Source organism: Amycolatopsis sp. NPDC004169 (assembly GCF_040610315.1).
Classification (GTDB): domain Bacteria; phylum Actinomycetota; class Actinomycetes; order Mycobacteriales; family Pseudonocardiaceae; genus Amycolatopsis.
This window is the reverse complement of the sequence record NZ_JBEXMD010000035.1, coordinates 1-57,671: the sequence shown is the minus strand read 5'-3', so window position 1 is coordinate 57,671 and position 57,671 is coordinate 1. Positions and strand designations below refer to the sequence as shown.

Below are 57,671 nucleotides of genomic sequence, written 5' to 3'. Positions count from 1 at the left end.
TCGCGGTACTTGCCGGTCAGCACGCCCTGGGCGAGCGGCACCGACGCGAACTGCCCGACGCCGATCCGCGCGCCCACCGGCATCACCTGCGCCTCGGGCACCCGCCACAGCATCGAGTAGTGCGGCTGGTTGGCGATCAGCGGCACGTCGTACCGCGCGGCGGCCTCGTGGGCCTGCAGCAGCTGCTCGGCCGTCCACTCCGACGTGCCGACGTACCGGATCTTCCCCTGCCGGACCAGGTCCGACAGCGCCAGGAACGTCTCGGCGACCGGCGTGCGGTAGTCGAAGCGCAGCAGCTGGTAGACGTCGACGTAGCCGGTGCGCAGCCGCCGCAGCGAGCCTTCGAGGGACGCGATCACGTGCTTGCGGCTCAGGCCCGCGTCGTTGGGGCCAGGGCCTTCCGGCCAGAACACGCCGGTGCACAGCACCAAGTCGTCGCGGCGGACCCCGGCGAACGCCGCCCCGAACGCGGCCTCCGCGGCGCCGCCGTCCCAGGCCGCGGCGGTGTGGAACGTCGTGACGCCGGCGTCCAGCGCCGCGGCGACGCAGCCCGGCGAGGCGTGCGTCAGCCAGTTGCCGTAGGCGATCTCGCTGACGGCGAGCCCGCTCGCGCCGACCCTGCGGTACTCCACGTCAGCCTCCCACGGCCATCTCGTCGATCCACGCGTCGACCGCGCCGGCCTTGCGCGCGAACGACTCCCGCACGGATTCGTGCGGCAGGATCAGGAACTCCTCCTTGCCGAGCCCGCGGACGACCGCTTCGGCGACGTCCTCGGGATCGATCAGCGGCGCCGCCGCGGCGATGGCCAGAGCGGCCGGGTGGCCGGCGGCGATGCCGGGCTCCAGCAGTGCCGTCCGGACGCCGAGCGGGCACAGCGCGCTGACCCGCACGCCGCGCGGCCGGTAGGTGATCGCCAGCCACTCCGCGAGCCCGACGGCCGCGTGCTTGGTCACCGAATAGGGCGCGTCGCCGGGGATGCCGAGCAGGCCGGCGCCCGACGCCGTGATCAGCAGGTACCCTTCGCCGCGCGCCAGCATCGCGGGCAGCACCACCTGGGCGGCGTGGACGTGCTGCATGACGTTGATCTCCCAGGACTTCTGCCACTGCTCGTCGGCCGCGTGCACGCCGGTGCCGAACGCGGCCCCCGCGTTGGCGCAGAACACGTCGAGGCGGCCGAACTCGGTGCGGGCCGTCGCGACCAGGGCTTTCAAGTCCTTTTTGGACGTCGCGTCGGCGGTCACCGCGACGGCGTGGCCGCCCGCGGCCGTGATCTCGGCCGCCACCCCCGCGGCGCCGTCGGCGTCCACGTCGGACACGACCACCCCGGCCGCGCCCTCGGCGGCGAAGCGGCGGGCCATGGCGGCCCCGATTCCGTGTGCCGCGCCGGTCAGCGCGACCACCCGTCCAGTCAGTTCCACGCGGGCTCCAGGTATTTCATCTTCACATTGTCACTTGCGTGCGGGAAATGTATTTCCAAGTTGCGATGCGGGTGATAAAAGTGCTGGTCAGTGCCATGATCTTGTCTTGTTCAACAGATTTGCACGGTAGCACGAGTATTGCGTTTCCCGTGCCTCGTGCGTTATTCCTGAAGATCGCAACGCCCCGCGCACAGGAGGTCCGCCGATGGCCGAGCTCGTCCCGCCGTCGCACGCTCGCCGGCTCCGGTGTCTGGGTACCGGTGATCCCGACGTGGTCGCCGCGGTCGCCCGGAGCGGTGGCCTCGGTGTGCTCGACGGCGCCGATCCGGCGGACCTGCGGCTGGTCGCGGCCCGCGTCCGGGTGCCGTACGCGGTGCGGACCGACGGCCCACTGCCCGCGGGCGCGGCCTTCGCCGTCCGCACGAAGGCGCCGTGGGCCGGAGCGCTCGCCGAGGTCACCGACGTCACCACGGCTGCCGAGGCCGTTCGCGGCGGCGCGCTGGGCCTGGTCGCCGGCCGGGGCGCGTTGAGCGACTTCGTTCTGCTGCAACAGCTGTTGACCGCCTTCGACGTGCCCGTCTGGGGCCGGGTGGCCGGACCGCGGACCGCGGTGGGCGCGCTCGCCGGCGGCGCGGCGGGCGTCGTCGTTGAGTCCACTGTGGACGTCGGCCGGATCGTCGGTGCCGAGGTGCCCGCGGCCGGGCTGGGCACGGGTTTGTGCCGGACACTCGGCAGCGCGCTGCCGATCGTCCAGGGCCCGATGACGCGGGTGAGCGACCAGCCGGGCTTCGCCGCCGCGGTCGCCGACGCGGGCGGGTTCCCGTTCGTCGCGGTGGCCACCGCGAACGGCGCGCGCACCGCCGAGCTGCTCGCCCGGACCGCCGAGCGGCTCGGCGACCGGCCGTGGGGCGCGGGCATCCTCGGCTTCGTCCCCGACGACCTGCGCGCCGCCCAGCTCGCCGCGATCCGGGCGGCGCGGCCGCGGTGCGTGCTGGTCGCCGGCGGGAAACCGGGGCAGGCCAAGGCGCTGGAGGCCGACGGGATCGCGACGTTCCTGCACGTGCCGTCGCCGGTCCTGCTCCGCCAGTACCTCGACGCCGGGGTCCGCCGGTTCGTCTTCGAAGGCGCCGAGTGCGGCGGCCACGTCGGCCCTCGGGCGAGTTTCGAGCTGTGGGAACAGCAACTGGCGGTCCTCGGCGCCGCGAAGGACGTCGAAGTGCTTTTTGCGGGTGGGATCCACGACGCCCGCTCGGCCGCGATGGTCGCCGCGATGGCCGAGCCGCTCGACGCCGCCGGCGTCCTGATGGGCACCGCGTACCTGTTCACCGAGGAGGCCGTCGAGCACGGTGCGATCACCGGGCTGTTCCAGGACCGCGCACTCGCCGCGGACGCCACCGTGACACTGGAAACCGCGCCGGGCCACCGCACGCGTTGCCTGCCCAGCCCGTACACGGCGGAGTTCGCACAGGTCAAAGCCGGTCTGGGGGACACACCCGAAGCGTGGCAGCGGCTGGAGGAGCTGAACGCCGGACGATCGCGCGTCGCCAGCAAGGGCGTCCGCCGCGACGGCGAGGCGCTCGACGCCGCCACCCAGCTCGCCGAGGGGATGTTCATGGCGGGCGAGGTGGCCGTCCTGAGGGACCGCCGGACGACCATCGCCGAGCTGCACCGCGAGGTCGCATCGGGCCGGACGTTCGCGCGTCCGGAGGAACCGGCGGCGGACTCCGGCGACATCGCGATCATCGGCATGGCCTGCACGTTCCCCGGGGCGCGCGACCTGCCCGCGTTCTGGTCGAACGTCCTGCGCGGCGAAGACGCCGTCACCGAGGTTCCGCGCGAGCGCTGGGACCCGGACGTCTACTTCGGACAGTCGGCGTCGAAGTGGGGCGGGTTCCTGCCCGCGCTGGACGTCGACCCGCTCGCCTTCGGCATCCCGCCGTCGGCGATGGGCAGCATCGATCCGGCGCAGCTGGTGTCGCTGGAGACGGCGCGCCGTGCGCTGGCCGACGCCGGGTACGCCGACCGGGACTTCGACCGCGAGCACACGAGTGTCGTGTTCGGCGCGGAGGCGGGCGGCGACCTGGCGAACGCGGGCACGCTGCGCTCCCTGCTCGACGGCTACCTCGACGAGGTCCCGTCCGAGCTGCTCGCGCAGCTGCCCGAGCCGACCGAGGACACGTTCCCCGGCACGCTGGCCAACGTCATCTCCGGCCGGATCGCCAACCGGCTCGACCTCGGCGGCGCGAACTACACGGTGGACGCGGCGTGCGGTTCGTCGCTGGCCGCGCTCGACCTCGCGGTGAAGGAGCTGCGCGCGGGCACGAGCTCGCTGGCCCTGTGCGGCGCGGTCGACCTGCACAACGGCATCCACGACTACCTGATGTTCACCTCGGCGGGGGCGCTGTCCCCGACGGGCCGCTGCCGCCCGTTCGACGCGGCGGCCGACGGCATCGCGCTGGGCGAAGGGGTGGCGTGCCTGGTGCTCAAGCGCCGGGCCGACGCCGAGCGAGCGGGCGACCGGATCTACGCGCTGGTCAAGGGCGTCGGCGCGGCCAGCGACGGCAAGGCGCTCGGCCTGACGGCGCCGCGGCCGGATGGCCAGCGCCGGGCGTTGGAGCGGGCGTACCGCGACGCGGGCGTGTCGCCGGCGGAGGTGGGGCTGGTCGAGGCCCACGGAACGGGAACGGTGGTCGGCGACGCCACGGAGCTGCGGACGCTCACCGGCTTCTTCGCCGAGGCCGGCGCGGAGGCGGGATCGTGCGTGCTGGGGTCGGTGAAGAGCCAGATCGGCCACACGAAGTGCGCGGCGGGCCTGGCGGGGCTGATCAAGGCGGCGCTGGCGCTGTGGCACGAGGTGGTCCCGCCGACGCTGCACCTGAAGAACCCGAACACGGCTTGGGACGCGACGGCCAGCCCGTTCACGTTCACCACGACGGCCCGGCCCTGGGCGGCGCCGGCCCGGCTGGCGGGGGTGAGCGCGTTCGGCTTCGGCGGGACGAACTTCCACGCGGTCCTGGCTGCGGCGCCGGTGGCTCCGGACCGCAAGCACGGCTTGCGCGACTGGGCGCCGGAGGCGGAGAAGGCCCTGGCCGAGCTGGAGCGGACGGTGGCGGCCCGCGCCGGCGGATCGGGAGAAATGCGCGGGGGCGGACCAGCGCGGCCGAAGCTCGCGGCGACGGGCGGCTCGGGTGAGGCTGGTCCACACGAGATTCACGCAGCAGGCCTCGCAGCGGCGGCGGAAGCCGGCTCAAGCGGCGGCGCGGTCGCGGTCGGCTCGGGCGCGGCTGGCCCCGGCAAGCACCGCGCGCTCGAGCAGCCGATGCCCGCACCCGCCGAACCCGGCAAGATCGCCTTCCTCTTCCCCGGCCAGGGCAGCCAGCGCACCGGCATGCTCGCCGACCTCTTTGTCCACTTTCCCGAGCTCTCCGAAGTCCTCCGGCTCGCGCCCGACATCGCCGCCACCGCCTTTCCGGCTCACGCCTTCACCGCCGAGGCCGTCGATGCCCGGGAAGCCGCCCTCACCGACACCCGCGTTGCCCAGCCCGCGCTCGGGCTCGTCGAGACCGCCGTGGCCCGGCTTCTCGCCCAGCTCAACGTGCACCCCGACTTCCTGGCCGGGCACAGCTACGGCGAGCTCGTCGCCCTCTCCGTCGCCGGGGCTTTCGACACCGAGACCCTCCTGCGCCTGAGCCGGGCCCGCGCGCAAGCCATCGCCGAGGTCGCCCGGCCCGGGACCATGGCCGCCGTCAAGACGTCCCGCGATGCCCTCACCGCCACCCTCATCGGCCCCGATGTCGTCGTCGCCAACCACAACGCTCCCGAGCAGGTTGTCCTCTCCGGACCCGTGGCCGCCGTCGAACGGGCCGTCAGGCGGCTCAAGGAAACCGGCATCAGCGCGCAGCGGATCCCCGTCGCCTGTGCCTTCCACAGTCCGCTCGTCGCCGATGCGAGCGAGGTCTTCGCTCGCGAACTCGACGAAGAAACCATTACGACGCCGAGGAAGCCCGTCTGGGCCAACCGGACCGCCCAGCCGTACCAGGACGACGTCCGCGGTGAACTGGCCGCGCAGATCGGTGCCCCGGTGCGGTTTCTCGACCAGATCGAAGCCATGTACGCGGCCGGGGCGCGGATCTTCGTCGAAGCCGGGCCCGGGCGCGTCCTCACCCGGCTGGTCCGGGACATTCTCGGCGACCGGCCGCACACCGTCGTCGCCTGCGAGCCCGACCTCACGAGCTTCCTGACCGCCCTCACCACCCTCGCCCAAGCCGGCGTCGACGTCCGGCCCGGACGGCTGATCCGGCCGAAGCCGGCCGAACCCGCCGCCACCGCCTGGGCCGTCGACGGGCGGTCCGCCCGCGCGCCCGGCTCCGCCACCCCCGCCCTGCCCCCGGCCCGACGAATCCGGAGTACCGCCATGACCCAGCCCGCGCCCGGCCGCGACCAGGCGATCGTGGACTTCCTGCGCACCACCCGCGAGCTCGTCGCCGCCCAGCGGGAGGTCATGCTCGGCTACCTCGGCAGCGCGCCCGCCCCGGTCCCCGCCCCGGCGCCGCTCCCGGTCGTCGTCGAGGCACCCGTGACCGAGCCCGAACGGGAACCCGAACCCGAAGCCGCCGACGTCATGAGCACGGTGATCGGCGTCATCAGCGAACGCACCGGCTACCCGGCCGACATGATCGCCGCCGACCTCGACCTCGAAGCCGACCTCTCGATCGACTCCATCAAGCGGACCGAAATCGCCGGCACGCTGCTGTCCCGCCTCGGCCTGCCCGCCGACGACCGCACCGACCAGCTCAGCCGCGACCGCACCGCGAACGCCCTCGTCGCGCACCTCGAAAGCTGGCTGACGCCCACGCCACCGGCCGCCCCGCCGCGCCGCTACCGGCTCGAACGGGTCCCGGTGCCGCTGGACCCGGATCCCGGGCGGCTGCGCGGGAAGACCGTGGCCGCGCCGGACGACGCCGTGCGGGCCGCCTTCGCCGCGGCCGGGGCGGAGGTCGTCACCGGGGACGCGGACATCACCGTGCTGGTCGCCCGCGACCTCACCGAGGTGTTCACCCGGCTCAAGGCGCTGCGGGGAGCCGTCTTCGTGACGGCGGAGCCGGACGCCGTGCCCGGCCTGCGTGGCCTGGTGCGGTCGGCCGCGCTGGAGCGCGACGGCGTGACCCGGCTGGTCGAGGTCACGCAGGACGTGGCGAAGACGCTGGTGGACGAAGCCCTCAGCGACGGCCCGTCGGTGGTCGTCCACGACAACGCCGGCCGCTTCACCGTCGAGCCGCGGCCGGTGGACCTGCCGTCGATCGCGTACTCCGGCGCCGGGCCGGGCAGCGGCGAACTCGCCGCGCTGGGCCTGGGCCCGGACTCCGTCGTGCTGCTGGTCGGCGGGGCCCGCGGCATCACCGCCCGCGCGGCGGTCGCGTTGGCCGCCTCCGGATGCCGGCTGGAACTCGCCGGGCGGACGCCGTGGCCGGGCGAGCCCGACGACCTGCCCGCGGACCCCACGGCGATGCGCGCGGTGCTGGCCGGCCGCGGCGGCTCGGTGGCAAGCATCGAACGCCGGGTGCGGACCGTCCTGGCCCAGCGCGAGATCGGCCGGACCCTCGACGAGATCCGCGCCGCCGGCGGAACCGCGGGCTACACCTCGCTCGACGTGCGCGACGCCGACGCCGTGCGAAGCCTCGTCAAGAACCTCCCCAGCCGGCTCGACGGGGTCGTCTTCGCCGCCGGGATCATCGACGACAAGCTCATGGCGGGCAAGGACGAACAGTCCTTCCGCACCGTCTACGAGACCAAAGTGGACGGCGCGCGGAACCTGCTCGGCGCGCTCGACGCCGAGCCCGGGTTCGTCGCCTTCTTCGGCAGCATCGCCGCGGTGCTCGGCAACCGCGGCCAGACCGACTACGCTGCCGCCAACGATGCCCTCGAAGCGCTCGGGGCGACCTGGCCGGGCCGCGCGGTGACCGTCCACTGGGGACCGTGGGCGCCGGACGGCGACCACGCCGGCATGGTGTCGCCGGAGCTGGCGCGCGAATACGAACGCCGGGACGTCGCCCTCCTCGACCCGGCCGAGGCCACCGCCGCGCTGCTGCGCGAGCTGGCCTACGGCACGGACCGCTCGGTCCTGTACACGGCGTCGCTGTGGTGATCCCGGTCGCGATCACCGGCATGGGCGTGTTCCTGCCCGGCGCGTCCACAGTGGACCAGTACTGGCGGCACCTGGTCGCGGGCACCGACGCCGTCACCGACGTCCCGCCGCACCGCCGCGACCCGGAGTTCCACGGCCGCGACGGCTCCGCCCCGGACCGCACGCACGGCCGCCGCGGCGGCTTCACGCCGGACACCCTGGAGTTCGACCCGGTCGCCCACGGCGTCCCGCCGACGTCCCTCGACGGCACCGAGCCGGACCAGCTCACGGCGCTGGCCGTCGCCGTGGACGCGGTCGCCGACGCCGGTGGCCTCGGCCGGCTCGGCGACCCCGAGCGGATCGGCGTCGTTCTCGGCCGCGGCGGCTACCTCTCGCCCGGGTTGCAGGGCTTCGACCAGCGGGTCCGCACGGTCCGGCAGATCACCCGCACGGTCGGCGAGCTGATGCCCTCGGCCGGGCCTGCCGTGCTCGAACGGCTGCGGACAGCACTGCTCGAACCGCTCGGCGAGTTCCGGCCCGAGACCGCCGCCGGGCTGGTGCCGAACCTGGCCGCCGCCCGCGTGGCGAACCGGCTCGACCTCGGCGGCCCGGCGTACACGGTGGACGCCGCCTGCGCGTCTTCGCTGGTCGCGGTCGACCAGGCGATCGGCGAGCTGGCCCGCGGCCGCTGCGACGTCGTCCTCGCCGGCGGCGCGCACCAGACGCAGGACGACACGCTGTGGGCGCTGTTCACCCAGCTCGGCGCGCTTTCGCCGAGCCAGCGGATCAGCCCGCTGTCCCGCGACGCCGACGGCATGCTGATCGGCGAAGGCACCGCGATCGTCGTGCTCAAGCGGCTCGCCGACGCCCGCCGCGACGGGGACCGCGTGTACGCGGTGATCCGCGGCACCGGCACGTCGAGCGACGGGCGGGGCGCGAGCCTGCTCAGCCCGTCCGTCGCCGGGCAGACCCTCGCCCTACGGCGGGCCTGGGCGGGCCGCGATCCGGCGGAGATCGGCCTGCTGGAGGCGCACGGCACCGCGACCCCGGCCGGGGACGCCGCCGAGCTGACCACGGTCGCCGACGTCTTCGGCCCGGCCCGCGAGCCGCGCGCGGTGATCGGCTCGGTCAAGTCGATGATCGGGCACACGCTGCCGACCGCCGGGGTCGCCGGGCTGGTCAAGGTGGCGCTCGCGCTGCACCACGGCGTGCTGCCGCCGACGCTGCACTGCGCCGACCCGAACCCGCTGCTCGACAAGACGCGCTTCCGGGTGCTGGCCGAGGCCGAAGAATGGGGTGCGCTGCCGCGGGTCGGCGCGGTCAACGCGTTCGGCTTCGGGGGCGTCAACGCGCACGTCGTGCTGGAGGCGGGCGACCCGGCGCCGAAGCGGCGGGTGCGCGTCGAGGAGCCGGAACGCGTGCTGCGGCTGGCCGCCCGCACGCCGGCGGAACTCCTGGACGAGCTCGACCGGCCCGGTGAGGGCGACGGCGACGGCCCGTGCCGGATCGGGATCGTCGGCCCGGACGAGCGCAAGCGGGCCACCGCCCGCCGGGTGCTCGCCAAGGTGGCCGCGACGGGCAAGCCGTGGCACGGTGCCGGCGACGTCTGGTGCAGCGTCGACCCCCTCCTGCCGGGCGGGAAGACCGCGTTCGTCCACCCGGGACTGGAGGCGGGCGGCGAGCCGCGCCTCGACGACGTCGCCCGGCACTTCGGCCTCGACCGTCCACAGTGGTCGACGGCGAGCGTGCTCGACCGCGCGGCGAGCGTTTCGGCGGCCGGGCTGCTGCTCGACGACGTCCTGCGGCGGCTGGGGATCCGGCCGGACGCGCTGGCCGGACACAGCGTCGGGGAGTGGACCGCGATGCAGGCCGCCGGGATGTACACCGCGGCACCGGACGCACTGGCGCGCTACTGGCCGGACGGCTTCGAGCTGCCCGATGCGGACTACCTCGTGCTGGGCGCCCCGGCGGCGCGGGTGGCCGAGCTGCTGCCCGGCGACCTGGTCGTCTCCCACGAGAACGCGGTCAAGCAGACGATCGTGTGCGGCCCGCCGGAGTCCGTCGCGGAGTTCGCGGCGACCTGCCGCGGTGCCGGGATCGTGGCCACGACCCTGCCGTTCCGGTCCGGGTTCCACACCCCGCTGATGCGGCCGCACCTCGCCCCGTTCGCCCGGCTCGCCGCGGACCTGGACCTGCGCGCACCGGCGCTGCCCGTGTGGTCGGCGACGACCGCGCGACCCTACCCGGCGGACGCCGACGAGGTCCGGCGGCTCTACCTGGACCACCTGCTGCGCCCGGTCCGGTTCCGGGCGCTGACCGAGGCGCTGCACGACGCCGGGTTCCGGGTGTTCGTGCAGGTCGGGGCGGGTCAGCTCGGCTCGTACGTCACCGACACGCTGGACGAGCGGCGGCACCTGGTCGTCGCGGCCGCGTCCGGCACCCGGTCCGGGCTCGCCCAGCTGCGGCGGCTCACCACCGCGCTGTGGGCCGAGGGCGGCGACCCGGACTTCGACGCGCTCGAACCACGGCGGATCCGCCTCAGCACCGGGAACTCCCTGCTCTCGCTGGGGTCAGCCGCCCGCGGCCTGCTGGACGAACAGAGCTTGCCCGCCGGGGTGCCGGACCCGATCGTCGCCGAGTTCACCGCGTTGCTCACCGAAACCCGCCAGGCCGCGGCGGACGTCGTCGCGGCCGCACGACGGCACGTGGAGTCCACGGTGGACGTCTCGCTGGCGGCCATGCCGTACCTGCGCGACCACCGGTTCTTCCGGCAGCGCGACGACTGGCCCGACGAGCCGGACTTCCGGCCGGTGGTGCCCGCGACGACCTTGGTCGACCTCGCCTGCCGGGCGGTCGAGCGCACCTGGCCGGGCACGACGGCGGTCGCGGTGCGGGACGCGGTGTTCTCCCGCTGGCTCATCGCCGCGCCGGCCCGGCGGGTGCCGCTGTCGATGACCCGCGACGGCGACCACGTGACCGTCGAAATCGGGCCGTACGCGCTGATGACGGTCGAGGTGGGGACGTACGCGCCGCCGCCGTCGCCGTCCGCGGTGCCCGGGCCGGAGACCACGCCGCCGCTGACCGCGGCCGAGATCTACGCGCGGCGCGAGATGTTCCACGGCCCGGCGTACCAGGGCCTGGCCCGGCTGACCGGCCTCGGCGAGGACCACATCCGCGGCGAACTGGTCGTCCCGGACGCGCCCGGCGGCCTGCTCGACAACGTCGGCCAGCTGCTCGGCTGCTGGCTGATGGCCACCCGGACCGACGACCTGCTGGCGTTCCCGCGCTCGATCGGCCGGCTGACCTGGCACGCCCCGGAACCGGCGCGGGGCACCCGCGTCACCTGCCAGGTGCGGGTCCGGCTGCCGCGGCCCGACGTTCTCGAAATGGCCGCCGAGCTGGTGCGCGACGGCCGGGTGCTGGCCACCATCGAGGGGTGGCGGGACGTCCGGTTCCCGTGCGACCGCCCCGCCCACCGCGTCTACGCCTTCCCCGCGGAGAACCTGCTCGGCGAACTGCGGGCCGACGGCTCGGTCGCCGTCACCGACCGCTGGCCGACGGTCGCCGCGCGGGACATCTACGCCGGGATCTACCTCGGCGCGGCCGAACGCGCCGAGTTCGCCGCGGTCCCGCCGCGGCAGCAGCGCGGCTGGCTGCTGCGGCGGATCGCCGTCAAGGACGCCGTCCGCGCCCGGCTCGGCGAACCCGTCTACCCGGCGGAAATCCGCGTCCACGACGACGGCACGGTGTCCGGGCACCACCGGGACCTGCCGCGCTTCGCCGTCTCGACCGAGCTCACCGGGGACACCGCCATCGCAACCATCAGGAGCACTTCATGACCATCGACCACGCGTCCGCGACCTTCGACGTCGTCGCCGAGCTGCTCACCGAGCTCGTCGGCGACGCCGAGGTGCTCGGCATCGAGATCACGCCGGACACGACGTTCCACGAGGACCTGCAGCTGGAGAGCATCGACCTGGTGACCTTCGCGAGCATCCTGTCCGAGCACTTCGGCGCCGACGTCAACCTCGCCGAGTACCTGGCGGAGAAGGACCTCGACGACGTCATCGGGCTGACCGTCGGCGACATCGCCCGGTTCGTGGGGGAGCGCACGTGCCCACGATGACCGTGAACGGGCTGCGCACGAACGTGCAGCTCGTGCCCGCCGGCGGCACCGAGACCGTGGTGTTCCTGCACGGCATGGGCACCGACAGCCTGGCGAGCTTCTACCTCACGCTGGCGCCGCCGGTCGCGGCCGCCGGCATCGACGTGATCAGCTACGACCTGCGCGGGCACGGCAAGACCGAGCGGCCCGAGCGCGGGTACACTCTCGGTGACTTCGTCGCCGACCTGGACGACCTGCTGCGGCAGCTCGGCGTCGACCGGCCGGTGCACCTGGTGGGCAACAGCTTCGGCGGCACGCTGGCCTACAGCTACGCCGTGGCCAACCCGTCCCGGGTCCGCAGCATCGTGTGCATCGAATCCGAGCCGGCGACCGAGGTGTGGGCGGAGAAGATGAGCGCGATCCTGGCGCACACCGTCCGGTTCCTGCAGGTGGAGGAGAGCTTCGACTGGATCGAAGCGAACTTCAGCGCACACCACCGGCGGCTGGCGCGGCTGGCGGCCGAGCGGATCACGTCGACGAAGATGGCCGAGGAGGTCCCGCTCGGCCCGCTGCTCACCTGGGAGCAGGTGGCGGCGATCGGCTGCCCTGTGCTGTCCATTTTGGGCAGTCACGGCTACCAGGCCGACGACCTCGAAGCGCTGACGTCGCTGCTGCCGAACGGCGAGCTGCACGTGTTCGAGGGGCAGGGCCATTCGGTGCTGGTGGAGCAGCACCGGGAGGTGCGCGAGCTGGTGCTGAAGTGGGTCGAACGGCACGCGGCGTGAGGTTCCTGCTGGTCGTGCCGCCGCTGGCCGGGCACGTGGCACCGCTGCGCCGGGTGGCTTCGGTGCTTTCGGCGCGCGGGCATTCCGTGGCCTGGTGCGGCCCGGAGCCCGCACTGTCCTCTTTGGTCGCCGGTCCGGTGTTCCCGGCCGGGGATTCCGGGCCGTTCGCGGTGTCGCTGCGGCCACCGGGGTTGCGCGGGTTCGCCGCGCTGAAGTACTTGTGGGAGTCGTACTTGGTCCCGCTGGCGGACGCGATGGTGCCGGGGGTTTCGTCGGCTGTCTCGGCTTTCGAGCCCGATGTGGTCGTCGTGGACCAGCAGGCGATGGCGGGGGCGCTGGTGGCCGCGCGGTGCGGCTTGCCGTGGGCGACGTCGGCGTCGACGTCCACCGAGCTGGCCGACCCGCTGGGTTCGCTGCCGAAGATCGCGGGCTGGGTTTCGGAGCTGCAGGCCGGGTTGCGCGCTCGTCACGGCGTTTTGCTGGGAGACCTGCGGTTTTCACCGCACCTGGTGCTGGCGTTCACGACCCGGGCGCTGGCCGGGGAGTGCCGGCTGGCGGTACCGGTGTCCTACGTCGGGCCTGCGCTGCCTTCGTCGTCGGCCGAGTGGTCCGTTGTGGACGATCGGCCGCTGGTGGTGGTGACGCTGGGGACGTCGAACGACTCGGTGGGTGCGCGGTTCCTGGCGGAGAGCGTGGACGCGCTGGCGGGGATGCCGGGTTTCCGGGGGTTGGTGGTGGACCCGACGGGTGCGCTGGTGAGCGAGAGCGTGCGGTTGGCCCGCCGGATCCCGCAGGTGGCGGCGTTCGCCCGGGCATCGGTGGTGGTGTGCCACGGCGGCCACAACACGGTGTGCGAGGCGCTGGCGGCCGGGGTACCGCTGGCGGTGGCCCCGATCCGTGACGACCAGTCGATGCTGGCCCAGCAGGTGGTGACGGCTTCGGCGGGGGTAAGGCTGCGCTTCGACCGAGCGAAGGCGGCGGACATCCGCTCGGCAATCGAGGCGGCGGAGGAGTGCCGGCCGGGGGCGGAGAGGATCCGCGAGTCGTTCGAGGCCGCGGGTGGCGCGGAGGAAGCGGCGACGCACCTGGAGTCCCTCACGTAACTCGCGTGATCCGGCCCGGAACTCGCGTGATTGAAGCCGGAACTCGCGAGTTCCGGCTCCGATCACGCCGGTTACGGCTCTGGTCACGCGAGTTACGTGCGGGCGCGGAACGTGCGGGCCGCCAGGAAGGAGCCCGCCGCCGCGGCTGTAGCTGCTATCAACAAGGCCACCGTCAACGACCAGCCCAGCGGGCGGCCCAGTGCCAACGCCCGGGTCGCGTCGATCGCGTACGTCAGCGGGTTCACCGCCGATACCGCGCGGACCCACGTCGGCATCGTGTCCAGTGGCATGTACGCGCTCGACGAGAACATCAGGGGGAACATCACCACGAACGACGCCGCCTGCAGGGTCTCCGCCTTGCGCAGCCATGTTGTGATCGCCACGAAAACCCAGCTCAAGCACCAGCCCACGACCAACGTCACCAGCAGGGCCAGCGCCAGCCCGGCCACGCCGCCCGCGGGGCGGAAGCCCAGGAACACCACGCTCGCCAGTGCCGTCACCACCAGCTGGACGCCCAGGCGCGCCGAATCCGCGAACGTGCGGGCCACCAGTACCGAAAACAGCGAGATCGGCAGGCAGCGCAGCCGTCCGGTGAAGCCGCCGTAGATCTCCGCCAGGAGGCCCGCTCCCGAACTCATCGCCGTCGTCATCGCGATGTTGACCAGCGTGGCCGGGACCAGGAAGTTCACGTAACCCTGGTACGCCGCCACCCCCGGCAGCGCACCCACACCGCTGAACACCTGGCTGAACAGCAACAGCAGCACCACCGGCTGCAGCAAGCCGAAGAAGACCAGCCGCCGGTCGCCGAACGCCGTGCGCAGCGACCGCGCGGTCAGGATCCGGACCTGCGTCCAGAAGCCGGATTCGGGCCAGGCCGTGGGGTCGGCGAGCGCGGCGACGGCCGCGTGGTGCCGGAACCGCGTCACGACGCCGCCCGGTGCAGGGACAGGTAGACGTCGTCGAGGGTCGGCTCGGTCACCGTCAGGTCGCGCAGCGGGGCGCCCGCCGCGTCGAGCGCCCGGACCACCACCGGGATGTCGCCGGGGCCGGACAACGGCACGGTGAGCACCAGCCCGGCGCGGCCGGCCGCGATACCCAGGCGGGACAACGCGTCCACCGCGCGCCGCAACGCCAGTTCGGTGCCGAAGGTGCACGTCGCCGTGCGGGTGCCGAGCCGGGCCTTCAGCTGCGCCGGCGTCCCCGACACGGTGATGTGCCCGAACCCCAGGACGACGACGTGGTCGGCCAGCCGATCCGCCTCCTCGAGGTACTGCGTGGTCAGCACGACCGTGGTCCCGCGCGCCGCGAGGCCCTCGACGGTCGTCCACAACCCCGCGCGGCTGACCGGGTCCAGCCCGGTCGTCGGCTCGTCGAGGAAGAGCACCTGCGGCGCGCCGACGAGCCCCGCGGCCAGGTCGAGCCGGCGCCGCATCCCGCCCGAGTACGTGCCGGCCGGGCGGTCGGCCGCGTCTTCGAGGCCGAAAGCGGCGATCAGCTCGGTGGCCCTGGCCAGCGCCTGCCGCGGCCGGGCGCCCAGCAACCGGGCGATCAGCACGAGGTTCCCGCGCCCGGACAGGGCGTCGTCGACCGCGGCGAACTGCCCGGTCACGCCGATCCGCCGCCGGACCGCGCGGCCGCGCTGCACGACGTCGTAGCCGCAGACGCGGGCGGTGCCCGCGCTCGGCCGGACCCGCGTGCTGAGGATGTCGATCAGGGTGGTCTTCCCGGCGCCGTTGTGGCCGAGGACCGCCAGCACCGCGCCGCGGGCGACGGTGAGGCTGATCCCGGCGAGTGCGGTGACTTCGCCGTACTGTTTCGCGAGGTCCGTCACGGCGATGACCGGCTGGGGCATGGCCGCTCCTTTCCTGCCGCGCAAAAGGTATCGGGACCGGAGCCTCTCGATCAAGAAGCCCGCCGCCATTCGCGGAACGCGTGACAATTTTCGCGGAATCGGATAGCACCCGCGTGACAAGGGCTGACCTGCGTGACCCTTCCGGATGGGGGTGATCTCCTGCGTGTGACAAAGAATTTCCGGCGGCTTGTTCACCGTGAAACACGGAGGTAGCTTTGCCGAAATTCCCCCATTTCCCGAGGTGACGACCCGTGAAGTTTTCGTGGAAGTCGAGAAAGCCCGCGTTCGGCCTGGCCGCCGCGACCGCAGCGGCGGTCGCGGCGACCGTCGCGCTCGTCGGAGCGGGCCCGAGCCAGGCCGCGCCGGTGAGCCTGACGCTGAACTACAATTGCCCGTTCCCGCTGATCGGCGACCAGGTGCTGTCGGTGAAGATCGACACGAACCTGCCCGACAACGCCGTCGCGGGTGCCTCGTCGACTCCGATCACCTTCGACGTCGACGTCACCGTGCCGGAGACCGCCACCGAGGGCCTCGCCCTGGTCGGCGCCACTTCGCTGGACGGCTCGGCGAAGGCCGCGGCGACGCTCAAGTACCCGGTCGACAAGACGCTGAACCTGAACCTGCCGCTGACGATCGCCTCGACGCCGGTGCCGCCGTCGGGTGCCTTCCACGTCAAGAGCAGCGGCAAGGCGCCGGCCGTGACGTTCCCCAGCCCCGGCACCGCCTCGGTGACGGTCGGCAACTTCAGCACCACGATGACCCCGCGCACCGCCGACGGCCAGCCGACCGACCTCGGCACGTTCACCTCCGACTGCGTCGCGGTCCCGGGCCAGAACCAGCAGCTGGGCACGTTCGAGATCAAGCCGGCGGGCGGCGCCACCACGCCGACGACGCCGACGACCCCGACCACGCCGACGACTCCGACCACGGAGCCGACGACGCCCACGACGGAGCCAACGACGCCGACGACGGAGCCGACGACTCCGACGACGGAGCCGACGACTCCGACGACTGAGCCGACGACTCCGACGACGGAGCCCACGACTCCGACGACGGAGCCGACCACGCCGACGACGGAGCCGACGACTCCGACGACCGAGCCGACGACTCCGACGACGGAGCCCACGACTCCGACGACGGAGCCGACCACGCCGACGACGGAGCCGACGACCCCGACCACGGAACCGACGACGCCGACGACCGAGCCCACGACTCCGACGACGGAGCCGACAACCCCGACCACGCCGACGACCGAGCCGACAACGCCGACCACCCAGCCGTCGACCCCGACCACCACGCCGACGAACCCGCCGGGCGGCATCGAGGTCAAGTACTCCGTGCAGGGCAAGTCGGTCCTCAAGCAGCTGCACGCCACGCTGCCGCTCGGCCCGGGCACCCTGGACGCCAAGCTCGACGCCGCCTCGGGCAAGTTCGGGGCCCAGCTCGCGCTGCCGAAGTCGGATGTCCACTTCCGCGTGTTCGGCTTCATCCCGGCGTCCGCGACGGTGAAGCTCGACCAGGTCGGCGCCATCACCGGCACCCTCACCAGTGGTGCGGTCAAGGCGAACGCCCGGATCGACGTCCAGCTCACCAAGGTCCGCGTGTTCGGCTTCCCGATCCTGTCGTCGAAGTCGTGCCACACGGTCAAGCCCGCGGACGTGCCGCTGACCTCGGCGCCCGGCTTCGACCCGCTCAAGGGCGGCAAGCTGACCGCGACCTACGGCATCCCGCAGTTCACCGGCTGCGGCTTCCTGACCGGCTTGATCACCGGCCTCACCTCCGGTCCCGGCAACAAGCTGGACATCACCCTCGCCAAGAAGTGAACTCGATGAGGAATTCCGGATGCTGACCAGGACCTCACTGCTGCTGGTGCTGGTCACGGCCGCGTTCTCGCTCGGCGCCGCGGAAGCGGCGCCGGGCGAGACCGCGCCACCACCACGACAACAAGCGGCCGCCACCCAGATCCCCTTCGGCTTCACCCTGGGGGACGCGCAGCAGCCGACCACGAGCCACGTCGCCAAGCTCGGGTCGGACATCACCTTCCCGCCGGGCACCTTCGACGGCTCGCTGGGCGGTCTCACGAACACCGTGCCGATCACCGGGAAACTCGCCATCCCACCGGCGAACGGCTACTTCGTCGCGTTCCGGTTCATGCCCACCACCGGCCGGGTCGAGATCATCCCGGACGGGGACGCCACGGGCACGGCCACCGTGCACACGGGCAAGGACAAGGACTGCAAGGCCACGCAGACCAACATCTGCGCCGACACCGACGTGACCGCCAAGGTGTTCATCAGGCTTTCGGACGTCAAAGTGGACGGACGGCCCCTCGACGTCGGCCCGGACTGCCGGACGGCCCAGCCCGCGGCGGTCACCATCAAGGCGCTGGTGCCGATTTCCCCGCCCGCCCCGCCGGTGAAGGTGACGTCGACCTTCACCACCCCGGAGTTCGCCGGGTGCGTCGGGCACGAGGACGTCAGCCGGCTGCTCACCGGCCTGGTTTCCGGTCCGGGCAACACCTTCGTCTCCAACCTCCAGCTCCGCTGCTTCAGCACCGGGTGCAAGTCATGACCACGTTCCTCAGCGAAGCGCCGCAGAAGGCCGCGAACGGCCTGCGCGAGTTCGGCCGGATGTGCGCGATGGGCCTCGACGTCCTGGTCGCCATGCTCCGCCGCCCGTACCAGGTGCGGGAGTTCGTCCAGCAGTTCTGGTTCATCGCCAGCGTGTCCATCACGCCGGCGATCCTGGTGTCGATCCCGTTCGGCGCGGTCATCTCGCTGCAGCTCGGCTCGCTCACCAGCCAGATCGGCGCCCAGCAGTTCAACGGCGCGGCGAGCGTGCTGGCCGTCGTGCAGCAGGCCAGCCCGATCGTGACGACGCTGATCATCGCCGGCGCGGGCGGCAGCGCCATCTGCGCCGACCTCGGCGCGCGCAGCATCCGCGAGGAGATCGCCGCGATGGAGGTGCTCGGCGTCTCGCCGATCCACCGGCTGGTGGTGCCGCGCGTGCAGGCCGCCGTCGGGGTGTCCGTGCTGCTGAACGGCCTGGTCAGCGTGGTCGGCGTACTGGGCGGCTACTTCTTCAACGTGATCGTCCAGGGCGGCACGCCCGGCGCGTACCTGGCCAGCTTCAACGCCCTCGCGCAGCTGCCCGACCTGGTCGTCAGCTCGATCAAGGCGGTCATCTTCGGCTACCTCGCCGGGGTCGTCGCGGCCTACCGCGGCCTGAACCCGAAGGGCGGCCCCAAGGGCGTCGGCGACGTCGTCAACCAGTCCGTCGTCATCACGTTCCTGCTGCTGTTCTTCGTCAACACCGTGCTCACCGCGCTGTACCTGCAGCTCGTCCCGGCGAAGGGAACCTGAGTGGCCATCCTCGGCAAACCCGGCGACCGGCTGTTCGACCTCGGCGACCAGCTGCTCTTCTACGTCCGCGCGCTCGCCGCCGTCCCGCTCGCGGTCACCCGCTACTTCCGCGAGGTCGTCCGGCTGCTGGCCGAAGTGACGTTCGGCAGCGGCGCGCTCGCGGTGATCGGCGGCACGATCGGGGTGATGGTCGGGCTCTGCGTGTTCACCGGCGTCACGGTGGGCCTGCAGGGCTTCAGCGCGCTGAACCAGATCAACATCTCGGCGATGACCGGCTTCCTGACCGCGTACTTCAACACGCGCGAAATCGCGCCGCTGGTCGCCGGGCTCGCCCTTTCGTCCACTGTGGGCAGTGGGTTCACCGCGCAGCTCGGCGCGATGCGGATTTCCGAGGAGATCGACGCGCTGGAGGTGATGGCCGTGCGGAGCATGCCGTACCTGGTCACCACCCGGATCGTCGCCGGGTTCATCGCCATCATCCCGCTCTACGTGATCGGGCTGCTGATCTCCTACCTCGGCTCGCGGCTGACCACGGTCGTCTTCTTCGGACAGTCCGGCGGCACCTACGACCACTACTTCACGCTGTTCCTGCCGCCCGGCGACGTCCTGTGGTCGTTCGGCAAGGTGCTCGTCTTCAGCGTCGGGGTGATCCTGACGCACTGCTTCTACGGCTACCGCGCCGGCGGCGGCCCGGCCGGGGTCGGCGTCGCGGTCGGCCGGGCCGTGCGGACGTCGATCGTGCTGATCAGCGTGCTCGACCTGTTCCTCTCGCTGGCCATCTGGGGTGCGACGACCACGGTGAAGGTGTCCGGATGACCCGCTTCCGCACGCAGCTCGCCGGGGTCGCCTTCCTCGGCGTGCTGGTCCTGCTCGGCTGGCTCGCGGTGGCCATCTACGACAAGGACTTCGACGACGCCGAGCTGGTGACGCTGCGGGCGGACCGCGTCGGCAACCAGCTCGCGCCCACTGCCGAGGTCAAGGTCAAGGGCGTCCCGTTCGGCGAGGTCCGGGCGGTGCGCAGCACGCGCACGGGCGCCGAGATCGACCTCGCCCTCGACCCGGCGAAGATCGGCCTGCTGCCCGGGAACGTGTCCGCGCGGCTGCTGCCGAAGACGGTGTTCGGCGAGCGGTACGTCAACCTCGTGCTCCCCGACAGTCCACAGGGGAAACTCCGGGCCGGTGACGTGATCGCCCAGGACCGCTCCAGCAACGCCATCGAGCTGGAACGCGTCCTCGGAGACCTGCTGCCGCTGCTGCGCGCGGTCCAGCCGCAGAAGCTGAACAGCTCGCTCGGCGCGATTTCCCAGGCGCTCGACAACCGCGGGAAACCCCTCGGCGACAGCATCGTCAAGCTGCAGGACCTCCTCGGGCAGGTGAACCCGCTGATGCCGCAGTTCAAGGCCGACATCACCGGCCTGGCGAACGCCGCCGACGTCTACACGAAGGCTGCGCCGGACATCCTCCAAGCGCTGAGCGACCTCTCGACCACCGCGAAGACCATCGTGGACACCCGGGCCGACCTCGACAACCTCTACGCGAGCGTCACCAGCGCCACCGGGCACCTCAACGAATTCCTGCGCAAGAACAAGGACAACCTGATCGGCGTCTCGGCGGCGAGCCGGCCGACGCTGGAGCTGCTGTCGCGCTACTCCCCGGAGTTCCCGTGCTTGTTCGACGCGGTCAACCGGCTCAAGCCGCTGATGGAGAAGGCACTCGGCAAGGGCACGAACGAGCCCGGCCTGCACGTGACGCTCACCGTGCAGGACCCGCGCGAGAAGTACGTCCCCGGCCGGGACACCCCGCGGTTCGACGCCACCGGCGGCCCGAAGTGCTACGGCGGCGGCGCGGCGGCCGCGGGCCCGGCCGACGGCGACCTCGGCCCGGCCAACTCGCCCGGTGAGCGGAAACTGGTCGCGGAGCTCCTGAAGCCGGCGCTGGGTGACGTGCCCGACTGGAGCAGTGTCCTCATCGGACCGGCACTGCGCGGGACGGAGGTGACCGTCCGATGAGGAGCGTGGCGGGGCCCGCCGTCAAGGGGCTCATCTTCTTCCTGGTCACCGCGGCCGCAACGGCCGTGCTGGCGATCACCATCGCCAACTCGAACGTCGGTGCGACCATCGGCTACACCGCCCGCTTCACCGACGCGACCTCGGTCAACCCCGGCGACGAAGTGCGGATGGCCGGGGTCCGGATCGGCCAGGTCGACTCGGTGCGGGTCGTCGAACACCGGCTCGCCGACGTCGAGTTCTCGGTCGGCCGGACGCACCGGCTCACCGCGTCGGCCTCGGTCACCATCCGCTACCGGAACCTGGTCGGGCAGCGGTACCTGTCGATCGACCCCGGCGCCACCGACACCTCGCCGACGCTCGCCGAAGGCGCGCAGATCCCCTTGGAGCGGACCAAGCCGGCGCTCGACCTCACCGCGCTGTTCAACGGCTTCAAGCCGCTCTTCCAGGCACTGTCGCCCAACGACGTCAACCAGCTGTCGTTCGAGATCATCCAGGTCCTGCAGGGGGAGGGCAGCACGATCGACAGCCTGCTGCGGCACACCGCGTCGCTGACTTCGACCCTGGCCGGGAAGGACGCGCTGATCGGCCAGGTGATCGGCAACCTCAACACCGTGCTCGACACGCTGAACGCCCAGGGCGACCAGTTCGACACGCTCGTCGACACCACCGCCCAGCTGGTCACCGGCCTGGCCGCGGACGCCAAGCCGATCGGGCAGGCCATCGGCGGCCTCGGCGAGCTGACCACGGCGACCGCGGGGCTGCTGGAGCAGGGCCGTCAGCCGCTCAAGGGCAGCATCACCGCACTCGGTGACCTGTCGAAGAACCTGGCCGACAACACCCCGGTGTTCCAGCAGTTCCTCGACAACCTGCCGAAGAAGCTCGACCGGATCGGCACGCTGTTCTCCTACGGCTCGTGGGCGAACTTCTACCTCTGCTCGGTGCAGACGGACGCGAAACCGGCGCCGGGCGGTCCGCCACCGGGCATCCCCGTCACCGCTGCGAGGTGCCGGTGAAACCCTTCCGCAGCCGCAACCCGATCGCCGTCGGCGCGGTGACCGCACTGGTCATGGCCCTGATCGGCAGTGCCACCTTCTTCTCCGACGACCTGCCGCTCATCGGCGGCGGCACCACGTACAAGGCCGAGTTCCACGAGGCCGCCGGGCTGAAGCCGAACGACGAAGTCCGCGTGGCCGGGGTGAAGGTCGGCGAGGTCACCGACGTGCGGCTGGCCGGCGACCACGTCGAGGTGCTGTTCCGGGTCCGCGACACCTGGGTCGGCAACCGGACGACGGCGGCGATCAAGATCAAGACGCTGCTCGGCCAGAAGAACCTCGTCCTCGACCCGGTCGGCAACGCCGAGCTGAACCCGGACCAGCCGATACCGGCCGAGCGGACCAGCTCGCCCTACGACGTCACCGCGGTCTTCAACGACCTGGCGAGCACGGTCGGCGCGATCGACACCGACCAGCTCGCCCAGGCGTTCCGGACGCTGTCCGACACCCTCGGCGCGTCGGCGCCCCAGGACGTCAAGACCGCGTTCAACGGCGTCGCCGCCCTGTCGCAGACGCTGGCCTCACGCGACGACGAGCTGGTCAAGCTGTTCCAGAACACCAACCAGGTGTCCAAGACGCTCGGCGAACGGTCCGGCCAGATCCAGGCGCTCATCCGCGACGGCAACACCCTCCTCACCGAGCTGAACGCCCGCAAGGACGCCATCGCGAAGCTGTTCACCGGCATCAAGAACCTTGCGATCCAGCTGCGCGGCCTGGTCGCGGAGAACCAGAAGACACTCGGGCCGGCGCTCGACCAGCTCGACCGCGTGGCGACCGTGCTGCAGCAGAACCAGGGGAAGCTCGAGGACAGCCTGCGCCTGGCCGGGCCGTTCTACCGGCTGCTCGGCAACGCCGTCGGCAACGGCCGGTGGATCGACACCTACATCTGCGGGCTGATCCCGACCGGCAGCACGCCGGGCAGCTGCCAGCCGCCGAAGAACGGGGGACGCTGATGGCCCACCAGCTCATCGACCTGGGTGCCGAGGCGCGACGGCGGACGCGGTTGCGGGCCCTCACGCTCGGCGTTCTGCTCGCCCTCGTCGTCTCGGCCGCGTGGCCCGTGGTCACCGCGCCTGCCGAGCGGACGCTGACCGCGTACTTCACCGCCGCCGTCGGCATCTACCCGAACTCGGACGTCCGCGTCCTCGGCGTCGCCATCGGCTCGGTGTCCGAAGTGGAACCGAACGGCACCGACGTCAAGGTCACCATGACGCTGCGGCCGGGTGTGCCGCTGCCCGCGGACGCCGGGGCCGTCGTCATCACGCCGAGCCTGGTCGCCGACCGGTACGTCCAGCTCACGCCGGTCTACCGCGGCGGCCCGCAGCTGCCCGACGGTGCGTCGATCCCGCGGGAGCGCACCGCCACCCCGGTCGAGGTCGACGACCTGCTGCACAGCCTCAACCAGCTGATGTCCGCGCTCGGGCCGCAGGGCGCCAACAAGGACGGCGCCGTCAGCGAGGTCCTGACCCGGTCCGCGGACTACCTGAACGGCACCGGGCAGACCATCGGCACCGCGATCAAGAACCTCGGCGAGTTCGCGCGCACGGCGAGCGATTCCAAGGACGACCTGTTCAACTCCGTGGACAACATCAGCAGGTTCACCGCGATGCTCGCCGCCAACGACGGCCAGGTCAAGCAGGCCATCTCGCAGATCGCCTCGCTCAGCAAGGTGCTGGCCGACCAGCGTGACCAGTTCTCCGGCGCGCTGACCGAGCTGACCCAGGCGCTGAGCGTCGTGCAGGGGTTCATCAAGGACAACCGGGGTCGCGTGCAGTCCGATGTGGACAAGCTGGCCGACGTGACGAAGGTGCTGGTGAACCAGAAGGACTCGCTGGCCGAGGCGCTCCAGGCGGCCCCGAACGCCCTGACGAACCTGCTCGGTGCCTACGACCAGGCCAACGGGACGATCGACGGCCGCGGCAACCTCCTCGAGTACGCGGAGCCGAAATGAAGTCACTGGTCAAGCTGGCCGCGGTGGTCACCCTCGCGCTGGTCACCACCGGCTGCGGCAGCGGGGTGAGCGTCTACGACATCCCGCTGCCGGGCGGCGCCGCGCTCGGCGACCACCCGATCCACGTCACCGCGAGCTTCACGAACGTGCTCGACCTGGTGCCGCAGTCGGGGGTCAAGGTCAACGACGTGCCGGTCGGCCAGGTCGTCAAGGTCGAACTGGCGCCGGACGGGCGCAGCGCGGTCGTCGAGCTGCTGCTCAACGGGGACGTCGACCTGCCGGGCAACGCCGTCGCCCGGCTGCGGCAGGCGAGCATCCTCGGCGAGAAGTTCGTCGAACTCGCCCCGCCCGACGACGCGACGCCGTCGGGCCGGCTGCTCGACGGCGCGGACATCCCGCTGGACCGGTCGACGCTGACGCCCGAAATCGAGGAGGTCTTCGGAGCGCTGTCGTTGCTGCTCAACGGGGGCGGCGTCGCGCAGGTGCAGAACATCAGCCACGAGCTGAACGACGCACTCGGCGGCAAGGAGACCGCGGCGCGGTCCCTGCTGTCCGATCTGGACACCTTCGTGCGGGGGCTCGACGAGCACCGCAACGAGATCACCCGGGCCATCGAGAGCGTCAACCGGCTCTCGGCGACGCTGAACGCGCACACCGACCGGATCACCACCACGCTGAACGGCCTCACGCCGGGCATCGGCGTCCTCAACCAGCAGCGGGAGGCGCTGGTCGGGATGCTCAAGTCCCTGGACGGGCTGACCTCGGTCGCCGTCGACACGGTCAACCGCAGCAAGGACGACCTGGTCGCCGACCTCCGCGCGCTGGAGCCGCTGCTGCGGCGGCTGGCCGACTCCGGCGACAAGCTCCCGAAGGCCATGGAGATGGTCTTCACCTTCCCGTTCCCGGACGCCGCACTGGACACCATCCGCGGCGACTACCTCAACGGGTTCCTGAAGGCAGGCCACTGATGCTGACCCGGTTCGTGCGCGTGCAGGTGACGCTCTTCGTGGTCATCGCCGTCGTCGGCGTCGCCTACGTCGGGGCCACCTACGCGGGCCTCGACAAGGTGTTCTTCGACCGCGGCTACACGGTGACCGCGCAGTTCCCGACCGGCGGCGGCATCTTCACGAACGCCGAGGTCACCTACCGCGGTGTCCCGATCGGCCGCGTCGGCGAGCTGCGGCTGACCCCGGCCGGGATGGAAGCCGACCTCGAGATCGACTCCGGGACCGCGCCGGTGCCCGCCGACACCGAAGCCGTGGTCGCGGACCGGTCGGCCGTCGGCGAGCAGTACGTCGACCTGCGGCCGCGCACCGACGGCGGTCCCAAGCTGCACGACGGTTCGGTGCTCACCCAGGCGGACACGAAGATCCCGCTGCCGGTCGACGTCGTCCTGTCTACAGTGGACTCGTTCGCGAACTCGGTGCCCAAGCCCGCGCTGCGCACGGTCGTCGACGAGCTGTACAACGCGACGTCCGACGCCGGCCCGGCGCTGGACCAGCTGGTCGGCCGCGGCATCGAGTTCGTGCAGGCGGCGAGCGCGCACGTCGCGCCGCTGACCCGGTTCGTCACCGACGCGCACACCGTGCTCGACACCCAGGTGCAGCAGGCCGGCGCGATCCGCGACTTCGGCGTCAACGCGAAGCTGCTGGCGTCGACCCTGAAGGCGTCCGACGGCGACCTGCGCACCCTCATCCCGGCCGTGCCCGCGGCCGCGAACGAGGTGAGCGCCCTGATCCGCGACTCCGGGCCGAACCTCGGCGTGCTGCTGGCCAACCTGCTGACCACCGCGGACGTCCTGGAAACGCGGCAGGACGGGATCCGGCAGCTGCTGATCACCGCGCCGCAGGCGGTCGCCGCGGCCGGCACGATCGTGCGGCCGGACGGTGTCCACATCGGACTGTCACTGACCTTCTTCGACCCGCCGCCGTGCACCACCGGGTACTCGACGCCGTACCGCAACGGCCTCGACACGTCGGTCCGGCCGCTGAACACGGCCGCGCGCTGCGCGCTGCCGAAGGGTGACCCGACGAACGTGCGGGGCTCGCAGAACGCACCGGGAGGACGGCCGTGAGGGTTCTTGCGTTGGTGGCGGCGGTCCTGGCGACCGTCGCGGCCGGGTGGTCGGGCTTCACCTGGTGGCAGGCGGCGCACGACGACGGCGTCGCGCGCGCGGTCGTCCGGGAAGAGGCGTTGCAGGCGGGCCGGACGGCGGTGGCCGCGCTGACCACTTTGGACTACCGGCAGGCCGCGCCGGGTTACCAGCACTGGCTCGAGCTGTCCGGCGGCGCGCTGCGCGACGAGCTGGCGGCGGACCGGCAGGGCAGCCTCGACCGGATAGCGCAGGCCAAGACCGTCACCACGGGCAAGGTGACCGACGCCGCGGTGACCGAAGTGGACACCGCGGCGGGGACGGCGAAGCTGATCGCCTCGGTCGAACTCGTCGTGGCGCCCGACGGCGGGGACGCCGTGACCAAGCGCAACCGGTTCCAGGCCGACCTGACCCGCGGGCCGGACGGCTGGCACGTCACCGGCCTCGGCCAGGTTCCCGTCGGGGAGGCACCGTGAAGACAGCGACGAAGAAGCGGGCCGTGAAGGTCGCCGGCCGACGGCACCCGGAAGCTCGTGACGAGCCGGCCCCGGCCTCGGCCGAGCCGGCCCCGGCCGTCCGGCCGCGGCGGCGGGCCATGGTGGTGCTCGCGGTGGTGGCCGTGGTCATGGCCGGGCTCGCGGTGTGGTTCACGCTCGAAGCGCGGGCCACGAACGACGTCGTCGCGCACAACAGCGCGCTGTCCGACGTTGCGGGCACGGCCGACGCCGGGAAGCAGGTCAGCGCGGCGCTCGGCACGGTCTTCTCCTACCGCTACGACGATCCGGCCAAGAGCGAGCAGGCCGCGAAGGACGTCCTGACCGGGCCCGCGCTCGCGCAGTACGAGCAGCTGTTCGGCCAGGTCCGCAAGCTGGCCACCGAGCAGAAGCTCGTGGTGACCTCCACCGCCGTCGCGTCCGGCGTGAAGCTCCTCGACGGCGACCGCGCGGCACTGCTGGTGTTCCTCGACCAGACCGGTACGCGGGGCGACGGGCAGCGCAGCACCGGCGCCGCCCAGCTGAGCGTCACGGCGGAGCGCGTCGGCGGGAAGTGGCGCGTCACCGGGATGTCCGCCGCCTGAGCATGCGCGAGGAGCCCATGACCCTTTCCGAACTGCTGGCCTGCCGCGCCGCGGCGGTGGGCGACGAGCCGGCCCTGACCTGGTCCCGGCTCGCGGTCACCCTGACCTGGGGTGAGCTGGACCGGCGCGTCACGGCGGTCGCCGCGGCCCTGCGCCGGGTCACCGAGCCGCGGCAGCGGGCGGCGATCCTCGCCGCGCCGTCGCCGGACTACGTCGTCGCGTTCCTCGGCGCGCTGCGGGCCGGGCTGGTCGCCATCCCCGCCGGGCCGGACCGCCGGGCGAGCGTGCTCGCCGACGCCGAGCCGTCGATCGTGCTGGCGACCGCGGCGACCGTGCCCGCGGTCCGGAGTTTCCTGGCCACTTTGGACACCTGCGGGCACCGGGTATTGGCCGTGGACGCCGTGCCGGACGCCACCGGTGGCCCCGAAATCCGGCTCGTGCCCGAGGACGTGGCGTACCTGCAGTACCCGGGCGGGGTGATGGTCACGCACGCGAACGTGGTGGCCAACGCGCGGCAGGCGGCCGAGGTACTGGGCCGGGCGACCGTGGTGACCGGGCTGCCGCCGAGCGACCCGCTGGGGCTGGTGCTCGGGGTGGCGGTGCCGATCGTCACCGGCCGCCCGGCGGTGCTCGGCGACGACGCGTCCGTCCCCGAGGCACTGCGGGAGGCGTACGTCGTGGCCGAAGCGACCGCGCTGGTCGCTTGTGGACGGCCGGCCGGCCAGCGGGTCGCGATCGTCGACCGGGACGGACGGCGGGTCCCCGCCGGTGACCTCGGCGAAATCTGGGTGAGCGGACCGAACGTCGCCCGCGGCTACTGGCGGCGGCCCGGGGAGTCCGCGCGCGTCTTCTGCGCCCGGCTCACCGGTGACGACGAGCCGCGGTGGTGGCTGCGGACCGGTGACCAGGGCTTCCTGGACCCTGCGGGGGACTTGTGCGTCACCGGCCGGAGCCTCGTCGCCGGGTACCGCCCGGAGGACCTCGAAGCGACGGCCGAGCAGGCGCACCCGGCGATCCGGCCGCGTGCGGCGTCGGCGTTCGCCGTGCACGGCGGCCAGGCGGTGGTCGTGCTCGAGCTGGCCGACGGCGTCGTCCCGCCACGCGGCGAGGTCGAGCGGGCGGTGCGGCACGCGGTCTCGACGCGGCACGGGCTGACGCTGCGGAGAGTCGTCGTCCTGCAGTCTTCCGCCGGGGACGGCCTGTGGTGACCGGGCCGGCGGAGCGGGCGCTGTCGCCGGGCGTCCCGTTCGCCACTTCATCGTTCGAAGTGACTTGGCCGGAAGTGCCGCTGCCGCCGGGCGAGCCGCCCGCGCCGGGCGCGTGGCTGCTGCTGACCGACGAGCACCCGGCGGCGCTCGGCCGGGCCGTCGCGCTGGCGCTGGCGCTGGCCGCGGCCGGGGACGACGCGTTGTCGCTGCCGCGTGACGACCTCGACGAGCTGCCCGGGTTCCTGGCCGAGCGGCCGGTGCGCGGCGTCGTCTTCCTGACCGGGTCGCCGTACGCCTACCACGACCCGGAGGCCGCGCAGGAGCTGCTGCTTTCGGTGCTGCCGGTGGTCGCCCGCGTCGGCTTCGGCGTCCGGTTCCACCTGGTCACGCAGGCCGGCGGCGAGCCGGGGCTGGCGTTCCTGCGCGGGCTGGTGCGGGTGCTCGCGGTCGAGCGGCCGCAGTTGCGGGCGAGTCTGGTCGACGTCGACGCGCGGTCCGATGTGGACGTGCTGGTGCGCGAGCTGCGGTCGGACGCCCCGGACGACGAAGTCCGCTGGCGGCACGACGTCCGGTACGCGGCCCGGCTGGCCCGCGTGCCGTTCGCCGTCGAGGTCCCGACCGGACCCGGCGCGTACGTGGTCACCGGCGGTCTCGGGCCCGCAACCGCGCGGTGGCTGGCCGGCACCGGCGCCACCCGCGTCGTCCTCTGTGGACCGTACAAGGGCGCGCCCGGCGCGGTGGTGGTCCCGGGCGACATCGCCGAGCCCGGCGTCGCGGACCGGCTGGTCGCGGCGGCGACGGCGGACGGCCTGCCGCTGCGCGGCATCGTCCACACGGCAGGCGTCCTCACCGACGACCCGGCGGCCGGCTGGCACGCCGGCGTGCTGGGCGCCCGCCGCCTGCACGAGGCGACCGCGGACTGCCCACCGGAGTGGTGGCTGCTGGGCACGTCGGCCACGGCGTTGTTCGGCGCCCCGGGCGGAACGTCCCGCGCCACGGCCGACGCCTGGCTCGACGCCTTCGCCACCTGGCGCCGCTCCCGCGGCCTCCCGGCCACGACCATCCAGCTCGGCCTGCCCCACCTCCCCGACCTCCCCCGCCCCTACTTCTCCACCCTCTGACCGGTCGACCGGCGTACCCGGAGGGTCGGTTCGCGTACCCGGAGGGTCGGCTCGCCATCCGACCCTCCAGGAACGCAAACCGACTGTCCAGGTACGCGAACCGACCGGTCAGGGGAGGGTGGCGCGGAGGGCGAGGATCATCTCGAAGCGGTCGTCCGGGTTGCGGAGGTGGTCCGCGAAGAGGGCTTCCAGCTCCTGGGCGCGGGCGCGGACCGTCTGCGGGTGGATCGCGAGGCGGTCGGCGACCTCGCGGACGTTGCCGCACGTCTCCAGCCACGCCAGCAGCGTGGGGGCCAGTCGGTTGTACTGCTTCGGCGTCAACGCCGTCAGCGGGGCCAGGCGGCGGCGGGACACCTCCGTCACCAGGAACGGCTCCTTGCGCAGCCACAACGCCGCCAGGTGGTCTTCGCACCAGGTCAGCGGCTCGTCCGGGAGGACGTCGCCGACGAGCCGCAGCGCCTGCTGGGCCGTCGCCAGTGAACGGCCCGCCTGGCGCGGCGGTACCGCCGGCCCCACCGCCGCGCGGTGGCCGGCCAGGGCCGCCGTCAGCGCGTGGCGGTCTTCCGGGGCCGGCAGGAGCAGCCGCGGGGTGCCGTCTTCGAGGTCCTCCAGCGCCGCCAGCCCGGTGACGTCGGCGGGCCCGTCGAGCGCCACCGCGACGAGCCGGTGCGGCAACGGCCACTCCGCCGCCGTCGCCGCTTCCTGGACCATCCGGGACGGCGACGGCGGGTCCGCCAGCAGCAGGTCCAGCAGCCGGCGCCGCCGCCGTTCCAGCGCGCCCGCCGCCCGGGCCTGTGCCGCCGCGTGGCCCTCGATCGACAGCGCGGACAGCTCGTCGATGTAGGCGAAGATGGCCTCGGCCAGCAGGCACAGCGTCGCCGACGGCACGCCGGCCCGCGTCCCCACCTCCGCCATCCGCCGCCAGGTCACCCGGGCGCCGACCCGGTACGCGGCCTGCAGGACGTCGAGGTTGCGGCCCTGCGCGAGCTCGTGCACGCCGAGCCCGACGAACACCTTGCGGCGCTCCTCCGGCAGCGGTCCCGACGCGGCGATCCGGTCGACGAACTGCAGGATCGCCGCCTGGACGCCCGCCCGCAGCGCCTTGCCGAACGCGCCGTCGAGTGGCCTCGCGTAGTCCGGGATGGTCCGCTGGATCTCGCGCAGCACCTCGTCGGCGACGTCGAGCAGCCGCGGCCGGAACACCGCGGCCAGCTCGCGGGGGAGCATGGCCCACAGCTGCCCCGGACGGCCGTCGCCGCCCAGCATCGGCCCGAAGGCCGTCTCGACGGGCGATCCCGTCATGCACCCACCTCGCCGTTGAAGGGGACTCAGGAACCGAGCAGTGCCTCCGCCCGCAGCGCGATCTCCATGTCGAGCCGGTCGTCGGCGTTGTTGAGCCGGTCGCCGAACAGGTCGATCAGCTGGTGCATGCGGTACCGGACGGTCTGCGGGTGCACCTTCAGCTTCTTCGCGATCTCGGGGGCGCTCCCGCGGGACTGCAGCCAGATCAGCAGCGTCTCGCCGAGCCGCGCGCGCTGCTTCGGCGTGAGGTCCTTGAACGGCTGCAGGCTGCGCGCGCACAGTTCGCGGACGAGGAACTCGTCGGCGAGCAGCCACAGCGTGGACAGGTGGTCGGTGCAGCGCGTCACCGGCGCGTCCGGCAGCACGCCGCGCTGGACCAGCTTGAGCGTGCGGCGGGCCCAGAGCAGCGAGCGCGGCGCGTCGGTGAGCCGCACGGTCGGGCCGATCACCGCCCGCCAGCCCGGCAGCCGCTCGGCGAGGTTCTTCAGGTGCCGTCCCGGGTCGCCGGTGACCAGGCACGGCTCGCTGCCCTCGAGGTCGACGAGCACGTCGGAGTGCAGGTCCGGTGCGGACAGGCTGTGCTGGTCGGGACGCGGTTCGAGGGCGACGACGGTGACTTCGGCCGGCAGGGGCCACTGCGCCGTGGCGGCCTGTGCGGTGATGGTCTGCGGCGCGGACGGCGGGTCGGCGAGCAGCAGCTCCAGCAGCCGTCTCCGGCGGCGGGCGCGGGTGCCGGCGGCGCGCGTCTGCGCCGCCGTGTAGCCCTCGATCGAGAGCGCGGAGATCTCGTCGACGTAGGCGAAGATGGCCTCCGCGCTGGTGCACAGCGTGTCCGCGGAGACGCCGGTGGCCTGCCCGAATTCGCTGATGTGCCGCCACGCGACGCGCCCGCCGACCCGGTACGCCGTCTGCAGGCAGTCGAGGCTGCGGCCCTCGTTGAACTCGATCTTGCCGAGGTTGCGGAAGACGGTCGTCCACGTCTCGAGCGGCACGGCGCCGGGGGTGCCGACGCTGTCGAGGCACTGGATGATCGACTGCCGGACACCCTGCGTGATGATGTGCCCGAACGCGCCCTCCAGCGGCTGGCGGTACTCGGGCACCGCCCGCTGCACCTCCTGCAGGATGGCGCGGGCGAGCGGGTCGACCCGCGGCTTGAAGCGGATCGCCAGCTCGCGCGGCAGCGACGCCCACAGCCCGATCGCGCCGGAAGCCCGGCCGGGCCGGGGATCCGCCGGGGTGCGCGGGGCGGGCGGGTAGGCGGGGCGGGGCCGGTCGGCCGACACGGACTGCTGCCGGTAGGCCGGTCCGGGAGTGCGCTCGCCGGGGTGCGGCCGTCCGGCCCGCAGGACGGGTACGGAGACTCCAGTGTCCACGTCGGTCATGTGTTTTATCCTTGCTGGCAACAAAATCGGCCTCGTCGGCGGGAACGCCGATCCGGTTTTTGTGGCTCAGGCAACATAATTTCGCGCGAACGGCACTGTCAACGGGTTCTCCGCTGACTTTGCGGTAACCCGTCCGGACTACACCCGAACGGGTGGAACGGCGCGAGAGGAGGTGACACTTCCGGCGGGCGCCGATGGTGCGCGCGTGACAACTTTTCAGGTGAGCGGTTCCGGGGTTGTCAGCCGCGTGACGACGTCGTCGAGCGTGAGCCGGGCGGGCGCGGTCTCTGCGAGGAACTCGTTGAGCAGGGCGCAGAACCGATCCGGCTCGGCCACGTGCGGAAAGTGTTTCACGTTTTCCAGAACGGTCAAGTGGCTGTCCGGCAGGAGTGCGGCGGTCCGGCGGCCGTGCGCGACCGGGATGAGCGGGTCACGCTCGCCCCAGACCACCAGCACCGGCACGGCTTCGGCGAGGTAGAGCTTGTCGACGGCGCTCGCGCGCTGGCCGCGCAGGTCGATCAGGCTGCGCGCGATGAACAGGAACGCCCGCCGCCGCGCGGGGTCGGCCAGCGACGCGAAATGCCTGACCAGTTCCCGTGTTTCAGTTTTCAACGACCCGCCGAGCCGTCGTCCGAGCCGGGCGGCGGCCCGCCCGATCGCGAGCGTCACCCGGTTGACCGCGAGGGCCATTGTGGCCGGTGCGCCGGGCAGGGCAGCGGCCCGCAACACCGGGCTCACCTCCGGGCCGAGGCCGGCGCTGGCCACCAGGACGAGGCGGTCGCACATTTCCGGGAACTGGTAGGCGAACTGCAGCGCGATGCCGCCGCCGAGCGAGTGCCCGACCACGGTCGCGTGCCGCACGCCGGACACCGCGAGCACGTCCCGCACGGTGCTCGCCATGGCGCCGAGGCCGTAGTCCGCGCGGGGTGCTTCGGATTCGCCGTGGCCGGGCAGGTCGAGCGCCAGCACGCGCCGGCCCTCGCACCGGGCCAGCACCGGCGCCCAGGTTTCGGCGCTGCCGGCGATCCCGTGCAGCAGCACGACCGCTTCGTCGCCGGAATCCGCGGACGGCAGGTGCTCGTGCAGCCGGATGCGGCGGCCGTGCAGGGTGAGGATCTTGACGGTCATGGGTGGCCTTTCTCGCGAACCCGAAATTAGGGCATCCGACTGCTGCCGCGGATGTGGTGAACGCCACCGCCCCGGAAATCACGGACGGACGTGACAAAGCCGATTGTCGAAAGGCGGCGGCGCGTGCGGGTTTTCGCGGTGTCACCGGGAATGCGTATCGACATTCCGGCGGTATCCGGTAATCCTCGGAGACATGGTCGCAATGACGCACCGGACGCGCTGATGTCCTGCCGCGCGAGTTTCCATTTCGTTCACCAGGGGCTGCCGCGGAGGTGGCCGGGCCGCCGCCCGTGGCGCCGGGTGCTGCCGATGCCGGTGCGCGCACTGGACCGGATGGTGAGCGCGGCCGGGCACGGGCCTCGCCGCGCCGGAGCTGCGGGCGCGTCGAAGCTCCCCGCCGCTCGGGGGACCCCCGGTTTCAACGTTACTCGCGGCCACTGACAATTCCGGTCCCGCGCCCGGGCCGCACCTGGAGTTGTCCACAACTTCCGCGCGCCGAAGGCCGCTCGACGCCGAAGGCGAAGGCTGCGTTCGACCGTCAGCCCGATCGCCGCCGCCCAGCTCAGCGGTTGCCGCTTCTCGCGAGGGCCGGCCGGGCGGCGAGGGCCGGCCGGATCAGCCCTCCGGCGGCCGGTGCGCGCGCATCAGCCGCTGCGCCCGCAAGGCCAGCTGCATGCCGAGCCGGTCGTCGGCGTCCCGCAACCGGTCGCCGAACAGTTCCTCCAGCTGCCGCAAACGATTGCGGACCGTCTGCGGGTGCACCCCGAGGCGTTGCGCGATCTCCGGCGCACCCCCGCGCGTCTCCAACCAGGCCAGGAGCGTCTCGCTCAGCCTGTCCCGCTGCTTCTCGCTCAGCGAGGCGAACGGGTCCAGGCTCTGCCGGGCGAGCTCGGCCGCCAGGAAGTCCTCCGCCAGCAGCCAGAGCGTGGCCAGGTGGTCGCGGCACCAGATGATCGGGCCCGGCACGTCCGGGCCGGACAGCAGCAACGCCCGCCGGGCCGTGCGGAGTGCGGCCGGGGCGTCGGCCAGGGGGACCGTCGGGGAGACCGCCGCCCGCCAGCCGTCGAGCTTGGCCGCCAGCGGGGCCAGGTCCGCGTCCGGGTCCCTGGTCAGCAGGTACGGCTCGGGGCCGTCGAGGTCGGCCAAGACGCCGTCGCCGAGCAGGTCGGCCGGGAAGTCCGCGGCGTCCGGGCCGCGTTCGAGGGCCACCATCGCCGCCTTCTCCGGGAGGGGCCAGCCCGCCCCGCCGGCCAGGCCGGCGATGCTGCTCGCGGCCCCTTCCGGGGCGCCGGCGATCAGCTCCAGCAGGCGCCGCCGCCGGACCGGGACGGCGCCCTCGGCCTCGGCCTGGGCCTGCTGGTAGCCCTCGATCGCGGTCGCGCACAGCTCGTCGACGTAGGCGAAGATCGCCTCCGCGGCCACCGAGATGACCGCCGGGTCGACGCCGGCCGCGATCACCGCCGGGTGCATCGCGCGCCAGGCCACCCTGGCCCCGATCGTGGCGCTGTCCTGCAGCGCGTCGAGGTTCCGGCCCTCGGCGAACTCGATCCGGCCGCGGCCGCGGTAGAACTCGATCCAGTGGTCGTGGGACAGCGCCGGCTCGCCCATCGAGTCGATGCAGTGCTGCACCGCGAACTCGACGCTCTTCACCAGCACCTTGCCGAACACGCCCTTGAGCGGCTGGCCGTAGGCGGGCACCGTGCGCTGCACCTCCTGGACCATCGACGCCGCCGCGTGCCCGACGTGCGGGCGCAACCCCGCGCCGAGCGCGCGCGGCAGCGAAGCCAGCAGGCGAAAGCTGCGGTACTCGACCACCAATCCCCCTTCGAGTGCGTGGGCGCCGAGCGTATCCGACGCATGCGTCACTGAAAAATCAACGACCGGTTCCCGGAAAGGGTGACGCCGACACGTCCTTTTGACACGGACGGGTGTGCGTTCTACGCTCCGTGTCAGTATTTCCGAGGAGCCAATTCCCAGTGGAGGACTGAATTCCCCATGCGTGGTTCCGCTGCCTCGGACAGTTCCGTCTGGTCCCGGCTGCCGCACGAGCTCGGCGACGCGGTGCGCCCGCGGATCCCGGAGATCGCCCGGGCCTGCGTCGACGCGGTCGCCGCCGAGATTCCGGAATATTCCGGGAAGTTCGCCGACGGCCCAGGCCGCGTGGCGGCGATCGAGCTGACGCGGCGCGGGATCGAGCGGGACGTCGACCGCGTCGGCACGCCGGCGCTGTGGCAGGCCGACCGGCTGGCGGAATTTCGCCGCCACGGGCGGGACGCGTTCCACAGTGGCCTCAGCCGCGAAGCCGTGCAGGCGGCCGTGCGCGTGTCGAGCCGGGTCACCTGGCGGTGGATCGCCGACATCGCGCGGGAAGCGGGCCTGTCCGGCGACGTCCTGTACGGCGCCGCGGAAGGGATGTTCGCCGACGTCGAGACGTCGATGGCGGCCGTCGCGGAGGGGTACAGCGCGGCGGAGGCCGCGGTGACGGGCACCGGCGAACGGCACCGCCGCCTGCTGCGCGCGCTGCTCGGCGGCCGCACCCCGGCGGCCGATTCGGTCAAGGAAATGGACGGTCTGCTCGCCGCGTCCGGGCTGCCGGTGCCCGAGCGGGTGGCGGCGGTGGCGTTCCGCGCGCTGCCGGGCGCCCCGGAGTTCCCGCCCGGGCTGCTGCCGGAGCACGTCCCGGCCGACCCGGCCGGTGACCCGCCGGCCGCGCTGACACCGGCCCCGGACGTGGACCTCATCGGCTTGACCGCCTTGCCCCCGGGCTGGACGGCGGCGGTCGGCCCGCTCGTCGCGCCGGCCGAGGCACCGGAGTCGTTCCGGGTCGCCCGCCGCGCGGTCGACCTGGCCGCGAGGGGGTTGCTGGACGCCCCGGGCCCGGTGATCTGGTGCCGCGACCACGTGACGACGCTCCTGCTGCTCGCGGACGAGTTCCTGGTCGGCCAGCTGGCCACGACGACGTTGGAGCCGCTGGCCGGGTTGTCCGGACGGCGGCGGGAGCAGCTCGCGGAGACGCTGCTGGCGCTGGTCCGCACCCGGGGCAGCGCGCCGGAGCTGGGCCGGCTGCTCGACCTGCACCCGCAGACGATCCGGGCCCGGCTCAAGAAGCTGAGCGAGTTGTTCGGCGAGAAACTGGACGACCCGGCCGAGCGGCTGCGGCTGGAGCTTGCGTTGCTGGCCGAGCGGGCGCTCCCGGACCGCGGCTGAGGGGTCGGCACGCGTACCCGGACGGTCGGCTTGCGTACCTGGACGGTCGGCTTGCGTGCCTGGAGGGTCGGTTTCCGGGGCTGGGTTAATGGCCTGGTTCGCTCATGGTGGATTGGACCGGGGCAGGGGGGCGTTGCGGCTTTAGGCTCCTGGCATGACCGGATTGCTCACCGAGCGCCTGCGGCAGGCTTCCGACAACGCCGTCGCCATGTGGAGCACCGTGGCCCGCGCCCGCGGGGACCACGTCGAAGACCACGCCGCCTTCACCGTCGTCGATGGGCGCCGGTTCCGGATCATGCTGCGGACCGCCACGCCCGGTGCCGCCGCCGTCGACGAGCTGAGCGCGCTCGCCGAGGCGCGCCGGGGCGCGGGGCGGGCCGTTGTCGTCGAAGACCCCTTCCGGGTGCTCGACCTCGCCCACCTGGGGATGTCCGCCGGGCAGCTGCCCGTGATGGCCCGCGAGCCCGCTCCCACTCCGGCCGCCGAGGGCGTCGAGCGCATCGAAACCGCCGCCGACCTGGCCGAAGCCGAAGACCTGATCGTCCACGGCTTCCCGCTGGAGGAGTACCAGCCCCACCGGCCCGGCACCGTCTTCCCGGCCGAGCTCCTCCGCCAGGCCACCGCCTTCTTCCGCAGGGGCAGCCAGGGCACCTGCCTCACCATGGCCCACGGCGGCGTCGGCGGCGTCTACTGGGTGACCACCCGGCCCGAGCACCGCTCCCGGGGCGTCGGCCGCACGCTGATGTACGCCGTCCTACGGCACTTCGAGGACCTGCCCGTCACGCTGACCGCCTCGCGGGCCGGGCGGCCGCTCTACGAGAAGCTCGGCTTCGCCACCCTCGGCGACGCCAACTGGTGGCGCTGACGGGAACACCCACCGCCGGTAGCCGAACCAGCGGAACGCCGTGCCCGCCAGCGTGCCCAGCAGCATCCCGGCCACGAAGTCGGCGATTTCCTGCGTCAGGTAGCCGACGTGCGGCACGGATAGGTGCAGCACGTACCGCGACACCAGCGCCGGCACCAGGTTCACCGCCACCGCGCCCGCGTTGACCGCGAAGAACAGCGTCGCCTCGCGCACCCGGCCGAGCCCGCCGCGACCGGCGAACGACCAGCGGCGGGACAGCAGGTACGCGAACGCGGTGGAGACGACCGTGGCGATCGCGAGGGCCGTCACCGGCTTCTCACGGAACACGGTGAGCTTCAGGCTGTAGTCGCCCAGTAGTGTGACCCCGTACGCGGCCAGGCCGACGACGGCGAAGCGGAGCAGCTCTCGCGGCTCTGGCATGGTTCCTCCAGGTGACGCCGGAACGGGTGGAGGTTTTCGATGGCACGCACAGGCGGTGAGGGCGAACTGCCCTCGGTCGCCGAGCTGGTGAACCTTTCGCAGACGAAGCCGCTGATGATCCGCGGTGAACTCGACGCGAAGCTCGCCGAGGAAGCCGCGGCCGCCGAGCCCGAACCCGTCCACGATCCGCTGGCCGTGCTCGACGCCGAGCTGGCCGCCGGGGAACCGGAGGAGGACGACCGCCTGCGGGAGGCGCCGCCCGCCGTCCGGTCCCGCCGCGCGAAGCCGTTCGTGCTCGCCGCGGGCGCGGCCGTCGCGCTCGGGCTGGCCGCCGTCGTGCTGCTCCAGCCGCACCAGGTGGGCGGGACGGCCGTGCCGCCGCCCGGCGCGCCCGCCCCGGTCGTGCCGCCGCCGACCTCCAGCGAAGCCGTCGAGACGATGAGCGCCTCCGCCGCGCCGGCGCCGCTCACCGCCGAGGTCCGGCACACCACGGCCGAGACCACCAGCGCCCCGGCCGGCGCCGGGCGCAAGCCCGCGGCCGAGCCGACGCCGAGCTCGGCGTCGCCGGAGGAGCAGTGGCGCGAGTACGTCAGCTCGGTGCTCAGCTCGTGGCAGCAGCACCCGCGCGGCGGCCGGAACCGCTGATCAGCAGCTCGCCGTGGCCGGCTTCCCGGCGATCCGGTCCTTCACGAAGGCCAGGACGTCGGCGTTGCCGGTGTAGACCAGCGTGATGTGGTCGGTGTCGTAGGTCTTCCACGTCTCCTGGACCCCGGCCGCGCAGTACGCCTTGTGCAGGCTGTCGGCCTGCGCGAACTGCACCAGCTGGTCGCCGGTCGCGTGGTAGAGGAACACCGGCACCCGCGGCGGGGTGCCGCCGAGCTTGTTCTCGTTCAGCCGTGCCACCCACGCGGGCTTGATGTAGCCAGGGCCGGTCGTGTAGTCCGCGATCTTCTGGTTCGCGTACGTCGTGAGCAGCTCGAACGTGCACGCGCTCTGCTTCATCTCGGCGAGCTTCGCGCGGCCGTTGTCGCTCAGGAACGAGTCCAGCTGCAGCTCCGGGTACGCCTGGTCGAGGCCGAGCAGCGCGTAGGCGAACACGCCGAAGCCGAACTTGCCGTCGAGCTGCAGGGTCACCTGGACCAGGTCGGCGGGCACGCCGCCGGCCGCGACCCCGACGAGGTTCAGCTCCGGCGCGTACGACGGCTGCAGTTCGCCGGCCCACGCCGCGGCGCCACCCCCCTGGGAGTACCCGCGGAAGACGACCTTCGCCGACGCCGACAGCCCGGCCGCGCCGAGCCGCTGGGCCGCGCGGACCGCGTCGATCACCGCCGGGCCCTCGGACCGGCCCACGACGTACGTCGTCTTCGGCGTGGCCTGGTAGCCCTCGTAGTCCGGGACGGCGACGGCGTACCCCGCGTCGAGCAGGTCGTCGAGCCCCGGCTGCTCGTAGAAGGCGCCGATGTCGATCATCTTCGACGGGGTGCAGGCGAACGCCGGGCCGTGCGTGCCCGGCGCGAACGCGACGATCGGGGCGGTCGCGCGGTCGGCGTTCTTCGGCACCAGCACCGTGCCGGTGACGGCGTCGGGCTGCCCGAGCGCGTTCGTCGACAGGTACATCACCTGCCACGCGTCGACCGAGGCGTGGCGCGGGCCGGCGTTCGACGGCCGCCAGCGGAGCACGTCACCCGGCTTGCCGGCGGGCAACGGTGACGGCGGGGTGTAGAACGAGTCGTCGGAGGGGCCCGGCGCGGGCGCGGCGGCGGCCGCGGCGGGTGCGAAAGCCGCGCTGAGGACCAGGGCCACCAGCGCGGCGAGCACGCGGCGGGCCGTCACGCGCCGGTCCCGTAGACGCGCTTGCAGGTCGCGGACTCGCTGAAGGCCAGGCCGAGCTCCGGGTTGGCCTTGAGGTCCTTGATCGGGCCCTCGGGATCGGCCAGCTTGCCCATCGTCGCGTCGGCTTCGGCGATGACCTGGCGCAGGCTGGCCTGGTCGGTCACCTTCGCCTGCTCCATCCGGGTCTTCGTCTCGGCCAGCTTGGTCTTCGTCTCGGTCAGGTTGCCGGTCGCTTTGTCCACAACGGACTGTCCATCCGGGACGGGCGGGACACCGGCGGTGCGCAGGCCGCCCGCCATGTCGTCGAGCGCGGAACCGAGGCGGCCGAGGAAGTCGACCATCGCGTCGCGGGTCTTGACCGGGTCGGCGTCGTCGACCGCCGGCGGCTGCGAGAGCTTCGCCGAGCCCGCGGCGACGCCGGTGCACACCTTGTCCACCCAGGCGAGTGCCGCGGGGTCGGCGTGCCTGCCCGGGTCGGGCGGGGTGTCCGAACCGCACGCGGAACACGACAGAACCGCGGCCGCCGACATCACGAGCACCGCGCTGTGCATTCTTTTCATGGGTTTCGAAGCTACGCGCCGCGCGCGCGGGCGAGCAAGAAGAGAATGGGTGGTTGGCATGCGCGTCAACATTGCGGCGACCGGATTTGTCACGCGCGTCAGCGGTTCGAAGGTGGCGCTGGACTGGGCAAACCTTCCCCGCCCTGCTAGGAATGCGGCCGGTGTGGCGTGCCGGGGTGACAATTTGCCGTACTGCTGCGAGCTTTTCGAGGAAAGCCCTTGATCGCTGCCCGTTCCGCTCGTTAGCTTACCGTTCGGTAGCGATTTCCGGGCGGTCATTTCCAGGGAACGCTCCGCCGTTTCGTATCACTGTTGATACACGGAAGGACCATCGTGAGTCACCCAAGAGGCAAGAAGAAGACGGCCGCGGCCGCCGCGGCCACGGCGGCGGTCGGGCTGGTCGCCACCGCGCTCGTCGTGGGGGCGCAGACCAGCGCCGCCGACCCCATCTCGCTGACGCTGAACTACCACTGCACCTTCCCGCTGGTGGGTTCCCAGTCGCTGAAGGTGGTGATCAACACCGACCTGCCGACCACGGTCAACACCGGGCAGCCGACCGGCGCGTTCGACATCAAGGCCGTGTCCACCATCAACGCGGACACCGTCAGCGGCCTGAGCCTGATCGGGGCCACGACGCTCGAGGGCACCGCCACCGCGAGCGCGACGGTCGCGGCACCGAGCCTCAACCTGCCGGTCAGCGTCCCGATCACGCTGGACAAGACGAACATCCCGGCGTCCGGTGAGATGAACATCAACGCGGCGGGCAAGACGCCGTCGCTGACGTTCACCCAGGCCGGCCAGGCGAAGATCACCGTGGGCGACCTGAACCTCAAGGTCACCCCGCGCAAGGCCGACGGCTCGGTCACCGGCATCACGCCGGACGGCACGATCGACGCGCCCTGCACGCAGGACAGCGGCCAGAACAACACCCTGGCCACGATCACCATCAACGGCGGTGGCGGCACGACGACCCCGCCCACCACCACCCCGCCGGTCACCACGCCGCCGACGACCACGCCGCCGGTGACGACCCCGCCCACCACCACGCCGCCGGGCGGGGGCATCAAGTACTCCTTCGGCATCACCGGGCAGACCGCACTGAAGTCGCTCGGCAGCACCGCGCCGATCACCGGCTCGTTCGACGCCGACGTCAACCTGTCGGCCAAGACGTTCACCGGCAACCTGCAGCTGAACCCGACGCACACCGACTTCAAGCTGTTCGGCTTCCTGCAGGGCAGCTCGGACGTCAAGGTCGTGCAGAACGGCCCGCAGACCGGTGAGCTGGTGGGCACCGGCTTCAAGGCGCACATCAAGTTCGACACGTTCCTCACCACGGTCAACCTGTTCGGCATCCCGATCAGCACCGACCCGAAGTGCGGCACGGTCAGCCCGTCGACCAGCGAGATGACCACCGGACCCGACTTCGACCTGCTCAAGGGCGGCAAGCTGTCGGGCACCTACTCGCTGTCCGCGCTGCAGAACTGCGGCTCGTTCAACGACATCATCAGCGCCTTCGCCAAGAGCGACGGCAACTCGCTGAACCTCGTGCTCGCCAAGAAGTAACCCAGCTACCGGCCCCCGCCGCGCGCCGAGGCGTGCCGCGGCGGGGGCCGGTGCCACGTCTCGAGAAAGGGAGCGCCCGTGCGGATCGCCCGGTCGTTGCTCGCCGCCTGCGTGCTCGCGCTCGCCGTTACCGCGCCCGCTGTGGCGTCGACGCCGATCGACAAGAAGCTGAGCTTCACGTGCCCGTTCCCGTTGATCGGGCTGCAAAAGCTGGCCGTCGAGGTCAAGGCGTCGTTCGACGTGCCGTCCGCGCCCGGCGGCACCTTCACGACGGCGGACCTCGCGGTGGCGGTGACCGTGCCGGACAAGTCCGCCCGCGGCCTCGCCCTGGTCGGCGCGGCGAGCATCGAAGGGACGGCGTCCGCAGGGGTGACGCTGACCAACGGCCCGCTCACGCTGCCGCTGAGCCTCCCGCTGACGGTGGCGAAGACCGCGGTGCCGTCGTCGGGGCCGTTCACCACGAACGCCTCCGGTTCGGTCCCGCCGGTGCAGCTGCCGAACGCCGGGAAGACGACGCTGACGATCGGCGGCTTCAGCGCGCGGCTCACGCCGAAGAAGGCCGACGGCTCGTTCACCGGGCTCGGCTCGTTCACCTCGGACTGCACGCTCGACCCGGGGCAGGACCCGGTGTTGCTGAGCTTCGACCTCGGTGCGGCTTCCCGCGATTACGGCGTCAGCGGCTCGACGACGGTGCAGGCACTGGGGGCGACCGCGCCGCTCACCGGGTCCTTGACGGGATTCAGCCCGGCGTTCGACCGGGCACGGGCAGAGTTCAAGGTGTTCGGGTTCGTGCCCGGGACAGCCGACCTGCAGTTCAGCCCGGACGGCCTGCAGACCGGCGAGGTCACCGGCGACGGCTTCGTCGCGCACGCGAAACTGGCGCTGGCGTTGCCCCAGGTCACGCTGTTCGGGCTGCCGGTCGCGGACGCCGGGTGCCGCGCGAGTGCTTCGATCCCGGTCGACCTGAAGACGGGCACCGGGTTCGCGCTCGCGTCGGGCGGGCCGGTGAGCGGGGAGTACGCGATCCCGCCGCTGACCGGCTGCGGCGCGTTCACCGCGTACCTGAGCTCGCTGGTGCAGGGCGCGGGGAACACGTTCGCCCTGACGTTGACCGCGCGCTGACTGCCGCTCACCTCGCGCCGGTATACGTGGAGGAATGCTTCGAACCACTGTGGGGACCCTGGTCGTTGTCACGCTGCTCGCCACCGCCGCGCCCGGGGAGGCGGCCGGACTGAGCCGGGACCCGGTGGCGGTCGTCCACGACCGCGACCACGCGCTGCACGTGCTGAACGGCGGCGCGACCGACGACGAACTGACGCTGCGGACGCAGGTACTGGCGTCGAGCGCGTGGGCGTTCTTCCGGGGCACGTCCCCGCTGTACTACCGCGACCTCGGCGAGCTGCCGCCCTCGGCGTACGCGACCGCGGGCGGTGACGTGTGGCTGACCGGTGACGCGCACCTGGAGAACACCGGCGCCGACCGCGGGGCCGACAACGAGGAGCAGTTCGCGCTCACCGACACCGACGACGCCTGGCGTGGTTCGTGGACGTGGGAACTGCGCCGGGAAGCCGTCTCGATCGTGCTCGCCGGCCGGGCCGGCGGCCGCAGTGCCGGCCAGATCGCCACCGACGTCGACACCTTCGTCGCCGAGTACGCCCAGTGGATCGGGAAGTTCCACGGGACGAACGACGAAGCGAGCTGGCGGCTGACCGCGGGCAACACGTCCGACCTGGTGGGGGACCTGATCGACGAAGCCGCCGGTGACAAGCGCGCGGACCTGCTGGCCAAGTGGACGACCGGCGGTCACTTCAAGAGCGACCCGCAGCTGCAGACGGTGTCCGCGGCGACGCGCACCCAGCTCACCGACGCGATCGCGGCCTACCGGACGACCGCGGGCAAGCCGCTGAAGGCGTCCGAGGCCGTCGTGAAGGACGTCCGTCGCCGGACCGGCGCGGGCACCGGCAGCCTCGGCCGGTTCCGCTGGTACGTGCTCGTCGAGGGGGACACGACGTCGGCGTCCGACGACCGGATCCTCGAACTCAAGCAGGAGGTCGACCCGGCACCGAAGCAGCTCGCGCCGAACGCCACGGCGCTGACCGGCGGGCAGCGTCCCGCACTGGCCCTGCGCTGGCTGGCGAACCAGTCGGACCCGCTGGCCGGCTGGGCGAGCGTCGGGAGCACGCCGGTGCTGGTGAAGGAGAAGTCCCCGTTCGCCGAGGACCTGGAGATCGGCGACCTGATCACGTCCACGATCTGGGACGACACCGTCCGGGACGTCGCCCGGCTGCTCGCCGCCGCCCACGCCCGCGCCGACCAGGACATCCCCGGCACCGGGGTGCCGTACTCGGCGGACGCGGCGATCGACGGCGCCATCACGTCGGTCTCCGGGCTGCAGGCCGAGACGCGGGCCTTCGCGACGAGCTACGCCGACCAGGTCACCAGCGACTGGCAGGCGTACGTCACCGCGAAGAACAGCGGACGGCCGCTCTTCTGACGCCCCCGGCGGACGCCGGATCCGGCTTTCACCCGAACCGTTATCGACCCGGTGTCACATCGGGGTGCTATAAAGCGCTACCCCGGTGGGACCGGTTTCGCGCCGTAGAGGGCCGCCGCCGGTGCCGCTAGGGTTGATCGTCTGGATGTGCTGGCTCAAGAGCAGCCGAACGGGAGAAGCCGGTGACCGCCGCGCTCGACGCTTCGTGGGATCCCCGCACGCGCCTGCGGGTGCTGCTGATCGAGGACGACGACGGCGACGCGCTGCTGGTCGAGGAAATGCTGGCGGACACGGCCGTGCCCTACGCGCTCGAACGCGTCGAAACGCTCACCGCCGCGCTCAGCGGCCCGCTCACCGCCGACTGCGTGGTGCTGGACCTGCAGCTGCCCGACGCCATGGGCCTGTCCGGGCTGACCAAGCTCGGGCAGCACGCGCCGGGCGTCGCGGTGGTCGTGCTGACCGGGCAGCACGACCAGGCCACCGGCGTCGCCGCGGTCGCCGCCGGCGCGCAGGACTACCTGGTCAAGGACCAGGTCGACGGCCCGCTGCTGGTGAAGGCCCTGCGCTTCGCCCGCGAACGCAAGCGCGCGGAGCAGGTCGAGCAGCAGTTCCTCCAGCAGCAGCTGCTCGCGCGGGAGAACGCCCGGCTCGAACGCGGCCTGCTGCCCAGCCCGCTGCTGCGCGACCCGCACCTCGACCTGGCCGCCCGCTACCGGCCCGGCCGCAACGGCTCGCTGCTCGGCGGCGACTTCTACGACGCGATCGAGCTCGCCGACGGCACCGTGCACATGATGATCGGCGACGTCTGCGGCCACGGCCCGGACGAGGCCGCGCTCGGCGTCGCGCTGCGGATCGCGTGGCGCTCGCTGGTGATGGCCGGGCTGCCGATGCCCGACGTGCTGACCATGGTCGAGCGGGTGCTGGTGCACGAGCGGATCGAGCCGCTGTTCGCCACCGTCTGCATGGTCGTCGTCGCGCCGGACCGAAGATCCCTCCGGCTGTCGCTGGCCGGCCACCTGCCGCCGCTGCTGCTCACCACCGGCGACGGGCACCTGCTCTCCGGCGAGCGGCTCGGCGTCCCGCTCGGCGTCGTCGAAGGCGCCAAGTGGGACGCGCTGGAGGTCCCGCTGGAGCCCGGGTGGTCGCTGCTGCTCTACACCGACGGCGTGTTCGAAGGCCGCGTCGGCGCCGGGCCCGAGCGGCTCGGGCACGAGCGGATGGCCGCTCTCGTGCTCGACATCAAGCGGGAGACCGGGATCCACGGCCACGTCCTGCTCGACGAGCTGATCGCCCGCGCCGAGCGGCTCAACTCCGGCCCCCTCGACGACGACGTCGCCCTCGCCCTGCTCAGCCACGACCCGGAAGCCGAGGCCGATGAGCGCTGACGTACGCGGCAGGCCCATCCGCCGCAGGCTGGCGCTGCTCGCCGCCGTCGAGGCCGTGCTGCTGGTCGCCGCGCTGGTCGCCGCCGGCGTGGCGCTGAACAGCCTCGCCGACGCCCGCGGCCGCCTGCTCGACGTGATCGGGCCGCAGCGGCTGGCCGCGATCCAGCTGTCGACCGCGCTGCTGAACCAGGAAAGCGGGGTCCGCGGCTACCAGCTCGGCCGGCAGCCGGAGTTCCTGATCCCCTACACCGACGGGATGCGGGCGCAGGCCGACGCGGTCACGCAGCTGCGGCAGCTCGGCGCGGCCCCCGGCACCCGGATCGGGGACGACCTCGACGCCGTGGTGCGGGCGGCCACCGCCTGGCAGGCCGCGGCCGCGCCCACCATCGCGCCCGCCGCGCCACCGGTCACCGCGGCCCAGGTCGAACGCGGCCGGGCGCTGTTCGTCGACGTGCGCAAGGCGCTCGACACCCAGCTCGACCACCTCGCCGCGATCCGCGACGCCGGCCGCGCCGACCTGGACGCGGCGGCGCGCTTCCTCAACGCGATGTTCGTGGTCGTCGCGGTGCTCGTCGTGGTGTTGTTCGCGATGCTGTTCTTCGGCCTGCGGCAGTTCGTCACCCGGCCGATCCTGCGGCTGGCCGGCGAGGTCCGCCGGGTCGCGGATTCCGACATCCACCACCCGGTGCACGGCAGCGGGCCGCGCGAGATCGCCCAGCTCGGTGCCGATGTCGAGGCGATGCGGCAGCGCATCCTCGACGAGGTGGCCGAACTCGAGCGGGCGCACGCGCTGCTGGACCGGCGCACGCAGGAAGCGGAGCGGTCCAACGCGATGCTGGACCGGCGCACCCGCGAGCTGGAACGGTCCAACGCCGACCTCGAGCAGTTCGCCTACGTCGCTTCGCACGACCTGCAGGAACCGCTGCGGAAGGTGGCGAGCTTCTGCCAGCTGCTCCAGCGGCGTTACCAGGGCCTGCTCGACGAGCGCGGCGAGCAGTACATCGAGTACGCCGTCGACGGCGCGAAGCGGATGCAGGTGCTGATCAACGACCTGCTGGCGTTCTCGCGGGTCGGCCGCAAGCCGGGCGAGCACGTCGTGACCGACGCGGGTGCGCTGGCCGACGAGGCGATCGCGAACCTCGAGGTGGCGTTGTCGCTGAGCGGCGGCAAGGTCAGCCGCGGCGAGCTGCCGCAGGTGCGCGTCGAGCCCGCGCTGATGACGGCGGTGTTCCAGAACCTCATCGGCAACGCGCTGAAGTTCAAGGGCGAGGCACCGCCGGAGGTCCGGGTCAGCGCCGAACGCGACGGCGACGACTGGGTGTTCTCGGTGTCGGACAACGGGATCGGCATCGACCCGGAGTACGCCGAGCGGGTGTTCGCGCTGTTCCAGCGCCTGCACACGCGGTCCGCGTACCCGGGCACCGGCATCGGCCTGGCCCTGTGCCGCCGGATCGTCGAGTACCACGGCGGCCGGATCTGGCTCGACACCGAAGCTTCCGACACCACGTTCCGCTTCACCCTGCCGGCCCGCGAGGAGCCGGCCCGCGAGGAGGAGGGGACCGCATGACGCAGGCGCCGACCCCGATCGACATCCTGCTCGTCGAGGACGACCCGGGTGACGTGCTGATGACCCGGGAAGCCTTCGCCCACCACAAGATCCGCAACCCGCTGCACGTCGCCGAGGACGGCGTCGAAGCGCTGCGGTTCCTCAAGCGCGAGGGGCCGTTCGGGACGGCGCCGCGGCCGGGGCTGATCCTGCTCGACCTCAACCTGCCCCGCAAGGACGGCCGGGAGCTGCTCGGCGAGATCAAACAGGACCCCGGGCTGTGCACGATCCCGGTGGTCGTGCTGACCACGTCCGAGGCGGAGGAGGACATCCTGCGCAGCTACGAGCTGCACGCCAACGCCTACGTCACCAAGCCGGTCGACTTCGAGAAGTTCGTCGAAGTGGTCCGGAAGATCGACGACTTCTGGGTGACGGTGGTGAAACTCCCGCACCGGTAGCCGTTTGGCGGGGAGTGCGGCACGATGGGAGGCCGTGACGCCTTCGACGCCGGACCTGCCCGCCACCGAACTGGCGGTGACGCTCGACTGGCGGGGCCGGTCGGCGGTGCTGGCCGTGGCGGGGGAGATCGACCTGGTCAGCGCGCCGGAGTTCGGGGAAGTCGTCGACGTGGTGCTGGCCCGCGGGCCGGAGAAGCTGGTGGTCGATCTGCGCGAGGTGACGTTCTTCTGCTCGGCGGGGCTGCAGGTGCTCGCCGCGGCCCACCGCCGGGTGGCCGAGCGCGCGCTGCGCGTGGTGAGCGATTCCCCGGTGACGTCGGGCCCGTTGAAGACGACCGGGCTCGACACGTGGATCGGCGTCCACCCGACCGTCGACGAAGCACTCGCATGAGGCCGGAACCGTTCCGCTGCCACGGCGTTCCCGCGGTGCCCGGCGCCCTCCGCCGCCTGCGGCACGACCTGATGGCCTGGGTGCTGGGGGCCGGCGTCGAGGAGACCCGGGCGGGCGACATCGTGCTGGCCAGTTACGAGGCACTGGCGAACGTGGCCGACCACGCGTACGGCGACGCGGAGCCGGGCGTGGTCGACGTCGACGCGGCCCTGCACCCGGGACGGCTCGAAGTGGTGATCACCGACCACGGCCGGTGGCGGGCACCGGTGCCCGACACCCAGCCGGTGTCCCTGCGCGGCCGCGGGTTGCTGCTGCTGCGGGCGAGCGCGGACCGCGCGGACATCACCTCGGGTGATTCGGGGACGGTCGTGACCTTGACCTGGGACCTGGACGCGGTGCCCGACGCGCGCTGAAGGCCACCACCGCTGCCGGTGGTGGCCTCCCGCGGCGGTGCTACTTGACGACGGCGCCGGTCTTCGGGTCGAGCGTGACCTTCCGGGCCTTCGGCCACCAGAAGTCGAACATCCCGGTGAGCGACCCGGCGCGCGTGTCGAACGACGAGTCGCCGATGCGGCCGGTGAACCAGTTGTCCTCGACGAACTTCAGCACCGACGTCTGGTCGGTCAGCGTGTGGTCGACGTGGTTGACCTTGCTGAACGGCGAAACCACCAGCAGCGGCAGGCGCGGGCCGTAGCCGCAGCGGTCGGCGTAGGCGCCCACCGTCGTCGCCTTCGCCGTGCAGACCGGCTGGTCCTGCGCGGTGTCGTGGGAGCCGTTGAGGATCGGGGACTTCTGGTGGTCGTACCAGCCGTCCGAGTCGTCGTAGGCCAGCACGATCGCCGTCGACTTCCACTCCGGGGACTGCTGGATCCGGTTGATCTCCCCGACCACGAACTGCTGCTCGTCCAGCGGGTCCGAGTAGCCCGCGTGGCCGTCCTGGTACTGCGGGGCCTTCAGGAAGCTCACCGCGGGCATCGAGCCGGCCTGCAGCGAGTCGTTGAAGTCCGCGATGTCGTACTGGTGGTTCGCGCGGTCGGTCTGGCCGATCGCCTGCACCGAGGACGGCGGGAGGTGCTTCGGGTTCGCCGTCGACGGGTAGTACTGGAACGGCTCGTGGTGCGGGCTGTAGTCGACCACCGCGTTGCCGCCGACGTTCTTGTGCGTCTGGCCGCAGACCGCGTACCCGTTGGCCGTGCCGGTCGGGCGGAAGCCGCCCTGGAACCAGCCCCACGTCACGTGGCGCTGGTTGAGCAGGTCACCGATGTTGCGGCCGTGCATGGTGGCCAGGTTGTCCTTGCTCGTGTGGTTCTTGCCCGAGCAGTCGTCCCACGCCGGATCCGGGTCGTTGATCATCGTGCCGATGCCGTTGGCATCCGGCGACTGCACCGCGTAGGCGTCGCTGACCGGCTCGTGCGTCACCGGGTCGACGGCCTGGACGCCGTGGGTGTTGCCGGAGATCAGGTCGATCGCGCCGGGGCTGGACGGGCCGAACACCGTGTTGAACGAGTTGTCGTTCAGGGCGTAGTGCTGGGCGTAGTTCCACATGCCGGTGACGGTGTTGCCGTCGTAGTAGTCCATCACCAGGCCGGGCTCGCCGAACAGGATCGGCTGGCCGGTGCACTTGTCGGTCTCGGTCTTCTCGACGAACTTGTCCATCTTGCCGCCGTTGAAGGCGGCCTGCTCCGCGCCGTAGTTGTGGTTCTGGTCGCAGGTCATGGCCTGCTGGGGCGTGAGCCGCTTCGGGTTGTAGGCGTTCGGGTTGTCGGTCAGCAGCTTCTTGTCGAGCCCGTTGACCTTCGGGGTGCCGTGCGCGGCGGTGAACGGCGTGCCGTCGGTGTTGGCCGCGTCCGGGTAGGTGCCGAAGTAGTGGTCGAACGAGATGTTCTCGCCGAAGATGACGACGACGTGCTTGATCGGCGTCGACGTCGGGATCCAGTGAGCGGGGAACAGGTTCAGCGGCTGGGCGTCCGCGGTGGTCGCCGCGGAGCCGGTGACGACGGCCAGCGTGGCCACCGAGGCGAGTGCCCCGGCGCCGAGCAGGCCCCGCCGTCGCCGGCGGATCCTTTTGTCCACAGTGGATTCCTTTCGTGGTGGGGTCAGGTGAGCAGGGAACGCCCGAAGTGGTCGTCCGGGCCGGTGACGCCCGGCAGCGCGAAGAAGTAGCCGCCGCCGAACGGGGAGATGTAGTCGGTGAGCGGTTCGCCGGCGAGCCGGGTCTGGACGGCCTCGAACTGGCGCTCCAGGTCCTGCTGGTAGCAGACGAACAGCAGGCCCATGTCGAGGTTGCCGTTGCTGTCGACGCCGCGGTCGTAGTTCACCGCGCGGCGCAGGATGCGGCCGGCGTCGGTCTCCGGTGTGCGCGGGTTAGCTTTCCGGATGTGGCTGGTCAGCGGGATGACGGTGCCGACGGGGTCGTCGGCGTACCGCGGGACGTCGGTCTCCTGCGTGCCGTCGAGCGGGGCGCCGGTGTCCCGGCGGCGGCCGATCATGTTCTCCTGCTCGGCCAGCGAAACCCGGTCCCAGAACTCGACGAGCATCCGGATCAGCCGGACGACCTGGTAGCTGCCGCCCGCGGTCCACGCGGGCTCGCCCTTCGTCCACACCAGACTGTCCAGTTCGGAGTCGGCGGGGTTGGCGGTGCCGTCCTTGAAGCCCATCAGGTTGCGGGGCGTGCCGTCCGGGCGCGGTGGGGAGCTGAAGCCGGTGAGCTTCCAGCGCAGCTGCATGCCGCCGCGGGTGGCGCGGGTGATGTCGCGCAGGGCGTGCAGGACGGTGTCGGTGTCGTTCGCGGACAGGACCAGGCTGAGGTCGCCGTGGCACTGGGCCGGGTCGAGGGCGTCGTCCGGGAACGTCGTCATCGGCTTCAGCTTGGCGGGCTTGAGTTTCGCGAGCCCGTACCGGTCGTCGAAGAGGCTCGCGCCGACGCCGAGGACGACGCCGAGGTCGCTGCCGGGCACGATGGGCCCGAGAACGCCGGAGTCGGCGGGCGGCGCGGTGATCCCGAGCGCGGCGGGCGCCCCGCCGGCGGTGAGGAACCGCGCCCGGTCGGTGATGGCGCGGAAGAGCTCGGTGAGCTCGGCCTTGGACCCGGCGACGGCGTCGAAGGAGGCGACGACGGTCTGGGCGGGCGGTTTCCGGAGGATGGCGGCCTGGTGGGGGCCGTGGAAGGGCACGGGCGAGCGGCCATCGGTGCCGGCCGCGGAGGACGCGCCCAGCCCGGCCCCGGCGGCCACGGTGAGCCCGGCACCGACGGCGGCCCGGCGGAGGAAGGAGCGGCGGGGGAGGCCGGTCACGAGACCCTCCTCGGCTCGGCGATCGCCGCGATCGGGGCCAGCAGTTCCGTCAGCTCGCTGACGTCCGCGTTGAGCTTCTGCCGCTGCTCCCGGCTCAGCTCGGCCGGGCGGAGCCACGTGCCGTCCGGGCGGCGGGCCGCGTCCAGCGCCTTCTGCGTGCGGTCCAGCCAGCTGTCCACCTCGGACAGCTGCGGGTACCTCGGCGTCAGCAGCGGCCGCAGCACGTCGAGGACCGCGCGGGTGCCGTCGAGGTTCGCGCGGGCCGTGGCCAGGTTCGTGCCGCTGCCGTAGTCGGTGCGGCCGGTGAGTTCGAACTGCAGCGTGTTCTCCATGATCTCGTGCGCGCGCAGCCCGAGGTCGTTGCCGTCGACCTGGCTGTCGGCGAAGGACGCCTGCAACGCGCGGGCGTCGGTGTCGAGCCGGTCGGCGACCGCGCCGAGTGCGCCCAGGTCCTCGCCGTGCCACAGGCCCTGCTCCAGGCGGTGGAAGCCGGTGAACCCCGGGTCGGCCGGACCGCCCGGCAGGCCGTCGGCGGTGCCGTTGAGGGCGCCGTCGGAGTCGCCGAACGCGTCGTAGGCCGCGCCCAGCCGCTCATACGCCAGGTGGGCCGTCAGCCACGCCGCCTGACCGGCCGCGCGGTCGCCGCCGTGGACGGTGTTCTTCAGCTCGCCGGTGTCCGCGACCAGCTCGCCGAGGCCGGTCGTGACGTGCTGCTGGTAGGCCTTGAGCGGGCCGAGCAGGTCGTCGTGCGTCACCGGCGCGACGCCCGGCCCGGTCCGCTCGGCGCCGCCGGTGATCCGCACGGCCGGCCCGACGATCGCGCCCGCGTCCTCCGGCAGGCAGCGGAACGCGTAGCTGCCGTTGCCCAGGTTCACCTGCAACGGCCGGGTCGTCGCCGCGCCGAGGCCCTCGACCTCGCCGTAGATCACGCCGGTCGCCGGGTCGATCAGGTCGACCTCGGCCGTCACCGAACCGGTGTTGTGCAGGTGGAACGTCTGCGGGCCCGGCTTCGGATCCGTCCAGCCGGTGCCGCACGCCGAGCGCGAGACCGCGATCTCGGGGTCGCCGGCCGCCGCGTTGTCCGGCCAGAACGCGACGACGGCGCCCGCCGCGGCGGCCACGACCACGGCCACCACGATCCAGCGGGTTCGCACTGACCCCGGCACGCGCACACTCCCGTCACTCGATCGGACCATCACCGGTCACGGATTATGCGAGCCTAACGCCCGGAAAACCGCAGCGGATCGAGTCGAACGGAGGAAGTTCACCGGACCTTCAGCCGGGCGCCGACGAAAGGGGGAGGATTCAGACGTATCTCTGTGTCAGATCTGTCGGGTTCGGGAAATTCGACCGGTTCGGCCGGGGTCACCCGAGTGGCGCGCCGGTCTCCAGCAGCGTCTTGAGGCTGGACAGCAGCGCGGGCCAGCCCTGGCTGCACATCTCCAGCGCCGTGCTGCCGGGGTCGAAACCGTCGTGGAGCACGGTCAGCTTCACCATTTCCCCGTGCGGCTCGAGGGTGAACGTGACCTTTGTCCGGCTTTCACCCTGCAGTTTCGCGAGCGTTTCACCGTCGACGCCGTTGGCTTTCGCCCATTCGCCGGTGAACGTGTGCCAGGTGTAGGAAAGCCGTCGATATGGTTCCGATTCGAGGACGACCTGTTCGGGGTCGCCGGTTTTCGCGCCGCCTTCGGCCCACGTCATCGGTGAGCCCGGTTTCCAGTCGGTTTCGAAGGACACGCCCCAATAACGGCTCGTGAACGCCGGATCGGTAAGCGCTTGCCAGAGTTTCTCCGGCGTGGTGGCGATGTAGGTGGTGTAGGCGAAATCGTTCATCGGTGCGGACTCCAGTGCTCGTTTCAGATCGGCCAGCGCGCCGGCCCGCCGCCGGTCGTAGCGGGTCATCCAGCGCTCGGCGATCGCGTTGATCGGCGCGGCGTCGAGGTGGTGCAGCTTTTCGCGGCCGCGCCAGGTGGTCGTGATCAGCCCGGCCGCCTCGAGCACGGCCAGGTGCTTGCTCACCGACTGGCGGGCCATGTCCTGCCCCGCGCACAGCTCGCGCAGGGTCTGGCCGTTGCGCTCGTTCAGCGCGTCGAGCAGCCGGCGGCGGCTGGGATCGGCCAGCGCCTTGAAGACCTCGTCCATCGCGCCTTCCCCGATACATGCAGCCATCCGGCTGCCTTTCGACGATAGGCAGCCGGGCGGGTGCATGTCAACCGGGGATCACCGGAAGCGGATCACCGTGATGCTCGCGAGGACGAAGAACACGAGAACGACCAGCGTGCCGGTCTGCCCGCCGGACGAGCGGGTCACGACCTGATCGACGGCGCCGGTCAGCCGTACCCCGCACTCGGCGACCACGGTGTGCCGCCCGGCCTCGATGCGGGTGAACTCGACCGGCGCGGTGAAGGCGCCGGCGCTGTCGGTGTAGCCGGTGCCGACTTCGGTGCCGTCCGACATCAACGTCACCATCCGGCCCGGTTGGCAGCCCTTCCCGGAGGCGGAGAGCGCCTCGCCGGGCTTGATGCTGGGCCGGTCGAGCACGAGATCGCCGGGCTTGGGGGTGGTGCTCGAGGTCGTGGGGGTGACGGGCGTGGACGACGGCGGCGGCGTGCTCGTGGTCGGCGGCGGGGTGGTGGTCGGGGTGGCCGGGGTCGTGGTGGTGCCCGGCCGGGTGGGCCGCGTGGTCACCGGCGGAGGCGTGGTGGTCGTCACCGGCGGCGGGGGCGTGGTGGTCGGCGTGGTGACCCCGGTGACGACGAAGGTGCCGCTCGCCGTCTGCTTCTGGCTCGTGCAGGTCGCAGTGACCGTGTAGGAGCCCGGCTTCGCGTCGGAGGGCACCGCGGTGGGGAACTGCCCGCTGACCGCCGGCGCCACCTTCGAGCCGAGGGACGTGCCCGCCCAGAAGAAATTGATCGTCCTGCAGGTCGGGAAACCATTCCAGGAAATGGTGAACGAACTGCCCGCCGGGCCGGTCGATGGTTTCAAACCAACCGATGGCGGAACCTGTGCGTTACCCGTGCCCGCGCCCACGAGCAGAAGCAACGTTCCGGCCACGGCGCCGAAAAACAGCCGAACCACGAATCGCATTGGGACGTCCCTCCCCGGTGTGTGCTCGCTGTAGCATTCCGGACCAGTCGGATAACGCAAGTAGGGGATGCCCAATGGGACGTGTCATCGCGGCGGGGGTTGCGTTGGGTTTGTGCTTGCTGCTGGGGGCGCCGCCCGCGTCGGCGGACTCCGGGTCACTGCGGCTGCAGGTTTCGATCGACCAGCGGCCGATCGAGGACGCCACCGTCCCGATCGATCCGGCGAACCAGGTGGAGCTGCAGGTCGTCGCGACCAACTCCGGCAGCGCGCCGGTCAAGGTCCGCAGCGTGCGGCTCTCCGGGGTGGCGCTCGCGCTGACGTTCTTCGCCTACGACACGACCGCGCCCTTCGAAGTGCCGGCTCGCGGCACGGTGTCCCGGACGTTCGTCCTCGACCTCGGCGACCTGGCCGGACAGGCGACCGGGCTGCTGCCGTCATCGGTCGAGCTGCTCGACGCCGGGCGCGTCACGCTGGGTGAGGCCACGACGGTCGCCGACGTCCGCGGCTCCTTCTGGTCGGTCTACGGCGTCTTCGGCCTGGCGATGCTCGTGCTGACGATCCTGGCCTGGGTGACCGCGTTGCTCGCGCTGGCCCGCCACCGGCTGGCGCCCAACCGCTGGCGCCGCGGGGTGCGGTTCCTGCCCGCCGGGTTCGGCACCGGGCTGGTCGCCGTGATCAGCCTGTCGGTGCTGCGCCTGGTCCCGCCCGAGCCGGCGATCGAGATCCCGGTGGTGCTCGGCGCGGCGGCGATCGCGTTCCTGCTCGGCTACCTGACCCCGCACCCGGCGCCGCCCGCGGTGGCCGAAAGTGACAAGACGGTCCAGCTCCCGGTCCCGTCGACCCAGGAATTCACCCGATGAGCGCACCGGCCGAGCTGGTCGCCGCCCTGCCGCAGTACGAAATCGGGGAGACGATCGGCGAAGGCGGCATGGGTGTCGTGTTCGCCGGCGTGCACCGGACGCTGGGGCGCAGCGTCGCGATCAAGCAGCTGCCGTGGGACGTGCTCAACCACGCGTCGAGCAGCGAGCTGTTCGACCGCGAGGCCCGGGTGCTGGCCAGCCTGGACCACCCGCACATCGTGCCGGTGTACGACTACGTCCGCACCGGCCGCGAGCACCTGCTGGTGATGGAGCGGCTCGACGGCGGGACGGTGCACAGCCGCTTCCACGGCGGCGGTGTCAGCGGCGAGCAGGCGTGCGCGATCGGGCTGGCGATGCTGGCCGGGCTGCACGCGGCGCACCGGGCGGGGGTGCTGCACCTCGACGTCAAGCCGCGGAACCTGCTGTTCAGCACGCAGGGCGTGGTCAAGGTGGCGGACTTCGGCATCGCCAGGGTGATCAGCGAGGGCGCCACGCTGGTGACGCACGGTGGCGAGATCCTCGGAACCCCGGCGTACATCGCACCGGAGCAGGCAATGGGCAACGCGCTGAGCCCGGCGGCCGACGTGTACGCGGCGGGGACGGTGCTGTACGAGCTGCTGTCGGGCCGCTTGCCGTTCGACAACACCCGCGGCGCGATCAGCATGATGCGCCAGCACATGTTCACCGACCCGCAGCCGATCTCGGGGGTGCCGGCACCGATCGCCGGCGTGGTGATGCGCAGCTTGGCCCGCGAGCTGGACGCTCGCTACCGGGAGGCGGAGTCGTTCGCGGCCGACCTCGCCGCGGCGGCGACGGTGGTGTACGGGCCGGGCTGGCTGGAGCGGTCCGGGGTGCCGGTGCTGCACCTGACGCCGCGGGTGATCGCGGGGTTGAATTCGGCGACCGCGCCGGCGCCGCCCGCGGAGGCGCGGACGCGCCCGGTCGCACGGCCCGGGGCCACGCTGGTCGGAGCGCCGGACGGGCAGCTCGGGCCGGGTGCCGACGGCACCGGGTGGCCCGGCGGCGCGGGCGGTGCCGGGGTGGCCGCCGGAGCGGGCCGGCCCGGCGGCGCCGGGGTGGGCCGGCCTGGCGGTGAAGGCGGTGCCGGGGTGCCCGGAGCGGGTCGGCCTGGCGGCGCGGGTGGTGCCGGGCCGGGTGCCGACGGTACCGGGTGGCCCGGCGGCGCTACCGGTGCCGGCGTCGAGGGTGCCGGTGCTTCCCAGGCCGTCGTGGTGTGGCTGCGGCTGGCCGCCGCGGCCGCGGCGATCGTTCTCGTCGTGCTGGCGCTGCTCAACCCCGCGCGGGTGCCGCACCAGGCGTCGAGCACCCTGAACCTCGGGGGTGCCTCCGTCTCCACGCCCGTCGAGGTGGACCTCAGCAAGCCGCTCGTTCTCACCGGGCCCGGGAATCCCGGGGCGGTGGCGCTCGACCTCTCCGCCGCCGGGATTCCGCTCGGGTCCGCGGCCACCCAGGCCAAGCCCGACGGCAACGGCTTCACCGCCGAGCTCACCCTGCCGGCGATCGCGCGGTGGATCGTCGGGGGCGCCGTCACCGCCGACGTGCGGACCGGCTCGGCCACCCAGACCTTCACCCTGCTCACCAGCCAGCACCCGCTGGCCAGCGCGATGGGCGCGGGCAGCCTCATCCTGGCGTTGTTCGCCCTCGCCTACCTCGAATCGGGGCTGCGGACGATCCGCAACGGCCACCGCTGGCGAGGCGCGGCCGTCGGCGGGCCCGTGCTGGGGCTGCTGTTCGGCGCCGCGGTGTGGCTGTGCGTGTCGGTGCTGCGGGTGCACGAGCCGTCGCCGGGGTTCGGGGCCGGGTGCGCGGTGGCGGGCGCCGTCGCGGCCGGGCTGGTCGTCGCGGCGGCGCGGCGCCGGGCGTCCACAGTGGTCAGTCGACCATCCGGACGGTGACGTGCGGGCTGTAGCTCTTGCGCCGGCTCCACCCGTGTTCGGCGCAGAGGCTCAGCTGGATCGCGCGGTCGGCGGGCGCCCAGTAGCCGGTGCGGACGAAGTAGCCCTCCATCGTGTTCAGCGCGCCGAGGCTCTTGCGCGCCGAGCACATCTCCCAGCCCCACTGCCGCCCGCTCTTCTCGACACCGTTGCGGCGCACGGAGATCCGCGGGTTCCCGACGGCGCGGATGTCCGCGTCGCCCTCGGTGACGTAGACGACGCCGTCGATCTTGTAGAACCGGTTGTTGTCCAGCAGGGACACCTGCCCGGACAGGGTGATCCCGACCCGGGCGCCTTCGTCGCCCGTGAGCGTCCAATCGAGACAGAATTCCTGGACCGGGAGTTCCAGCGACTGGGTCATGACGAGTATCCCCTGTTCTCACTGAGCGTCCCTTTCAGAAGATAGGGATTTTCCGGACGCCGGGAAGGGGTGCGGGCGATCTTCACCCGAAGCGGTTCTCGGGTTGGATGCCTTGGCTTGCATGGGTTTTCAGGCTAATGAGTGATGTGGGGTACGGGTTGTGACGAGCCGGGTTCCTGGTGGGTGATCTTCTTTGCACGGGGGGTTGGTCGTCACTTTGCGTGAGCACCCGACCCGATCGCCGGATTGTTCAGCGGCCGTCACGTTGTGTCAAGGCGGGAAAGCGTGCCATTAAACAAAGAGAACGCCCCAGATTAGGA

50 protein-coding genes (1 of these 50 running past the window's edge) are annotated in these 57,671 nt (G+C 72.4%); 33 read left to right on the top strand and 17 right to left on the bottom strand.

Annotated features, from left to right (window positions below; genetic code table 11):
* Both ABZX11_RS35360 and ABZX11_RS35355 read right to left on the bottom strand, forming a co-directional pair.
* Positions 1-632, bottom strand: the 5' portion of a protein-coding gene (locus ABZX11_RS35360; protein WP_354921462.1) for an aldo/keto reductase. The gene continues 334 nt to the left of window position 1, outside the view; the window shows 632 of its 966 coding nt (coding positions 1-632); it begins with the start codon at positions 630-632; its stop codon lies off the left edge, out of view.
* Position 633: 1 nt separating this feature from the next.
* Positions 634-1,419 carry an SDR family oxidoreductase gene (locus ABZX11_RS35355; protein ID WP_354921459.1) on the bottom strand — a complete coding sequence of 262 codons (786 nt, stop codon included), beginning with the start codon at positions 1,417-1,419 and terminating at the stop codon, positions 634-636.
* 205 nt (positions 1,420-1,624) lie between these two features.
* Here ABZX11_RS35355 and ABZX11_RS35350 point away from each other — a divergent pair, with 205 nt between their 5' ends.
* From ABZX11_RS35350 to ABZX11_RS35330, 5 genes are read left to right on the top strand one after another with little or no spacing between them, the layout of a single operon-like run.
* Complete coding sequence (locus ABZX11_RS35350; protein ID WP_354921456.1) at positions 1,625-7,564, top strand: SDR family NAD(P)-dependent oxidoreductase; 5,940 nt, start codon at positions 1,625-1,627, stop codon at positions 7,562-7,564.
* Positions 7,558-11,382, top strand: a complete 3,825-nt coding sequence (locus ABZX11_RS35345; protein WP_354921453.1) for a beta-ketoacyl synthase N-terminal-like domain-containing protein — start codon at positions 7,558-7,560, stop codon at positions 11,380-11,382. Before ABZX11_RS35350 ends, ABZX11_RS35345 begins: the two co-directional genes overlap by 7 nt.
* The gene (locus tag ABZX11_RS35340) at positions 11,379-11,669 is read left to right on the top strand and encodes a phosphopantetheine-binding protein (protein ID WP_176175333.1); all 291 of its coding nucleotides are present in this window, start codon (positions 11,379-11,381) and stop codon (positions 11,667-11,669) included. Before ABZX11_RS35345 ends, ABZX11_RS35340 begins: the two co-directional genes overlap by 4 nt.
* A complete protein-coding gene (locus tag ABZX11_RS35335) occupies positions 11,657-12,433 on the top strand; it encodes an alpha/beta hydrolase (protein WP_176175334.1) in 777 nt (258 codons plus the stop codon). The genes ABZX11_RS35340 and ABZX11_RS35335 overlap by 13 nt, the downstream gene beginning before the upstream one ends.
* A complete protein-coding gene (locus tag ABZX11_RS35330; protein ID WP_354921449.1) occupies positions 12,430-13,536 on the top strand; it encodes a glycosyltransferase in 1,107 nt (368 codons plus the stop codon). The genes ABZX11_RS35335 and ABZX11_RS35330 overlap by 4 nt, the downstream gene beginning before the upstream one ends.
* A 92-nt stretch (positions 13,537-13,628) precedes the next feature.
* Here ABZX11_RS35330 and ABZX11_RS35325 read toward each other — a convergent pair whose 3' ends face one another.
* Together ABZX11_RS35325 and ABZX11_RS35320 are read right to left on the bottom strand one after the other, a co-directional pair.
* Positions 13,629-14,462, bottom strand: a complete 834-nt coding sequence (locus ABZX11_RS35325) for an ABC transporter permease (protein WP_354921446.1) — start codon at positions 14,460-14,462, stop codon at positions 13,629-13,631.
* A complete protein-coding gene (locus ABZX11_RS35320) occupies positions 14,459-15,388 on the bottom strand; it encodes an ATP-binding cassette domain-containing protein (protein ID WP_354921443.1) in 930 nt (309 codons plus the stop codon). Before ABZX11_RS35320 ends, ABZX11_RS35325 begins: the two co-directional genes overlap by 4 nt.
* Positions 15,389-15,639: 251 nt before the next feature.
* Between ABZX11_RS35320 and ABZX11_RS35315 the strand changes: the two genes are divergently transcribed.
* Genes ABZX11_RS35315 through ABZX11_RS35250 form a run of 14 tightly spaced genes read left to right on the top strand, consistent with a single transcriptional unit; the run spans position 15,640 to position 29,261 of the window.
* A complete protein-coding gene (locus ABZX11_RS35315; RefSeq protein WP_354921440.1) occupies positions 15,640-17,211 on the top strand; it encodes a DUF6801 domain-containing protein in 1,572 nt (523 codons plus the stop codon).
* A 19-nt stretch (positions 17,212-17,230) separates the two neighbouring features.
* Positions 17,231-17,959 carry a hypothetical protein gene (locus ABZX11_RS35310; RefSeq protein WP_354921437.1) on the top strand — a complete coding sequence of 243 codons (729 nt, stop codon included), beginning with the start codon at positions 17,231-17,233 and terminating at the stop codon, positions 17,957-17,959.
* A complete protein-coding gene (locus tag ABZX11_RS35305; RefSeq protein ID WP_176175339.1) occupies positions 17,956-18,750 on the top strand; it encodes an ABC transporter permease in 795 nt (264 codons plus the stop codon). Before ABZX11_RS35310 ends, ABZX11_RS35305 begins: the two co-directional genes overlap by 4 nt.
* Complete coding sequence (locus ABZX11_RS35300; RefSeq protein WP_176175340.1) at positions 18,751-19,566, top strand: ABC transporter permease; 816 nt, start codon at positions 18,751-18,753, stop codon at positions 19,564-19,566.
* Positions 19,563-20,759, top strand: a complete 1,197-nt coding sequence (locus ABZX11_RS35295) for an MCE family protein (protein ID WP_176175341.1) — start codon at positions 19,563-19,565, stop codon at positions 20,757-20,759. Before ABZX11_RS35300 ends, ABZX11_RS35295 begins: the two co-directional genes overlap by 4 nt.
* Positions 20,756-21,772: an MCE family protein gene (locus ABZX11_RS35290; protein ID WP_176175342.1), complete on the top strand. Its 1,017-nt coding sequence runs from the start codon at positions 20,756-20,758 to the stop codon at positions 21,770-21,772. The genes ABZX11_RS35295 and ABZX11_RS35290 overlap by 4 nt, the downstream gene beginning before the upstream one ends.
* The gene (locus ABZX11_RS35285; protein ID WP_354921432.1) at positions 21,769-22,764 is read left to right on the top strand and encodes an MCE family protein; all 996 of its coding nucleotides are present in this window, start codon (positions 21,769-21,771) and stop codon (positions 22,762-22,764) included. The genes ABZX11_RS35290 and ABZX11_RS35285 overlap by 4 nt, the downstream gene beginning before the upstream one ends.
* On the top strand, positions 22,764-23,762 hold the full coding sequence (locus ABZX11_RS35280; RefSeq protein WP_176175344.1) for an MCE family protein: 999 nt from the start codon (positions 22,764-22,766) through the stop codon (positions 23,760-23,762). Before ABZX11_RS35285 ends, ABZX11_RS35280 begins: the two co-directional genes overlap by 1 nt.
* Complete coding sequence (locus ABZX11_RS35275; protein WP_354921429.1) at positions 23,759-24,730, top strand: MCE family protein; 972 nt, start codon at positions 23,759-23,761, stop codon at positions 24,728-24,730. The genes ABZX11_RS35280 and ABZX11_RS35275 overlap by 4 nt, the downstream gene beginning before the upstream one ends.
* Positions 24,730-25,836 (top strand): MlaD family protein, encoded by a 1,107-nt coding sequence (locus ABZX11_RS35270; RefSeq protein ID WP_176175346.1) that lies wholly within the window; start codon positions 24,730-24,732, stop codon positions 25,834-25,836. The genes ABZX11_RS35275 and ABZX11_RS35270 overlap by 1 nt, the downstream gene beginning before the upstream one ends.
* Complete coding sequence (locus ABZX11_RS35265; protein WP_354921427.1) at positions 25,833-26,330, top strand: hypothetical protein; 498 nt, start codon at positions 25,833-25,835, stop codon at positions 26,328-26,330. The genes ABZX11_RS35270 and ABZX11_RS35265 overlap by 4 nt, the downstream gene beginning before the upstream one ends.
* Complete coding sequence (locus ABZX11_RS35260) at positions 26,327-26,932, top strand: hypothetical protein (protein ID WP_176175348.1); 606 nt, start codon at positions 26,327-26,329, stop codon at positions 26,930-26,932. The genes ABZX11_RS35265 and ABZX11_RS35260 overlap by 4 nt, the downstream gene beginning before the upstream one ends.
* A gap of 17 nt (positions 26,933-26,949) precedes the next feature.
* Positions 26,950-28,140, top strand: a complete 1,191-nt coding sequence (locus ABZX11_RS35255; RefSeq protein WP_354921425.1) for an AMP-binding protein — start codon at positions 26,950-26,952, stop codon at positions 28,138-28,140.
* A complete protein-coding gene (locus tag ABZX11_RS35250; protein WP_354921422.1) occupies positions 28,137-29,261 on the top strand; it encodes a KR domain-containing protein in 1,125 nt (374 codons plus the stop codon). The genes ABZX11_RS35255 and ABZX11_RS35250 overlap by 4 nt, the downstream gene beginning before the upstream one ends.
* Positions 29,262-29,369: 108 nt before the next feature.
* Here ABZX11_RS35250 and ABZX11_RS35245 read toward each other — a convergent pair whose 3' ends face one another.
* The 4 genes from ABZX11_RS35245 to ABZX11_RS35230 all read right to left on the bottom strand — a co-directional run bounded on the left by ABZX11_RS35245 (position 29,370) and on the right by ABZX11_RS35230 (position 34,888).
* Positions 29,370-30,563: a helix-turn-helix domain-containing protein gene (locus ABZX11_RS35245; RefSeq protein ID WP_354921419.1), complete on the bottom strand. Its 1,194-nt coding sequence runs from the start codon at positions 30,561-30,563 to the stop codon at positions 29,370-29,372.
* 26 nt (positions 30,564-30,589) lie between these two features.
* Positions 30,590-31,945 (bottom strand): helix-turn-helix domain-containing protein, encoded by a 1,356-nt coding sequence (locus ABZX11_RS35240; RefSeq protein WP_176175353.1) that lies wholly within the window; start codon positions 31,943-31,945, stop codon positions 30,590-30,592.
* A gap of 216 nt (positions 31,946-32,161) precedes the next feature.
* Positions 32,162-33,073 carry an alpha/beta fold hydrolase gene (locus ABZX11_RS35235; protein WP_354921416.1) on the bottom strand — a complete coding sequence of 304 codons (912 nt, stop codon included), beginning with the start codon at positions 33,071-33,073 and terminating at the stop codon, positions 32,162-32,164.
* Positions 33,074-33,688: 615 nt separating this feature from the next.
* On the bottom strand, positions 33,689-34,888 hold the full coding sequence (locus ABZX11_RS35230) for a helix-turn-helix domain-containing protein (RefSeq protein WP_354921413.1): 1,200 nt from the start codon (positions 34,886-34,888) through the stop codon (positions 33,689-33,691).
* A gap of 180 nt (positions 34,889-35,068) precedes the next feature.
* Between ABZX11_RS35230 and ABZX11_RS35225 the strand changes: the two genes are divergently transcribed.
* Complete coding sequence (locus ABZX11_RS35225) at positions 35,069-36,280, top strand: helix-turn-helix domain-containing protein (protein WP_354921410.1); 1,212 nt, start codon at positions 35,069-35,071, stop codon at positions 36,278-36,280.
* 154 nt (positions 36,281-36,434) lie between these two features.
* The gene (locus ABZX11_RS35220; protein WP_354921407.1) at positions 36,435-37,145 is read left to right on the top strand and encodes a GNAT family N-acetyltransferase; all 711 of its coding nucleotides are present in this window, start codon (positions 36,435-36,437) and stop codon (positions 37,143-37,145) included.
* Here the strand turns inward: ABZX11_RS35220 and ABZX11_RS35215 are convergent.
* Positions 37,035-37,565: a GtrA family protein gene (locus ABZX11_RS35215; RefSeq protein WP_176175355.1), complete on the bottom strand. Its 531-nt coding sequence runs from the start codon at positions 37,563-37,565 to the stop codon at positions 37,035-37,037. The two genes, ABZX11_RS35220 and ABZX11_RS35215, sit on opposite strands and share 111 nt — an antisense overlap.
* Before the next feature lie 39 nt (positions 37,566-37,604).
* Here ABZX11_RS35215 and ABZX11_RS35210 point away from each other — a divergent pair, with 39 nt between their 5' ends.
* Positions 37,605-38,210 (top strand): hypothetical protein, encoded by a 606-nt coding sequence (locus tag ABZX11_RS35210; RefSeq protein ID WP_354921404.1) that lies wholly within the window; start codon positions 37,605-37,607, stop codon positions 38,208-38,210.
* Here ABZX11_RS35210 and ABZX11_RS35205 read toward each other — a convergent pair whose 3' ends face one another.
* Positions 38,211-39,398 (bottom strand): lipase family protein, encoded by a 1,188-nt coding sequence (locus ABZX11_RS35205; protein WP_354921401.1) that lies wholly within the window; start codon positions 39,396-39,398, stop codon positions 38,211-38,213.
* Entirely contained in the window at positions 39,395-39,958 is a 564-nt protein-coding gene (locus ABZX11_RS35200; RefSeq protein WP_254897187.1) for a hypothetical protein, read from the bottom strand. Before ABZX11_RS35200 ends, ABZX11_RS35205 begins: the two co-directional genes overlap by 4 nt.
* Positions 39,959-40,291: 333 nt before the next feature.
* Between ABZX11_RS35200 and ABZX11_RS35195 the strand changes: the two genes are divergently transcribed.
* The 8 genes from ABZX11_RS35195 to ABZX11_RS35160 all read left to right on the top strand — a co-directional run bounded on the left by ABZX11_RS35195 (position 40,292) and on the right by ABZX11_RS35160 (position 48,208).
* Entirely contained in the window at positions 40,292-41,521 is a 1,230-nt protein-coding gene (locus tag ABZX11_RS35195) for a DUF6801 domain-containing protein (protein ID WP_176175358.1), read from the top strand.
* 78 nt (positions 41,522-41,599) lie between these two features.
* Positions 41,600-42,643 carry a DUF6801 domain-containing protein gene (locus tag ABZX11_RS35190; RefSeq protein WP_354921398.1) on the top strand — a complete coding sequence of 348 codons (1,044 nt, stop codon included), beginning with the start codon at positions 41,600-41,602 and terminating at the stop codon, positions 42,641-42,643.
* Between the two features lie 34 nt (positions 42,644-42,677).
* Positions 42,678-44,015 (top strand): DUF2252 family protein, encoded by a 1,338-nt coding sequence (locus ABZX11_RS35185; protein ID WP_354921395.1) that lies wholly within the window; start codon positions 42,678-42,680, stop codon positions 44,013-44,015.
* A 182-nt stretch (positions 44,016-44,197) separates the two neighbouring features.
* Positions 44,198-45,400, top strand: a complete 1,203-nt coding sequence (locus tag ABZX11_RS35180; RefSeq protein WP_354921392.1) for a SpoIIE family protein phosphatase — start codon at positions 44,198-44,200, stop codon at positions 45,398-45,400.
* On the top strand, positions 45,390-46,967 hold the full coding sequence (locus tag ABZX11_RS35175) for an ATP-binding protein (RefSeq protein ID WP_354921389.1): 1,578 nt from the start codon (positions 45,390-45,392) through the stop codon (positions 46,965-46,967). Before ABZX11_RS35180 ends, ABZX11_RS35175 begins: the two co-directional genes overlap by 11 nt.
* Positions 46,964-47,404: a response regulator gene (locus ABZX11_RS35170; protein WP_176175362.1), complete on the top strand. Its 441-nt coding sequence runs from the start codon at positions 46,964-46,966 to the stop codon at positions 47,402-47,404. The genes ABZX11_RS35175 and ABZX11_RS35170 overlap by 4 nt, the downstream gene beginning before the upstream one ends.
* A gap of 34 nt (positions 47,405-47,438) precedes the next feature.
* On the top strand, positions 47,439-47,795 hold the full coding sequence (locus ABZX11_RS35165) for an STAS domain-containing protein (protein WP_254897189.1): 357 nt from the start codon (positions 47,439-47,441) through the stop codon (positions 47,793-47,795).
* Positions 47,792-48,208, top strand: coding sequence for an ATP-binding protein (locus ABZX11_RS35160; RefSeq protein ID WP_354921385.1), 417 nt, complete (start codon positions 47,792-47,794; stop codon positions 48,206-48,208). Before ABZX11_RS35165 ends, ABZX11_RS35160 begins: the two co-directional genes overlap by 4 nt.
* Positions 48,209-48,248: 40 nt before the next feature.
* On the opposite strand, the gene ABZX11_RS35155 is transcribed toward ABZX11_RS35160, so the two are convergent.
* The 5 genes from ABZX11_RS35155 to ABZX11_RS35135 all read right to left on the bottom strand — a co-directional run bounded on the left by ABZX11_RS35155 (position 48,249) and on the right by ABZX11_RS35135 (position 53,545).
* On the bottom strand, positions 48,249-49,868 hold the full coding sequence (locus tag ABZX11_RS35155; protein ID WP_354921382.1) for an alkaline phosphatase family protein: 1,620 nt from the start codon (positions 49,866-49,868) through the stop codon (positions 48,249-48,251).
* A 23-nt stretch (positions 49,869-49,891) separates the two neighbouring features.
* Entirely contained in the window at positions 49,892-51,088 is a 1,197-nt protein-coding gene (locus ABZX11_RS35150) for a Dyp-type peroxidase (protein WP_354921379.1), read from the bottom strand.
* Positions 51,085-52,242, bottom strand: a complete 1,158-nt coding sequence (locus ABZX11_RS35145; protein ID WP_354921587.1) for an EfeM/EfeO family lipoprotein — start codon at positions 52,240-52,242, stop codon at positions 51,085-51,087. Before ABZX11_RS35145 ends, ABZX11_RS35150 begins: the two co-directional genes overlap by 4 nt.
* A gap of 211 nt (positions 52,243-52,453) precedes the next feature.
* Positions 52,454-53,230: a metalloregulator ArsR/SmtB family transcription factor gene (locus ABZX11_RS35140; protein ID WP_354921376.1), complete on the bottom strand. Its 777-nt coding sequence runs from the start codon at positions 53,228-53,230 to the stop codon at positions 52,454-52,456.
* A 78-nt stretch (positions 53,231-53,308) separates the two neighbouring features.
* A complete protein-coding gene (locus ABZX11_RS35135) occupies positions 53,309-53,545 on the bottom strand; it encodes a hypothetical protein (protein WP_176175366.1) in 237 nt (78 codons plus the stop codon).
* Here ABZX11_RS35135 and ABZX11_RS35130 point away from each other — a divergent pair.
* The 3 genes from ABZX11_RS35130 to ABZX11_RS35120 all read left to right on the top strand — a co-directional run bounded on the left by ABZX11_RS35130 (position 53,520) and on the right by ABZX11_RS35120 (position 56,951).
* Complete coding sequence (locus tag ABZX11_RS35130) at positions 53,520-53,900, top strand: hypothetical protein (RefSeq protein ID WP_354921373.1); 381 nt, start codon at positions 53,520-53,522, stop codon at positions 53,898-53,900. The two genes, ABZX11_RS35135 and ABZX11_RS35130, sit on opposite strands and share 26 nt — an antisense overlap.
* Before the next feature lie 349 nt (positions 53,901-54,249).
* Positions 54,250-55,035, top strand: coding sequence for a hypothetical protein (locus tag ABZX11_RS35125; RefSeq protein WP_176175368.1), 786 nt, complete (start codon positions 54,250-54,252; stop codon positions 55,033-55,035).
* Positions 55,032-56,951: a serine/threonine-protein kinase gene (locus ABZX11_RS35120; RefSeq protein ID WP_354921369.1), complete on the top strand. Its 1,920-nt coding sequence runs from the start codon at positions 55,032-55,034 to the stop codon at positions 56,949-56,951. Before ABZX11_RS35125 ends, ABZX11_RS35120 begins: the two co-directional genes overlap by 4 nt.
* Here ABZX11_RS35120 and ABZX11_RS35115 read toward each other — a convergent pair.
* Entirely contained in the window at positions 56,929-57,351 is a 423-nt protein-coding gene (locus tag ABZX11_RS35115) for a hypothetical protein (protein WP_176175370.1), read from the bottom strand. The two genes, ABZX11_RS35120 and ABZX11_RS35115, sit on opposite strands and share 23 nt — an antisense overlap.
* Positions 57,352-57,671 lie beyond the last annotated feature (320 nt).

Bases quoted from the DNA above. Each gene is read 5' to 3' on its own strand.
- ABZX11_RS35120 (WP_354921369.1), top strand. From the start codon at position 55,032: ATGAGCGCACCGGCCGAGCTGGTCGCCGCCCTGCCGCAGTACGAAATC.
- ABZX11_RS35280 (WP_176175344.1), top strand. From the start codon at position 22,764: ATGGCCCACCAGCTCATCGACCTGGGTGCCGAGGCGCGACGGCGGACG.
- ABZX11_RS35170 (WP_176175362.1), top strand. From the start codon at position 46,964: ATGACGCAGGCGCCGACCCCGATCGACATCCTGCTCGTCGAGGACGAC.
- ABZX11_RS35140 (WP_354921376.1), bottom strand. From the start codon at position 53,230: ATGGACGAGGTCTTCAAGGCGCTGGCCGATCCCAGCCGCCGCCGGCTG.
- ABZX11_RS35210 (WP_354921404.1), top strand. From the start codon at position 37,605: ATGGCACGCACAGGCGGTGAGGGCGAACTGCCCTCGGTCGCCGAGCTG.
- ABZX11_RS35125 (WP_176175368.1), top strand. From the start codon at position 54,250: ATGGGACGTGTCATCGCGGCGGGGGTTGCGTTGGGTTTGTGCTTGCTG.
- ABZX11_RS35185 (WP_354921395.1), top strand. From the start codon at position 42,678: ATGCTTCGAACCACTGTGGGGACCCTGGTCGTTGTCACGCTGCTCGCC.
- ABZX11_RS35200 (WP_254897187.1), bottom strand. From the start codon at position 39,958: ATGAAAAGAATGCACAGCGCGGTGCTCGTGATGTCGGCGGCCGCGGTT.
- ABZX11_RS35215 (WP_176175355.1), bottom strand. From the start codon at position 37,565: ATGCCAGAGCCGCGAGAGCTGCTCCGCTTCGCCGTCGTCGGCCTGGCC.
- ABZX11_RS35135 (WP_176175366.1), bottom strand. From the start codon at position 53,545: ATGTCGGACGGCACCGAAGTCGGCACCGGCTACACCGACAGCGCCGGC.
- ABZX11_RS35225 (WP_354921410.1), top strand. From the start codon at position 35,069: ATGCGTGGTTCCGCTGCCTCGGACAGTTCCGTCTGGTCCCGGCTGCCG.
- ABZX11_RS35295 (WP_176175341.1), top strand. From the start codon at position 19,563: ATGACCCGCTTCCGCACGCAGCTCGCCGGGGTCGCCTTCCTCGGCGTG.
- ABZX11_RS35275 (WP_354921429.1), top strand. From the start codon at position 23,759: ATGAAGTCACTGGTCAAGCTGGCCGCGGTGGTCACCCTCGCGCTGGTC.
- ABZX11_RS35245 (WP_354921419.1), bottom strand. From the start codon at position 30,563: ATGACGGGATCGCCCGTCGAGACGGCCTTCGGGCCGATGCTGGGCGGC.
- ABZX11_RS35220 (WP_354921407.1), top strand. From the start codon at position 36,435: ATGACCGGATTGCTCACCGAGCGCCTGCGGCAGGCTTCCGACAACGCC.
- ABZX11_RS35310 (WP_354921437.1), top strand. From the start codon at position 17,231: ATGCTGACCAGGACCTCACTGCTGCTGGTGCTGGTCACGGCCGCGTTC.
- ABZX11_RS35290 (WP_176175342.1), top strand. From the start codon at position 20,756: ATGAGGAGCGTGGCGGGGCCCGCCGTCAAGGGGCTCATCTTCTTCCTG.
- ABZX11_RS35240 (WP_176175353.1), bottom strand. From the start codon at position 31,945: ATGACCGACGTGGACACTGGAGTCTCCGTACCCGTCCTGCGGGCCGGA.
- ABZX11_RS35160 (WP_354921385.1), top strand. From the start codon at position 47,792: ATGAGGCCGGAACCGTTCCGCTGCCACGGCGTTCCCGCGGTGCCCGGC.
- ABZX11_RS35305 (WP_176175339.1), top strand. From the start codon at position 17,956: ATGACCACGTTCCTCAGCGAAGCGCCGCAGAAGGCCGCGAACGGCCTG.
- ABZX11_RS35255 (WP_354921425.1), top strand. From the start codon at position 26,950: ATGACCCTTTCCGAACTGCTGGCCTGCCGCGCCGCGGCGGTGGGCGAC.
- ABZX11_RS35320 (WP_354921443.1), bottom strand. From the start codon at position 15,388: ATGCCCCAGCCGGTCATCGCCGTGACGGACCTCGCGAAACAGTACGGC.
- ABZX11_RS35175 (WP_354921389.1), top strand. From the start codon at position 45,390: ATGAGCGCTGACGTACGCGGCAGGCCCATCCGCCGCAGGCTGGCGCTG.
- ABZX11_RS35115 (WP_176175370.1), bottom strand. From the start codon at position 57,351: ATGACCCAGTCGCTGGAACTCCCGGTCCAGGAATTCTGTCTCGATTGG.
- ABZX11_RS35235 (WP_354921416.1), bottom strand. From the start codon at position 33,073: ATGACCGTCAAGATCCTCACCCTGCACGGCCGCCGCATCCGGCTGCAC.
- ABZX11_RS35350 (WP_354921456.1), top strand. From the start codon at position 1,625: ATGGCCGAGCTCGTCCCGCCGTCGCACGCTCGCCGGCTCCGGTGTCTG.
- ABZX11_RS35340 (WP_176175333.1), top strand. From the start codon at position 11,379: ATGACCATCGACCACGCGTCCGCGACCTTCGACGTCGTCGCCGAGCTG.
- ABZX11_RS35270 (WP_176175346.1), top strand. From the start codon at position 24,730: ATGCTGACCCGGTTCGTGCGCGTGCAGGTGACGCTCTTCGTGGTCATC.